Consider the following 56,002-nt stretch of genomic DNA (forward strand, 5'->3'; position numbering starts at 1 on the left):
CGCCCACCTCGCGCGAGGTGGGCGGCCGCCGTCGTTACTGGCTTGGTACTAGTTAGCCGGGTAGTTGCGCTCCGGCTCCCCTGTGTAGAGCTGCCGCGGACGGCCGATCTTGGTCTGGGGATCGTTGATCATTTCGCGCCACTGGGCAATCCAGCCCGGGAGGCGGCCGATGGCGAACAGAACAGTGAACATCTTCTCCGGGAAACCCATGGCCTTGTAGATCAGGCCGGTGTAGAAGTCGACGTTCGGGTACAGCTTGCGCTGGATGAAGTAGTCATCCGCAAGGGCCTTCTCTTCAAGGCGCATGGCGATGTCCAGGAGTTCGTCGTTGCCGCCGAGCTTGCCAAGGACTTCGTGTGCCGTTGCCTTGATGATCTTGGCGCGGGGGTCGTAGTTCTTGTAGACACGGTGTCCGAAGCCCATGAGGCGGACGCCGTCTTCCTTGTTCTTGACCTTTTCCATGTAATCCTCGGGCTTGATGCCGTCGGCCTGGATCTGGCGGAGCATCTTCAGCACGGCCTCGTTGGCACCACCGTGGGCGGGACCGAAGAGGGCGTTGATGCCGGCGGACACCGAGGCGAAGAGGTTCGCGTTGGACGAACCCACCAGGCGCACGGTGGACGTGGAACAGTTCTGCTCGTGGTCGGCGTGCAGGATGAGCAGGAGGTCCAGGGCCTTGACGACCACCGGGTCCATTTCATACTGCTCGGCCGGAAGGCCGAAGCTCAGGCGCAGGAAGTTCTCCACCAGGTTCATGGAGTTGTCCGGGTACAGCATCGGCTGGCCGATGGACTTCTTGTGCGCGTAGGCAGCGATGACCGGGAGCTTGGCCATGAGCCGGATGGTGGAAACTTCCACGTGCTCCGCGTTGAAGGGATCCAGCGAGTCCTGGTAGAACGTGGACAGCGCGGAAACGGCCGAGGAAAGCACCGGCATGGGGTGGGCGTCGCGCGGGAACCCGCCGAAGAAACCCTTGAGTTCTTCGTGCAGGAGCGTGTGGCGGCGGATCTTCTGGTCGAACTCTTCCAGCTCCGTGGGGGTGGGAAGGTTGCCGTAGATCAGCAGGTAGGAAACTTCGAGGAAGCTCGAGTGCTGCGCGAGCTGCTCGATGGGGTAACCGCGGTAGCGCAGGATGCCTGCGTCGCCGTCGATGTACGTGATGGCCGAGGTGGTGGCCGCTGTGTTCATGAAGCCGGGGTCATAGGCAACGGCGCCCGTCTGCTTCAGCAGCTTGGAAACGTCGTAGCCTTCGTTTCCTTCTACAACCTTGATACGCGGCAGTTCGAGTTCGCCGCCGGCATGGCGCAGTGTCGCGCTGGTGGTCTCAGTCATGGAGTCCCCTTCATGAGGCCTTTGGGCCTCTATCGAACGCTTGTCCAACCAACTTCTGGTGCCGCCGCCTTCGGCCCTACTGTTGCAGGGCTCCAACGGCCGAAGTGCTTTCTTAGTGAAGGCCACCATTGATAGTCAGTTAAAAAGCTACCGCCAGTAACCCCACGGAACTAATCCGTGCCTTCCGGTTACTGGCGGAATAGCGCCATAAGTGGCGCAAGTCACAGCTTTGTTATGAGCCTGTACCCAAGCGCTCGACGGCGGCATCAATACGTTCGTCGCTGCCCGTGAGCGCTACACGGATAAAGCCATTTCCAGCGTCTCCGTAGAAAACACCCGGCCCCACCACGATGCCCAGCTCCGCGAACCGCGCCACGGTGTCCCACGTTGGTTCTCCAGCAGTGGACCACAGGTACAGTCCGGCCTTGGATTCCTGGATCTGCAAACCGAACTTCTCCAGCGCCGGGACCAGCCTTTCGCGGCGGCCACGGTACAGATCTTTTTGGGCCAGGACATGGCCGGCATCCCCCAGTGCCACCCGCATGGCTTCCTGGACAGGATAGGGAACGATCATGCCGGCGTGCTTCCGGCTGTTCACCAGATTGGCCATGATGGCGGAGTCGCCGGCGACAAAGGCCGCACGGTACCCGGCAAGGTTCGACTGCTTGCTCAAGGAGTAGACACACAGCAAACCGTCCGTGGAACCGCCGGTAACACGGGGATCCAGGATGCTCGGTACAGCCTCTCCCCCGCGCTGGGCGTCCCATTCGCCCCAGCCGAGTTCGGCATAGCACTCATCGGACGCCACCACGGCACCAATCTCGCGGGCCTGTGCCACGAGCCGGCGCAGCGACTCAACGTCGCGGACGCTTCCGGTGGGGTTGCCGGGCGAATTGATCCAGATCAGCCGTACCTTCGCACGGGTGGCGGGGTCCAGTGCATCGAGGTCATCCGCGGCAACCGCCGTGGCGCCGGCCAGCGAGGCTCCAATGTCATAGGTCGGGTAAGCAACCGTAGGGCGCATAACGACATCCCCGGTGCCCAAACCGAGGAGGAACGGCAGCCAGGCCACCAACTCCTTCGAGCCCACCGTCGGCATGACATCCTTCGGATCCAGCCCCGGTACGCCGCGCCTGGCCGCGAACCAGTCCACTACAGCTTGGCGAAGTGCCTCAGTGCCGTGGACTGTCGGATAGCCATGCGCGTCCGATGCGTTGGCAAGGGCCTCACGAATCAAGCCAGGAGTGGGATCCACCGGCGTGCCGATGGAGAGATTCACCACGCCACCAGGGTGCTTGGAGGCGGTGGCAACGTAGGGCGCCATGGCCTCCCACGGGTAGTCAGGCAGGTTCAGGCCGAAAGCCGGCGCCGCGGAAATCAACGAAACTACCGCCCTTAGTGGTCTTGGTTCTGCGGGGGCAGTGCGGCAATGAAGGGGTGGTCCTTGCCCGTGTTGCCCACCTTGGCGGCGCCACCCGGCGAACCGAGGTCGTCGAAGAACTCAACATTTGCCTTGTAGTAGTCGGCCCACTCTTCGGGGGTGTCATCCTCGTAGTAGATGGCCTCAACAGGGCATACAGGTTCACAGGCACCACAGTCGACGCATTCATCGGGGTGGATATAGAGGGAACGCTCACCTTCGTAAATGCAGTCGACAGGGCATTCTTCAATACATGCCTTGTCCTTGACATCCACACACGGCTGCGCGATTACGTACGTCACGTCCCAGACCTCTCCACAGTTTGTCCCGGTGATGACCGGGGTAATACGGCCGGCATCATGCCGGGCACTCAACTTCCGAGCCTATTATCCAACAGTGCGCCGACGCCAACCTAGCCCGCGTCTTAGTATGAATCCGTGACTTCGCCGCATTTGCCACCCGGACAGTTCCTTCGCAGCGCAGAGCCGGGAATCCGGGTCGTGGTGCGCTACAGGATCGAAGACGGCTTAACGGACGCGCTGGGCTACGTATTGAGAAGCAGCGACAGCAGCTGCACCGTGCGGACCCGGACGTCCGACGTCGAGATTCCCCTGGCGATGGTCATCGCCGCGAAAGAGGTTCCGCCGCCACCGCCGCGGCGGGCTTCCCGAATCGCAGGCGACTGACAACCACCAGCATGATCATTGTCACTGCGCCGATGCCGAAGACCCACACGTTTCCGACGGCGTCGCCCAGGACCAGTTGCTTGGCCGCGCCCGCCGACGACAGGACGCCGACGGCGGCATAGCTCACCACACCGGCTACCGCCGTCGGGGCTATCGAGCGTGTCCAGGCGGCCAGCCACAGCTGCACGGACGCCAGAAGCACCAAGGCCGCGGCGACTCCCCACGGGACTTCGACGCCGGACCAGAGCGCGCTTTGACGGTGCAGGGCGGTTCCTGCCGCGGCAACGAAAAGAGCCGCCGGGACGGCCGTGGCAATGCCACGGGCCGCACCGGCGACTCCTCTCTTCATTCAGCTGTTCCTGGCTGGTTCAGGCCAGTACAGGCTAGGACTTGGCGCGGGCGCGGTTGGCCTTCGCGCGCTCGTTGGAGTCCAGGATGACCTTACGGATACGGATGGCATCCGGGGTGACCTCGACGCACTCGTCTTCACGGGCGAATTCGAGGGACTCTTCGAGGGTGAGGTCGCGCGGCGGCGTCAGGTTCTCGAAGGTGTCGGAGGAAGCCGCACGCATGTTGGTGAGCTTCTTTTCCTTGGTGATGTTGACGTCCATGTCATCTGCGCGGGAGTTCTCGCCGACGATCATGCCTTCGTAAACCTCGGAGGTGGGCTTCACGAAGAAGGAACCGCGCTCCTGCAGGTTGATCATGGCGAACGGGGTAACAACACCGGCGCGGTCGGCGATCATGGAACCGTTGGTGCGGTACTCGATCGGGCCGGCCCACGGCTCGTAGCCCTCGGAGATGGACGCGGCGATACCGGCACCACGGGTGTCCGTGAGGAACTTGGTGCGGAAGCCAATGAGGCCACGTGCAGGCACGATGAACTCCATGCGGCACCAGCCCGTACCGTGGTTGGCCATGTTGGTCATGCGGCCCTTACGGGCTGCCATGAGCTGCGTAACAGCGCCAAGGTACTCTTCGGGCACGTCGATGGTCATGTGTTCCATCGGCTCGTGGACCTTGCCGTCGATGGTCTTGGTGACTACCTGCGGCTTGCCAACGGTGAGCTCGAAGCCTTCACGACGCATCTGCTCGACGAGGATGGCCAGTGCCAGCTCGCCACGGCCCTGGACTTCCCAGGCGTCGGGACGCTCGGTGGGGAGGACCTTGATGGAGACGTTACCGATCAGTTCCTTGTCCAGGCGATCCTTCACCTGGCGGGCCGTGACCTTGGCGCCCTTGACCTTGCCGGCCAGCGGCGAGGTGTTGATACCGATGGTCATGGAGATCGCGGGATCGTCCACGGTGATCAGCGGCAGCGGCTGCGGGTTCTCGGCATCCGTGAGGGTTTCACCGATGGTGATCTCCTCGATACCGGCCACAGCGACGATCTCGCCCGGACCAGCCGACTCGGCGGGGACGCGGGTGAGCGCCTGGGTTGCCAGGAGCTCGGTGATCTTCACGTTCTTGAGCTCGCCGTTGGCACGTGCCCAGGCAACGGTCTGGCCCTTGCGGAGCGTGCCGTTGTAGATGCGGAGCAGGGCGAGGCGGCCAAGGAACGGCGAGGCGTCCAGGTTGGTCACGTGGGCCTGCAGCACGCCGTCCGGGTTGTACGTCGGAGCCGGGATGTGCTCGATGATGGTCTTGAAGAGGGGCTCGAGGTCCTCGTTCTCCGGTGCCGAGCCGTTGGCGGGCTGGTCCAGGGATGCGCGGCCAACCTTGGCGGCAGCGTAAACAACGGGAACTTCGAGGACCTTGTCCAGGTCCAGGTCCGGAACTTCGTCCGCGAGGTCCGAAGCCAGGCCCAGGAGGAGGTCCATGGACTCATGGACAACCTCGTCGATGCGGGCGTCGGGACGGTCGGTCTTGTTGACCAGCAGGATGACGGGCAGGTGCGCTGCAAGGGCCTTGCGGAGCACGAAGCGGGTCTGGGGCAGCGGGCCCTCGGAGGAGTCGACCAGCAGGACGACGCCGTCAACCATGGACAGACCGCGCTCAACCTCGCCACCGAAGTCGGCGTGGCCGGGGGTGTCAATGACGTTGATGGTGATGGTCTCGCCATTGGACGACGGGCCGTTGTAGGCAACCGTGGTGTTCTTCGCGAGGATGGTGATGCCCTTTTCGCGCTCCAGGTCACCGGAGTCCATGACACGGTCCTCAACCTCACCATGGGAAGCGAAGGAGTTGGTCTGCTTGAGCATGGCGTCGACCAGGGTGGTCTTACCGTGGTCAACGTGTGCGACGATCGCGACGTTGCGCAGATCGCTCCGCGACGCAGTGTTGGTGATGGTTTCAGACATGCGTTAATGACTCGATTCAGTGGTGAAGTCAGCTGTTTGTATCCGCGCGCATACCTGATCGACTTGATCGGAACACACAGCGAAAAGACCCCGGGACACAGGGCACCTAAAGCAAGTCTAAACGCAGAAGCATTTATGCGCCTAAAAAGCAAGCCATCAGCGGCTGGGATGTGGCCTTGCTCACAGCACATCACTGTTCAGTAACCACACGTCCACTTGCTGGATTTTCCGGCGTTCGTGCCCCATGATTGCAGCAGAACCAGTGCCACACGGAGACCTACGATGCGCAAAGCCCCGGCAACGTTCCGCATGCTCGCACCATTGATCGCCGTCGGCGTTCTTTTGGTGGGCTGCGGACCGAACCAAACACCACCCGAAACCGTCTCAACGCGATCAGCCGCGCCCGGGCCGGCACAAACGTCCGCCGCGGAAAAACCCCTGCGGTCCGCGCCCTCCCCGACCGCACTGAACCTGCCTGTCGGTTCCCTGTACAAGAACCCCACGAACAACCGCAACGAACTGGTGCTGGCCGACGTACGCCACACGGCCGTACTGATCGGAGACTCGCAGGCCATGCCCAAGGACTCCTGGCCGCAGCAGGGCATTGCTGCCCTGGGATACAAGCTGCATGTCGTGGGCATGGGCGGCACGGGCTATGTTGCTTCGAACGGCAAGACGGGAAACTACATTGACGCACTCCAGCGTGGCGACTGGGTACTCCCCTATGGCGAGCCTCCCCTGATCGTCATCGAGGGCGGCGGCAACGACGCCACCCAGCGGGCAACGGACGCCCAGATCACCAGCAATGCTGAACGTCTGCTGGCGGCGCTGACCAAGCGCTACCCAGGCTCCAAACTCGCCATGATCGGTACTCTCGCCCGCGGTGCCAGTAACGGCGGCGCCCGACGCACCGAAGTGGACGCACTCGTAGGCAGGATCGCAGCAAAACACGGCATACCGTTCGTCAGCGCCGGCGACTGGCTCACCCGGTACAACGCCGTTGGAGATCTCCAGGACGGCGTCCATCTGAAACCCGCAGGACACGCCAAGCTGGGGGCCGTCCTGGCCCGTGAGCTCACCGCACTGGGCCTGACTGCGCGTCCTGACAGTGAAACCGGGACGCCGGCACAGTAGCGGCCTGCAGGCAGTTTAAACGGCAGGAGCCGGTGGTTTCCTTTGGGGAAACCACCGGCTCCTGCTATTTGCGGCTTTGTTGGAGTTCGACGCCGGGTCAGGCCACCTCGGGCGGCAGAAGCAGCGAACCACCGGGGATGGCATCCAGCAGGGCCTGGGTGTACGCCTCACGGGGGTTGTCGAAGACGTCGTCCGTGCTGCCCGTTTCCACCAGCTTGCCCTTCTGCATCACGCAGACGTGGTCCGCGATCTGCCGCACAACGGCGAGGTCGTGGGTGATGAACAGGTAGGTCAGGCCCAGGTTGTCCTGGAGCTCTGCCAACAGGTTCAGGACCTGGGCCTGCACCAGCACGTCCAAAGCGGAGACGGCCTCATCGCAGATGATCACTTCGGGGTCCAAGGCCAGTGCTCGCGCAATCGCAATGCGCTGGCGCTGACCGCCGGAGAGCTCATTCGGGTAGCGACGCATGGTCGACTGCGGCAAGGCCACCTGGTCCAGAAGCTCACGGACCTTCTTCTCCCGGCTGGCCTTGGTGCCGATCTTGTGAGTGCGCAACGGCTCTTCGATGGTCCGGAAGATGTTGTACATCGGATCGAGTGAGCCGTACGGGTCCTGGAAGATGGGCTGCACCCGGCGGCGGAACTTGAACAAGTCCCGGCTGTTCAGCGTGGAGGTGTCGACGCCGTCGAAAATGATCTTTCCGGACGTCGGTTCCAGCAGGTTCAGCACCATCTGGGCAACAGTGGACTTGCCCGAGCCGGACTCCCCCACAATCGCCGTGGTGGTACCGCGGCGAACGGAGAACGAGACTGAGTCAACAGCCGTGAAGTCAGTGGTCTTGCCAATACCTCCACGGAGCTTGAAGACCTTGGTCAGGTCCTCAACCTTCAGCACCTCCTCGGGAAGTGCCGACTCGACCACCACGGGTTCCGTGGGAGCCAGCAGCTCGTCGGACTCGACACCCTGTTCCTTGGCGACCTGGATACGGCGGGACGCCAGGGAGGGCGCTGAGGATACCAGTCGCTTGGTGTAAGGGTGCCGCGGGTTGCGGAGCAGCTCGAGGGACGGACCGGATTCCACAACCTGGCCCTTGTACATGACCACTACTTTGTCCGCCCGCTCGGCCGCCAGGCCGAGGTCGTGGGTGATGAGCAGAACGGCCGTACCCAGCTCGGACGTCATCTTGTCCAAGTGGTCCAGGATCTGGCGCTGGACCGTCACGTCAAGGGCCGACGTCGGCTCATCCGCGATCAGCAGGCGCGGCTGGCAGGAAAGGCCGATGGCGATCAGCGCGCGCTGGCGCATGCCGCCCGAGAACTCGTGCGGGTACTGCTTGGCGCGGCGGGCTGCGTCAGGCAGGCCGGCCTCGGACAATACCTTGGCAACGTCCTCGGGGCCGGACGGAAGACCGTTGGCTTTCAGGGTCTCCTTGACCTGGAAACCGATCTTCCACACCGGGTTGAGGTTGGACATCGGGTCCTGCGGCACCATCCCAATGGAATTGCCGCGGAGTTCGATCATCCGCTTCTCGCTCGCGTGGGCAATGTCTTCCCCGTCGAAGAGAATCTCGCCGGCAGCTACCCGGCCGTTCCCCGGCAGCAAGCCGATGGCGGCGAGGGCCGACGTCGACTTCCCCGAACCTGATTCGCCCACGATGGCCACAGTTTCACCGGGCATCACCGTGAGGTGGGCATTCCTGACGGCGTTGACCTCACCATTGCTGGTGGCGAAGTTGATCGCGAGGTTTTTGATCTCCAGCAGGGGACGCTCGGAGCCGGCGACTTCTTCCTTGATGTGAACTGAAGAGTTCATGGCTTCGCCTTTCATCGCTTACGCGCTTTGGGGTCGAGGGCATCACGCAGGGCATCGCCGAGCATGATGAAGCTCAAGACTGTAATCGACAGGGCAATAGCCGGGTAGAGCAAAGGCATCGGGTTTGATCGCAACGAAGCCTGCGCTGCCTGGATGTCGTTACCCCACGACATGACGCTCGGTGGGAGCCCGATACCAAGGAAGGACAACGTGGATTCGGCCACGATGAACGTGCCCAGCGAGATGGTTGCCACCACGATGATGGGAGCCAAGGAGTTGGGGAGCACGTGGCGCAACAACGAACGGAACTTGGAAACACCCAGCGAGCGGGCAGCGACCACAAAGTCGGCATTCCTGACTTCAATCACTGCGCCACGGGTGATGCGGGCAATCTGCGGCCAGCCGAAGACGATCAAAATCAGTACCAACGTCCACACCGTGCGGTTCGCACGGAAAACGGGCAGCTGCATCATGACAATGGCGCCGAGGATAAGCGGCAAGGCAAAGAAGATGTCCGTCAGGCGCGCCAGCAGGGCGTCAGCCCAGCCACCGTAATAACCGGCCAGCGCACCAATGATGCCGCCAAAAAGAACGACGCCGATGGTGGTGAACAGGCCAACAGTCACCGAGGAACGGGTGCCGAAGATGACGCGGGCATAAACGTCACAGCCCTGCTGGGTAAACCCGAGCGGGTGCCCGGAAGCGGGCCCGCCATCGGAGTTGGACAGCTGGCAGGCCTCGGACGTGGGATCGATCTGCGAGAACAGGCCCGGGAAGAGCGATACAACCACGACAGCCAGGATCATGATCGCCGAGATGATGAACAGCGGCTGCTTGCGCAGGTTCTTCCACGCTTCGCCCCAGAGGCTCGAAGGCGCGGAGTCTTCCTTGACCTTGTCGGTCGCCTGGAGGGGCGTTTCTTCAAGATCGGCAACGAAGTGCTCGATGTGGCGCGGGGCGGTGTCCTGCCCAGTGAGGTTATTTTCAGGAGTCATAACGGATCCTCGGATCAAGCCAGGCATACAGAAGGTCAACGAGCAGGTTGGAGAGACAGTAGATCAACACCAGCACTGTGACGATGCTGACCACGGTTGGGCCTTCACCGGACAGGACGGCACGATACAAACGGTTACCCACACCGGGGACGTTGAAGATGCCTTCCGTGACGATTGCTCCACCCATCAGTGTGCCGAGGTCGGCTCCCAGGAAGGTCACCACCGGGATGAGCGAGTTGCGGAGAATATGCACATTGATGACCCGGAAGCGGGACAGGCCCTTGGCCGTCGCGGTCCGGACGTAGTCGGCATTCATGTTCTCGATGACGCTGGTGCGGGTAAGCCGCAGAACGTAAGCGAATGACGCCAGGCCAAGAACGATGGCCGGCAGGATCAGGTCTTGAACCGTAGCCGCCGCACTGACCGTGGGTTTGGCCCACCCCAGTTGCACGCCAATGAAGAACTGCAGGATGAAGCCGAGCACGAAGATCGGGATACCAATGACGATCAGGGATGCGATCAACACGGTGCCGTCGAAAAGCTTGCCCTTGCGAAGACCTGCGACCAAGCCGAAGGCGATGCCGAAGACGGCTTCAAAAATCAGGGCCATGACGGCGAGGCGTGCTGTCACGGGGAAGACCTCGCCAAGTACGGCTGCGATCGGCCGGCCGGAGAAGTCCTGGCCGAGGTCGAACGTGAAGATGCTCTTGAGGTAGAGCAGGTATTGAACAATGAAGGGCTGGTCCAGGTTGTACTGGGCACGCAGCTTGGCCGCGACCGCTTCGTTGACGGGTTTGTCACCGAAGAGAGCAGCAATGGGGTCGCCAGGCAGGCTGAAGACCAGGAAATAAACCAGCAGTGTCGCTCCCAGGAATACGGGAATCAGCTGGAGGAATCGTTTAAGGATATAGGTGGCCATCAGCTCACCACACCCCGATCAGCAGGCACCCGGGGCTGGGGTGCAGCGGAGTTGTTCATCAAAGAACCTTTTCGTCTGATGTGCAAACGTTCCATGCCAAGGCAGTGTAGGCCTGCACAAGGACGCCCAACCAGAGTTGGGCGTCATTGATTTGCAACGAGATAAGGCGGCGGAGGTGCTCAACTGAGCACTTCCGCCGCCGAATCGCGCTTACTTGCCGGTGATGTTGTAGTAGAGCGGGACGCCGTCCCAGCCGTAGTCAACATTCGAGACGCCGGTGCTCCAGCCACCCTGTGCTACTTGGTACCACAGCGGGATGGCAGGCAGGTCCTTGAGAAGGATTTCCTGCGCCTTGTTCATTGCCTTATTGCCGTCGGAAACGCTCGGGGCGGACAGGCCATCGGAGATAGCCTTGTCGAACTCGGGGTTCGCGTAGCGGGCATCGTTGGAGCCTGCACCGGTCTTGTAGATCGGTCCGAGGAAGTTGTACAGCGACGGGTAGTCTGCCTGCCAGCCGGCACGGATCGAACCGGTCAGCTTCGCCGAGGTCGCGAGATCGCGGGCTTCCTTGAAGGTGGCGAACGGAAGGCCTTCGGCCTTGATGCCGAGGTTGTTCTTGAGCTGGTTGGTCATAGCCTCAACCCAAGCCTTGTGGCCACCCTTGTCAGCGTTGTATGCAACGGTGAAGACGGTGTTCGGATCCCACTTCTGGATGGCGTCTGCCTTGGCCCAGAGGTCCTTGGCCTTGGTGGCGTCGAACTTCAAGTTGTCAGAACCGGGGATGCTGTCGCTGTAACCGTCCAGGACGGGAGCGGTGAAGTCCTTGGCCGGCTGGCGACCGCCGCTGAAGATGACCTTGGTGATCTCATCGCGGTTGATGGCCATGGAGATGGCCTGGCGGCGCAGCTTGCCGGCTTCGCCACTCCACTCCGGAAGGTATTCCGGGATGGCAATGGTCTGGTTGCCCGCGTACGGCTTCTCGATGAAGCGATCGCCGAGGTCGGTCTTGAAGTTCTTCAGTGCGCTGGTGGGGATGGTCTGCAGGATGTCCAGGTTGTTGGACAGCAGGTCCTGGTATGCAGCGTCGTCGTTCTGGAAGATCTTGAACGTCACGCCGCCGTTCTTGGCCTTGCGCGGACCGTTGTAGTCGGCGTTCGGGACCAGCTGGATCTGCACGTTGTGCTGCCAGCCGTTCTCTGCCATCTTGTACGGGCCGTTGCCTACAGGCTTTTCGCCGTAGGTCTTGGGATCAGCAAGAGCTGCTGCCGGAACGGGCATGAAGGCCGTGTAACCGAGGCGCAGCGGCCAGTCAGACTCGGGCTGCTTGAGCTCAACGGTGAAGGTGGTGTCGTCAACGACCTTGAGGCCGGACATGGTCGCCACCGTGGAACCTTCGGCGCTGGTCTCGTCGTAACCCTTGATGCTTTCGAAGAACGTGGCGCTGAGCTGCGCGTTCTTTGCTGCTGCACCGAAGTTCCACGAGTCAACGAACGTCTTGGCCGTGATGGCTTCGCCGTTGGTGAACTTCTGGTCCTTCTTCAGCTTGATGGTGAAGTTCTTGGCGTCAGGCGCCTCGATGGACTCCGCCAGCTCGTTGACGGGCTTACCGGACGGGTCGTAGCTGACAAGGCCCGAGAAGATCAGCGTGGCAATCTTTCCACCGCCGACCTCGTTGATGTCTGCCGGCATGAGCGGGCGCTGCGGCTCAGAGCCGTCAGCAATGATGACCTTGTTGGGGTCGCCTGCGGATGAACCGGAGTTGTTGCTACCGCCGCCACCGCAACCGGTGGCTGCGAGGGCGATGATCGCCGCTACGCCTAGAGCTTTGGAAGTGCGCGAGAAACGCATTCCGCCTCCTATGAGTCGTGGAGTTGAGGAGGGGAAATTCGTGATTCCCCCCAGGCACAGGCACAGTTTCCTACTGTGACGTTGCCTACATGTGAGTGTAAGCCTACCCACATTGCGTCCGGATGTTGGGACTTGATGGCCAAACTGTAACCGTTCCGCAACCTCTACATGCCTAAACTGCCGGGAATTTCAAGTCAAACGCTACTCGGTGGTAGCATTCGCTGTCTGACAGCAGGACAGGAATGATCTTCGCCGGTGCCGGACTGGCGACCGACCGCCGTCGGGCGTGTAGTTAGGCTAAGGGAATGGCGACAGTTATCCTCGTGCGGCACGGACGCACCACAGCCAATGCCTCCGGACTCCTGGCCGGGCGGGCTCCCGGAGTCAGCCTCGACGCGATCGGGCGCGACCAGGCAGCCGTCACCGGAGACCGGCTTGCGTCGGTGCCATTGGTCGGGGTGGTGTCGAGCCCCCTTGAACGTTGCCGGCAGACTGCCGAACTCATCATTGACCGCCAGGCCATCAAGCCGTACTCCCCGATCGAACCTGCGCTCACCGAGTGTGATTACGGCCAGTGGCAGGGACGCAGGCTCAGTGAACTCGCAACCGAGGACCTGTGGCAGGTCGTACAATCCCAACCATCCGCAGCCGTCTTTCCCGGCGGCGAGTCGATGGCCGCCATGCAGGCCCGCTCAGTAGCAGCCATCAGGCGCCACGATGCAGCCTTCGAAGCCGAACACGGCCCGGAGTCCGTATGGGTAGCGGTCAGCCATGGCGACGTCATCAAGTCCATACTCGCCGATGCGCTGGGAATGCACCTTGACCTCTTCCAGCGCCTCAGCGTTGACCCCGCCTCGGTATCGATCGTCCGCTACGGCTCCCCTCGGCCTGCCGTCGTTGCGACCAACACGGTGGCCGGCGATCTTTCCTGGCTGTCCCGGAGCGCGCCCTCGGGGGATGCCCCCGTGGGCGGCGGCGCCGGGCATACGGCGCCCTGAGCGTCCTCTGCCTAGAATATTGACATGCCTACACGTGTTCACGAGTTTGCTTGGCCCGATCGGGTAGTGATCGGTACGATCGGCCTTCCGGGCGCGCGCACGTTCTACCTGCAGGTGCGCGCAGGGAAACAGATCGTAAGTATCGCCATGGAGAAGCAGCAGTCGGCTCTCCTGGCCGAGAAAATCGACGAGATTCTCGACCAGCTCATCACGGTGGGAGGCAATCCCTTCAGTGTTCCCACGGGCACTCCCATAGAGCTGGTGGACAATGATCCGTTGGAACCCGTCCAGGAGCAGTTCCGTACCGGAGCCATCAGCCTGGGCTGGGACCCCACCACAGCCCAGGTGGTGATCGAGGCCTACCCCATCTCCGAGCTCGATGACGAAGACGATGATGCGCTGGACCTGGATGATGCTATCGACCGCGAAATGCTGCTGGTACGGATGCCGGTAGGAACAGCCCGTGCGTTCGCCAAGCGCACCCGGGAGATCGTGGACGCCGGCCGTCCTCTGTGCCCGCTGTGTGGCAACCCGATGGATGCCGAAGGTCACGTCTGCCCCTCCCCCGGGCTCTGATGCCGACGCCGGACCTGCTGACCGCGGAGCTCACCCTCACCGGACGCATCACGACGGCATCCAACGCCACATTCCTTGGCAGCATCGGCGAGGTTGCGGTCGTCTACAAGCCGATAGCAGGCGAAAGTCCGCTCTGGGATTTTCCCAGCGGGACTTTGGCGCGTCGTGAGGTGGCCGCCTATCTGGTCTCCGAGTCCTTTGGGTGGGGCGTCGTTCCCCGGACGTGGCTGCGCGATGGCCCACTAGGCGAAGGAATGGTGCAGCTGTGGCAGGACCAGGACCCGGCCCAAAACGCCGTGGATCTGGTGGCTGCGGATTCAGTGCCGGAGACGGGCTGGAAACGTGTTCTCGAAGGCCAGGACGAGAACGGGCGGACCGTTGCGCTGGTCCACGAAGATACGCCGGCACTCAGGCGCACAGCGGTGTTCGACGTCGTGGTGAACAACGCCGACCGCAAAGGTGACCACATTCTTGCCATGGCTGACGGACACCGGCACGGCGTTGACCATGGACTGACCTTTCACCAGGACCACAAGCTGCGCACCGTGCTGTGGGGGTGGATTGGGGACGCGCTGAACGCAGATGAACTCGCCGGACTGGATCGTGTCCGCGACGGGCTCCGGGGCGAGCTGGGTCAACAACTCGCGGGGCTGCTCAGTGCCGAAGAAGTCGAAGCATTGGCGTTGCGCTCCGACCGCTTGCGCTCTGTTGGGCAGTTCCCAGCGCCCAGCGGACAAGCGCCCGCAGTGCCCTGGCCGTTGTTTTAGGGGCGAGCTCCAGCCTCTGTGGAACGTCTGGATGTTGATGAACGAAGATGTTCCAATTGGTCACAAGCTTGGCTTCTGAAGATCCCTTTCTCAGTTGTGGTATCTGATGAATGACACCCAGAGAGCCGCGGCAGTAACCCCTGCAGCGTGACAAGGGGTGGAGACCTGGGCGCTGTAGCCCATTGCCTTCAACGCCCACAGCTTCTTGTCGACAGCGGATTGACAATTGGCCTGGGTCGATCCGGCGACATATGTGTATTGGTCCGCCGCGGCCTGTGCAGCAGGTGCCGCGACAGCACCCACTCCAGCCAGCACTCCGACCGAGAGAACTACGAATGCGAACATCGTCGGCTTCTTCTTCGTGATGACTCCACTTCTTCGGGATCCTACCCCAGAGGCATTTCGAGCTCAGGCGAGAATTCGAGGCCTTGACCATCACATAGTCGCCAGAGCCTATTCTGATGACAAAATCGTCAGAGACCAGCACCCATCCGGGGCCTCGGCGCCGTAGGGCACCCGAACGCATGCTCTGCTGCCAGTTTCTAAGCGCCCGTGGCAACCCAGGCTGAGCAACCATAAATGCCGGTGCCGGCGCTTCGGTTGTTGAGGCACGCCCGGACATACACGGCCGCTGCCCTGGGTTTGACCAACAGATCCATACCCAGCGCTATTGGTCAGGGTCGCAATGTAAGTAGTTCCATTCGACACATACCTCAGTTGAGCCACAGATGAGACGCCGTCCGACTTTGTGTCCTGGCTTGTCAGGACTTTGCTGGACGAGCTGTAGTAGGCGTAGGAGCCGGTCACTGACGCCCCCGCACTGGCAGAAGCCATCGGCGCGGTAGCCAGCATTGCGATTGCCATGGCGCCAGCTGCTGCAGCACAGGAAAGAGCCAATAGTGATTTACGCATGTCGTAATTCCTTCCCCAAAAGTTAGTGAATTAGTGGCACCACATCCGCCTGGAAACGTGCTGGCGATCACCCCGCGAAGCCGCTCTGGTACCTTCACCGGTCGGTGAAGACGGGGAAATTCGCAGTCAATCAAGCGTCACGTTCACGTTATGCGCCTCACACATCAAGTAGCAGCTATTTCTGAATTCGCTGCAGTCGCTTGGGGTCATTCGGACACCGAGCCTTACGGCGCGAAAGGTCAATTGATGAAGAAGTTCAGGCTGTTTTCCAGCCACTCAGAAGATTCCACCGTTCCCGGCAGCAAATCAGCGATTGCTGAAGCGCAAAATGACAAGGCACGAAGAAGGCGTTTCAGGGCACTCACTGCTGTCTCCATCGTCGGTGCCACCCTGTCCGTGACGATGATGGCAGCCCCTGCCAATGCCGCCGGCACGAAGCTGTCCAGCAACATCCAATACTGTCGACAGTTTCCTCACAATGGATGGGGCGGCCAGCTCTACTACAGCGACGGCGGCTCGAAATGCGCGCAGGTCTACACGAACAACAACCTCAACATCAGACGAGGACCCGGCACCGGCTATGCCCTCACTGGTTCCATGCTGAGCAGCGGCCGGGTCTATGAGTTCGACTGCTGGACAACGGGCACCTGGGTTGACGGGGACAACATCTGGCTAAAGCTATACCCCGGCGCCGGGGGCGCACAGTACGTCTCGGACCGCTACGTCTACACCGGCCCTAACATCACGAGCTTCCTGCCGCACTGCTGACCCGCTTTGAAAGTATAAGGGTCTGGCGCCGAAGCGCCAGACCCTTATAAATCAGGAACAGACTCAGCCTTCGCACTCCACGCAGTACGCGTGACCGTCCTTCTCACGGGCAATCTGGGAGCGGTGCCGGACCAGGAAACACGAGAAGCACGTGAACTCGTCATCGGACTGCGGTACCACCTGGACCACCAGTTCTTCGGCGATGAACCGCCACCGGGACCCTCGTGGTCCAGCCCGTCAGCCTGGTCGAGTTCCAGCACAACACTGCGTGCGTCAGGAGCATTGGCGGACTTCAGCGCGTCCAGAGAGCTTTCCTGGGATTCCTTGACGTCAATACCGCATTGCCGAGCTGAGTTCGACCCCGGCAGGAAACCCGCCACGGCTGGCAGTGGTGGGATGGTTAGCTTTTGAACCTGCATCAGCTGCAGGTGTCTTTGACGACACCAATGCCAGGACAGGTGGGTCGTTCCTGAGGAAAGACATCAACGCTCTCGCGGCCGTTCAGGACAGCCTTGGAAACGTTGCCAGAAATAACATCTCTGGCTTGTCCTATGGCACGTTGACGGCCCAGGCTGCAGCTGTGGAGGGCGTACCTGTCGACAGCGTCAATCTCAACGCTGATATTGGCGTTCTGCAGGGAGTGTCAGGCGTAAAGGACTTTCACCTCAACCCCGGGGCAGATGTCTACCAGACCAAGTTCACCGTCGACAATGTCTCCGTAATTGGAAACGTAGGCAGAGAACGTATTCAAGGCTTCCACACGCAGACGTTCCAGGCTCCTCAGGGTGGCCCGTCGTTCACAGTGCCCATACCCGGTTATGGTGCAACGCAGCTCGGAGCCGATGGCACCGGGACTGCCGAAAACGAAGTGTCAGCATTAACAACCGAGAACCACGGCTGGCTCCAGGCAGAAGGCAAACTTGGATACGCTTCCGTAGGTACCGAGTCCAGCATCAACCAAGCCAACGCCTCACTCGGCCTGACAGATAGGCTGACGAACTCAGGAAAACCCGTGGTGCATAACAAATGAAGGAACCAGAATTGCTGAACAGACGAAGAATGACGGCAACCGTTTTCACGGCCTGCTCGGTCCTTCTGCTCACGTCCGGATGCTTCTCCACAACACCGGGCAATGATGGAACGGCAACTCCCTCATCTTCGCAATCGAATTCAACAAGCGATCTTCCCAGCAGCGGAGAAGGAACGACAATGACGCCAGAAGCAGCCAGCACGGAGTTCTTCGGACTACTCGATGAGATCCAAGCGATGGCGCCGGGTGATTGGACCAATAAGGATGTTCCGGCAGGTGGCTACTGCAACTTCCAGGGAACCGGAAGCGGCAAAGAATTCGGCGGATCCAGGACCAGAGGGCCCCTTGGCGACACCGAGCGCGAGATGCTAAGGCAAAAGGTCGAGGCGTTCTATAAGTCCCGCGGGTACGACGTGAAGGTCTTTGATCAGTCGACGGCCACGAACAAGCTCATCATAACCAACGGCTTCGGACCGGATGGATTGGTTCTTCAGGTGTATACCGGCGATCTCGGCACAACTGTCGCTGGCAATAGCCGTTGCGTTGCTGATCCGGACGGTAGTAAATAGCCTGCCCGTCCGCGGGGTCATGATTACGACGGCGAATGAGGAAATCGCCATTGTTGAATCGGCAACAGATGCTATCCATGCCGTACCGCAGATTGTTCGTCCAGGGAGCTGAAGCTGGCCCTAGCGCTCGGCACCTCAACCGACTGCGCAGCGAATCCGGCTTCAGCTCAGGATTCTTTGCATAAAGCCTCGCCAAGTAAGCGTCCTTCCTCTGCTCGGTCTGGGCAGTAACATCCGATAGAGCCTTCTGCTGTCTACCGACCTCGGCAGTGTCGGCAGCCGTGTTCGGCTCGTAGAAGCCGTCGGCAAGTTCGCTCTGCAGGCGCGCCCTGCGGCTGACTCTCGTATCCTCACGGATCCGCTCGGTCTCGACTTCACCCCAGAGCTTCCACTGCGATTCGTTCGCCGGCTGACCAAGCTCAACTCGCTTTTCGCGAATCTCGTGGATCTGGGTATATAGGATTCGTATCTGGTCTTTCTTGAGCTCACGCGCCTGAAGCTGCGCACGTACCTCGGGGTGCAGTCCAGGTCCCTGGCTCTCCAGGAACTTCGGACCGATGCCGTGGGGAATCGTCGACTCATCCAGACGCTCACCACGCTCGAGCGCTGCAACAGCCTCCGGCTCCCAGACAGCGACGGCGTCGACAATCTTCTGGGACCGCTCGGACTTCATCCGGGTGTTCGCCAAGGCTGACACATAAGGCTGCTCCGACGGCGATTGCTCCCGAGCCGAAGCGGTAACGGTGGTTTCCTTGACCACGACCGTGTCAACCTGTTCCTGTTCCGCGGCCATAGCGGATGCTGAGGACCTCTCCACCTCGACAGTGGGTTTGAGAGCTTCATGTTCGAGCGCTTCAGCGCGTTGCCTGCTCCGCTCCTTCATGACCTCCAGATAGACCGAGAACCAGCCTGCTTGTCGGCCTCGGCACTGACACCTTTGAGTCTCTCCATCAGCGCGTCACGGGTGCTGAGCGGCTGCTCCACGACCGGCTCCTCGACGCTGGTCGGGATTCGGAGTAATCTCGGCGGGCTCAACCGCGGACTCAAGATTCAGCTGCTTGACGAGCTGTACCCTGGCCTGCGCCGTCAGATGCGTCGAAGCATTCAGCACGCGGACCGCGAGGACGCCACGGTCCTCGTCTGGAACCTTCTCGACGTCCCGCAGTTCGACCGTATCGACCCCGCCCGTGGTCAGAAGTCCAGACAGCTGCTCGTCAACCCCGTGAGCCTGCACGTAAGCCCAGACGTTGGCGTCCGTCGGAGCCAGGAGGCCCGCATCCACGATCAAAGGCCAGGTCAGCTGCGGGACAGCCTCGATCTTTTGGATCGTGGCGAGAGCGGAGCTCTGCTCAATCACTTCGCGCAGCTGGTCCTCGGTCCATGACTCGTGCTGCTCGTTGATGACATCGACCAGCACGGACTCCGTGAGCACGATCGGCCCGATGGCATCCATTGAAGCGATGTAGTCCCCGATGCGCTTATTGCAGAACTCCCACACGCTTTGCTTTTGGCGCACCTCGTCGAGCGTCGGGTCTACGTCGATCCCGAGTGCCATCTGCAGGTTTGGTGAGCTGAGCTTGTACCTGTGCGCTGCCACGATACGGTCCCCGAGCGGCGTGCTCAGGCCGCTAAGGTCCGTGACCACCAGCTCCACCGCCTCGAGGATTTCGAAGACCCGCTCAGTCTGTGCTGCAGTCTGACTCTGACTGAGGGCGGTGAGACGCTGATAGGAAGACTCGAGCAGCGCCCTCGAGGAATTACCGATCTCATAGACGTCGATACTCAGCGCGTTCAGGAGCGCCGTGTCGAACAGCTTCAGCCGCGTCTCTTCGTCCGGGATGCAAGGGTGCTTCGCGACGTACTCGAAGACATCGGGCCACGGGTGCTCTGTCAGTTGTTGGATGAGGAGCTCGCGAGGGGCGTCAGGTGTGTTGAGGAAGGCATCCATGAATGCATGGACGTCCTTGCCGTCATGCGTGACGACGTACGCGACAAGTTTCTTCGCGTCTTCTGGTTTTTCATTGAGCAAGTAGGACGCGACTTGGAGGTTCAGAGCACTGACGGTGCTCATGAAGTCCGCCGGCACCTGCTCAAGCAGGTTGCTCATGGCCTTTTCCGACGTGAACTCGTAGTCGAGGTACATCTCGTCCGGCTGGACACTGTGGTTGTAGAAGAACGCCACGTCGACGCCGACGAACTTGCCGTAGAAGATCGCGGAGTACTCAGCGTAGTTGCGCGTGATGAAACCCCGCCGCACGAGATCGCGCGCCAGCTCTGACTCAAGTACCTCGGTGATGCGCTGATCGAACCTGATTCGCCCCTTCGGTACGCCTTCGTAGCTGGCCAGTCCGGCGGAGTCCGCACCTCGCAACCCCGCGATGTCCTGGTCGTATTGACGAAGCAGGCGGGCCGATTCGGCGGGATCGGGATCCAACCATTGCGCGGAACTCATGACCTCTGGAAAGACACGGCCGATCTGTCCTGCAGAGGGCGTCACCGTAGCCCCGCGGTTCTGCACGAGAGAGAAGGACTTCGACTTGGCCACGCGCTCCCAGAATTCCATTGTGTCGACGGCATTAGACCCGTAGCCCTGGTCATCGACCATGACGGACGAGTATGAATAGCCGTTCGGGGAAGGGAACATGTCCTTGAGATCGCGAAGACTGCCCCCCCAACTCCACTGCGGTGGCTTCTTTCCGATCGCGCTGCTCCTCGGTCCTCATCCGCTTGCGCCGCTGCTCCTGCAGACCCTCGATAAGGGTCCTGACCTCGTCGCGATGGAGCTGTTCGAGCTTATCGAGGGTGCTGGTGCGCTGCGAGATTGCCTTGAAGTCAGCGAGGTGGAAGTTTTTGTGCGCGACAAGTGCGAAGAGATGGTCCGCCGTCATGCCCGGCGCACGGCTCTTCTTCTTCCACAGCAGATGCTCAGCGAACACCACGAACTCGTTGCAGATGTTCTTCATCAGACGCATGTGGTGGTGTGCCGTGCGATCAAGTCCAGGAGAGGACGTGACACGACGTTCTCGGCAAGACCGAGTTTTACCAGCTCCTCGGCGAGGAGGTCACGGGCGTTGCGATGCGAAATGAACGGCACCATGGGAATGACGATTTCGAAGAACTTGGTCCGGTTCGCGCGCCGGACGGCCTCGGCAGCAATGTCGAGCCGGGGTTTCGCGTTAGAAGGGGGCTGCCCTGGCCGTCACTGGTTTCGGCCTCGCCGTCCTTGAGCTTCTCTTCTGCATCTTTTTCGTCTTTGGATTCCGGATCCGTTCCGAGCCGCTCGAACAGGCTGTCCTTGATCGCGTAGATGAACCGAAGAGGCTCGTTCCCCGCCTGCCGGTTCGCGGAAGCATTGACGAGGGTGTTCAGTTCCCGGAGCGAGTCGAAGATCTGCGGATCCTCGAAGCGGTCCAGATCTTCGAAGATCACGAACTTCGGCTAGACGGTGGACCGCCTCTTCAAGGTGCCGCACGTAGATCCCGTGCTGGCCGCTCTGAATTCAGGGGCGAGGCTGCGCAGCTTGATCGGCTGCTTCGGTGCCTCTGGCTGCTGCGGACGTTCCTCGGCCACGGTTCCTCTCGCCCCAAAAAACGTTAGACGTCAGCGTCCAGCTTCAGAGGCACGGTCGGGCGTGCTTCTGAAGCTGGACGCCAGGTGATTCTATGAACTACTTCTTGCCTTGATTCGCTAGACGTTAAAGCGGAACTCCACCACGTCGCCGTCGGCCATCACGTATTCTTTGCCTTCGATGCGGACCTTGCCGCGGGACTTTGCCTCAGCCATGGAGCCGGAGTCGATGAGGTCGTCGAAGGAGACAACCTCGGCCTTGATGAAGCCACGCTGGAAGTCGGAGTGGATGACGCCGGCTGCCTGGGGTGCGGTGTCACCCTGGCGGATCGTCCACGCACGGGTTTCCTTCGGACCAGCCGTGAGGTAGGTCTGCAGGCCGAGCGTGTGGAAACCAACACGGGCCAACTGGTCCAGGCCGGACTCGCTTTGGCCATTCATTTCCAGCATTTCGCGGGCTTCTTCCTCGTCCAGTTCCACGAGGTCGGATTCCAGCTTGGCGTCGAGGAAGACCGCGTCGGCCGGAGCCACCAAGGCCCGAAGTTCTTCCTGCTTGGCCGGGTCGCCGAGGATGCCTTCGTCCGCGTTGAAGACGTAGATGAAAGGCTTGGCCGTGAGGAGGCCGAGTTCCTTGAGGTGCCCCATTTCGAGCTTGTCGCTCTTGATGGAGGAGAAGATCGTGTCGCCGCGCTCCAGCACAGCCTGGGCAGCCTTGATGGCGGCCAGTTCGGCAGCTTCGCGCTTCTTGATCTTGACTTCTTTTTCGATGCGCGGGATCGCGTTCTCGATAGTCTGGAGGTCAGCCAGGATCAGTTCAGTGTTGATTGTCTCCATATCGGAGCGCGGATCAACCTTGCCGTCGACGTGGATGACATCCGGGTCATCAAACACACGGACTACCTGCGCAATGGCTTCCGCCTCGCGGATGTTGGCAAGGAACTTGTTGCCCAGGCCTTCGCCCTCGGAGGCGCCCTTCACAATGCCCGCGATGTCCACGAAGGATACCGGGGCAGGCAGCAGCTTCTGGGAGCCGAAGATCTCGGCCAGCTTCGCGAGGCGCGGATCCGGCAGGTTGACTACACCCACGTTCGGCTCGATCGTCGCGAACGGATAGTTCGCGGCGAGCACCTGGTTACGGGTCAGTGCGTTGAAAAGGGTTGATTTGCCGACGTTGGGCAGTCCGACGATGCCAATAGTAAGAGCCACGAGCATTGATTCTACCCGTTGATACCTTGTCCATGCTTGTTCGGCCCGACGCTGTGGCGACCCCCACGGCCGCAACCTCACTAAAACTGTCGTACCCCTGTGTCAGGGTTGCCACATGGATGGATTTGGATTCGTTTTGGCACTGCTCATGCTGCTGATCGGCGCGGCCGTGGGTCTGGCGGCCGGCTACGTCGTCTTCCGACGCCGGGGCGCCGGCCTGGAGGAGGACTTCGACGCCGTATCGACGCGCCTTTCGGAGGTGACGGCTCAGCTCGCAGCGGCCGACGCCGAGCGGCGGCTTTTGTTCACACAGAACCGGGAACTCAGCGCAGCAAGGAACTCGGATGGAAGTGTCCTGCGCGCCCTGGCGCCCGTCGCGGAAAAGTTGACGGCGGTGCAGCAGCAGGTTTCGCTACTCGAACGTGACCGGGTTGAGCAGTACGGACAGCTCGCCCAGCAACTGCAGGACGCCCGTTTATCCGACGAACAACTGCTCCGGTCAACCCACGCCCTGGCCTCCGCCCTTCGTTCCAACAGCGCACGTGGCCAGTGGGGCGAAGTCCAGCTTCGCCGTGTGGTTGAGGCATCCGGAATGCTCAGGCACGTGGACTTCCATGAGCAGGTCCACTCTGGCCGCACCGAGAACACCCTGCGACCCGACCTTGTGGTCCAGTTGCCCGGAGATAAGCAATTGGTGGTTGACGCCAAAGTCCCGCTGGCCTCCTACCTCGCGGCACAGGAACAGCTCCACGGGGATGGTGCATTCGGTGAATCGGTAACGCAGGCTTCCGTCCATGACTCCAAGACTCTTTTGGCCCAGCACGCCAAGGCCCTGAAGGCCCACGTCGACGCCTTGGCCGGAAAGAAGTACTGGGACATCCCGGGGAACTCGCCGGAACTGGTGATCTGCTTCCTCCCGGCTGAGTCAATCCTTGCCTCTGCCCTTGAGGCCGACCCCGGCCTGCTTGAACACGCCCTGTCCCGGAACGTCGTCCTGGCATCACCGGGGACGTTGTTGGCAGTCCTCAAGTCAGTGGCCTTCACCTGGCGGCAGGACGTCCTCACGGACAGCGCGCACGAACTGTTCGAGCTCGCCAAGCAGCTTTACGAGCGCATGGGCACACTGGGTGAGAACGTCAGCAAGCTCGGAAGCTCCCTCAAGACATCAGTGGACCGGTACAACGCCATGGTGGGCACCCTCGAAGCCCGTGTGCTCCCGACCGCCCGGAAGCTGAACACCATGGACGATGCTGGCCTCACGGCCCCCATGTCTGTGGAAGCTGTCCCGCGGGCTTTGGCCGCTCCGGAACTTCTTAGCGAAGAGCCCCAGGAGTCTGCGGCTTAACGAACTGGCCCGCAGCGGCGACCACTTCCGTCAGGAAGGGCGCCCGCTGCGGGCCAGTTCAGTAAGAAGCTTATTGCTAGGACGTAGCCCGGTTCCCGCGGCCACCGAGGGCCCGGGAGACATCCCCGGCCTTTTTCAAAGTAGCCCGCAGCTCCTTGGGGAGCGAGAAGAGGAGATCTTCCTCCGCTGTTACGACTTCCTGGACCTCGCCATAGCCGTAGTCGGCCAGCAGGCGCAGGACATCCTGGACGAGGACTTCAGGAACGGACGCACCGGAGGTGACGCCAACGGTAGCGACGCCTTCGAACCAGGCTTCATCCACCTCGTTGGCGAAGTCCACGCGGTAGGAGCTCTTGGCCCCGTACTCGAGGGCAACCTCAACCAGGCGCACCGAGTTCGACGAGTTGGCCGAGCCGACCACAATGACCAGGTCAGCCTGCGGTGCGATCTTCTTGATGGCCACCTGGCGGTTGGTGGTGGCATAGCAAATGTCGTCGCTGGGAGGATCCTGCAGAGTCGGGAAGCGGTCCTTCAGGAGGCGCACGGTCTCCATGGTTTCGTCCACGCTCAGCGTGGTCTGCGAAAGCCAGATGGTCTTCTCGGGATCGCGCACTGTGACCTTGTCCACCTCGTGCGGACCGTTGATGATCTGGATGTGCTCGGGGGCCTCGCCGGCGGTGCCCTCGACTTCCTCGTGGCCTTCGTGGCCAATGAGAAGGATGTCGTAGTCGTCCTTGGCAAAGCGCACGGCTTCGCGGTGGACCTTGGTGACCAGCGGGCACGTCGCGTCGATGGTGCGCAAGCCGCGGTCCTCTGCCGACTGCACCACTGCCGGTGAAACTCCGTGCGCGGAGAAGATCACCAGGGCGCCTTCGGGAACCCCGTCCGTTTCCTCGACGAAGATGGCCCCTTGTTCTTCCAAGGAGCTGACCACGTGTACGTTGTGGACGATCTGCTTGCGGACGTAGACGGGCGGGCCGTAGTGCTCCAAGGCCTTTTCGACCGCAATGACAGCCCGGTCCACGCCGGCGCAATAACCGCGGGGTGCCGCCAACAGCACCTTCTTGGGACCCGTGACGGGTGCCGCTGCCAGTACCTCTTCCGGCGATCGCCGTCTCCGGGGCACGCTGGGCATCGGGATGGAAATTGCTGTGGAGGTCATCCCACAATGTTACCGGTCAGGTCATTATCCCCGGGCATAAGGTGATGGTCGTCTCGCGGAAATAATCCAGGCGACCAAGCCGATGACCAACAAGGCGGCCGAGATCAGGGCAGCCACCGTTGTCCAGGGACCAAAACCGGACTGGACGGCGGTGAAGAACTTCCCCATGAACAGCCCTGCCAGTTCGTTGCCGTTGGAGAGGTTGCCAACAACTCCTTCAGACACATTCAATCCAACCGACCAGAGCCCCGCCACGGCCAGGCCGCCCAGCCCCAGGAATGCCAGGACCGCAGGCCTCCTGCGTGCCACAAGCAAAGCCAGCAACGCCGAAACGAGAGCTCCCAGGGCGGCAACCCACCATAACGGAGCAAAGGCTGCCACCCTTTCCACCAGTTGGCGGTGGGACGGTTCGCCCAGCGAAATAAGCCGTTCAGAGGGGACGTCGAGCCGGACGCGCGTAGCGTCGGCGAAATGGTCGCGGATCAGCCTGACCAGGGGCCCAATGTCCAAGACCAGGGCCGTGGAAGCACCTGATTCTTCCGGCTGCCCAGCCGCACCGAAGTTCAGCTTGTGGCTGTTCCTCACTGTCTCTTCCCAAGCCTGCGGATAGTCGCTCCAGGACTGCATCCCGGACGCCGCCTGTTCAAGAACCCCGGCGGCCAGGGATTTGATGGGCCCTGGGAGGTTGACTGAGGATTCGAAAGAGCCGACGGCGGCGTCCGCCAGACGCGCCTGGAAATCGGGATCACTGCCCAATCCACCGGCGATGCGGGTAAAGCCATCTTCCTGAACAATGTTTTGGTCCACCCACGCGGCTGGAACGGCGACGGCAGTGAGCACCAGTGCGAGGATCACTCCCAATGCTGAAACGAAGGTACGCAAAGTCATCCTCGGGGTCGGGGTCCAGTGCCACCATCCTAGGTCTGTCCACATGATCCGAAAAATGTCGGAGCCACCAGGTAAAGCTATGGATAGAGTTGGAACGCGGCGCTGCGCCACACCCGAGCAGGTTGCCGCACCTGAGCGAGTTGCCGCACCCCGAGCGAGGATAGTGATCATGCTGGTACACCCACGGCTTCCGGGCCAATCACGGACCTGCCATGTCCGCTGAAGCGACTCCGGAGTCCACCCTCCCCGGGACTGCTGCCGAGACCAGTCCGGATAATCCCTGGCCCTTGCAGCTTCTTTCCCGCAAGCTCAAAGCCCACATCGAGAGAGCTCCCGCAGCCTGGATCGAGGGCCAGGTCATCGAGCTGAACCGCCGGGGTGGCAATGCCTTCCTGACACTGCGTGATGTCGACGCCGAGATTTCGCTGCCGGCTTCGGTGTGGTCCACGGTCCTGGACCGGCAGAAAGTACCGCTGGAGCGCGGGTCGCGGGTAGTTGCCTTAGTCAAGGCGGATTTCTGGGTCAAGACCGGACGCCTGAACATGTCGGTCAAGGACATCCGACCCGTTGGCCTCGGCGACCTGCTGGCTCGGATTGAGCGCCTCCGCCAGGCTTTGGCCGCGGAAGGATTGTTTGCTGATTCGCGCAAACGGAAACTGCCCTTGCTCCCCCACCGCATAGGTCTGATCACGGGCCGTGACTCGGACGCCAAGAAGGACGTGTTGCGTAACGCGGCCCTGCGCTGGCCAGCTGTGGAATTCGATGTTCGAGAGGTAGCCGTGCAAGGCAACACGGCGGTGTCACAGATCATCGCTGCACTGAAGAAGCTGGACGCCGACCCGCACGTGGACGTCATTGTCCTGGCCCGAGGCGGCGGCGCGCTGGAGGACCTGCTTCCTTTCAGCAACGAAGACCTGATTCGGGCCGTGTCCGCGGCTACCACCCCTGTTGTCAGTGCCATTGGGCACGAGGCAGACCGCCCCATCCTGGACGACGTCGCCGACCTCCGCGCTTCCACCCCCACCGATGCTGCAAAGCGGATCGTTCCGGATGTCACGGAGGAACTGGCCATGGTGCGCCAGGCCCGGGACCACCTCCGCCGCAGCATTGGCCGGATGGTGGATCGGGAAACTGACCGGCTCCACTCCTTGAGGTCCCGTCCGGTCCTCGCCTCCCCCGCGTCCATGGTCGATGCCCGGGCCGAGGATATCCACCGCCTGCAACGGCGCTCACATGCGGCGGTCAACACAGCCGTTGTGCGCGCCTTGGACCAAGTGCACCACCTGAGGGCACAGGTCAGGGCCTTGTCGCCGCAGAAGACCCTGGACCGCGGTTATGCGGTCGTCCAACTCGTCGGCGACGACCAAGCCGGGCATCAGGTGGTCAGCAGCCCCGAGGAGGCCCCCAAGGGCGCGGAATTGGCGATACGTGTAGCGGAGGGTCGGTTCCGGGCTGTCTCCGACGGCCAAGGGCAGATCCTGGAACATTGATTCCAGCCAACATTGTCAGCATCACAATCAAAGGACATCATGACCGAGAACAACTCAGCGGCTTCGGCACCTGATTCCCTGGACGCCTTGAGCTACGAGGAAGCCCGGGAACAGCTCGTGGCCGTTGTTGGCCGCCTCGAAGCCGGCGGGGCCAGCCTCGAGGAATCACTGGCGCTCTGGGAGCGTGGCGAAGCGCTGGCCAGGCGCTGCGAGGATTGGCTTGAGGGCGCCCGCAAGCGCCTGGCCTCGGCACGCGATGCAAGCAACGACGCCGGGGCTTCCTCTACCAACGACTAGCGGCCCGGCAGGGGCTCAGGATTCCTCGACGAGCTTCCGTTCAGCGGCGACGTCGAAGTCGGCTTTGGGCCAGTCCAACTGCATCCCTTCGAGCGCATCCAACAGCAACTGCTGAACCGCGATACGGGCATACCACTTCTTGTTGGCTGGTACGACGTGCCACGGGGCAATGCCGGTCGAGGTCTTCTGGAACGCCACGCTGTACGCGTCCATGTAGTCGTCCCAGTAGGCGCGCTCCGTAAGGTCCCCGTGGCTGTATTTCCAATGCTTGCTGGGATCGTCCAGCCGGGCAATGAGACGCTTCTTCTGCTCCTGCTTGCTGATGTTGAGCATGACCTTGACGATCGTAGTGCCCTGCTCCGCCAGGTCTGCCTCAAAGGCGTTGATGGCCGCGTACCTGCGCTCCAGTTCAGCAGCGTCTGCCCACGCGTGGACGCGGTGGATCAGGACGTCCTCGTAGTGTGAACGGTCAAAAACTCCCACCATGCCGGCATCGGGCACCCGCTTCGCGATCCGCCAGAGGAAATCGTGGGCCTTCTCTTCGTCAGTGGGTGCCTTGAAAGCTGCCAGTTGCACACCCTGCGGATCCATGGCACCCACGACGTGGCTGACAATTCCGCCTTTGCCTGCAGTGTCCATGGCCTGCAGAATCAGCAGAAGCCGCTTGGTATTGCCGAACTTGCCCTCGGCGAACAGTCGTTCCTGTAAGTCCGCCAACCGTGAATCCTGGGCAGAGAGCAGCGACTTTCCGTCGGATTTCGCACCGTCGTAGCCCGGGGTGGATTCCGGATCCACCTCCGCCAGCGAAAACCCTGACCCGACCCTTAATACGCTGGCCGGACTCTTGGCGAACTCAACTTCAGCCATCAGGCGTGCCTTTCTGCCGGGCCGCGCCCCCGTGGCGCGGCCATGGACCTCAGGCTAGTTGCCCGGGTACCTCGACAGGAAGTCCGCCATGCGGCCAATCGCTTCTTCGATGTCTTTGACGTTGGGCAGCGTGACCATCCGGAAGTGGTCCGGGCGTACCCAGTTGAAGGCTCGCCCGTGGGAGACCAGGATTTTCTGTTCCTTCAGGAGGTCCAGGACAAATTTCTCGTCGTCCCTGATGTGGTAGACCTCCGGGTCCAGTTTGGGGAAGAGGTAGAGCGCTCCCCTGGCCTGCTGCGTGCTGACTCCGGGAATGGCATTGAGGAGATCGTAGGCCTTGTTGCGTTGTTCCAGCAGGCGGCCTCCGGGCAGGATGAGGTCGTTGATGCTCTGGTAGCCGCCAAGAGCCGTTTGGATGGCGTGCTGTGCCGGAACGTTGGCACACAGGCGCATATTGGCCAACAGATTGATGCCTTCAAGGTAGTCGGCGGCGTCCTTCTTGGGCCCCGAAATAGCCATCCAGCCTGCACGGTACCCACAGACCCGGTAAGCCTTGGACAGCCCGCTGAACGTCAGGCAAAGGACGTCGTCTCCGGTTAGTCCGGCGAGATTGACGTGGACTGCATCCTCATAAAGGATCTTTTCGTAGATCTCATCCGAGAAAAGAACCAGCCCGTGTTTCTCGGCCAAGGCAACAATTTTCTTGAGGGTTTCCTCGGGGTAGACGGCGCCGGTGGGGTTGTTGGGGTTGATGACCACGATGCCCTTGGTCCGGGGCGTGATCTTGGCTTCGAGGTCCTCGAGGTCGGGCTGCCAACCGGAGTCTTCGTCGCAGAGGTAGTGAACGGGGCGGCCGCCGGCCAAAGCAACCGATGCCGTCCACAGCGGGTAGTCCGGGGTGGGAATCAGAACCTCGTCGCCGTCTTCGAGGAGGGCCATGAGGGACATGGTGATCAGTTCGCTGACCCCGTTGCCCAGGTAGATATCGTCGACGTGGATGTTCTGGATTCCGCGGGTCTGGTAGTACTGCGAGACTGCGGTCCGGGCCGAGAAAATGCCCCGTGAATCGCTGTAGCCCTGGGCGTTTGGCAAGTGGCGGATCATGTCCACCAAAATGGCGTCAGGCGCTTCAAAGCCGAAAGGAGCCGGGTTTCCGATGTTCAGTTTGAGGATCCGGTGACCCTCCGCCTCCATCTGCTGGGCGGCCTGAAGAATCGGTCCACGGATGTCGTAGAGGACATTATGAAGCTTGGTGGACTGCTTGAAATTCGCCATTCCTCAAATATGCCACACGGGTGATGGACTTCCGCTGAGACTTGACTCACACAAACGACGACGGCGGTGACGGGCCAGCGCGGGTCCGTCACCGCCGTCGTACGCGGTTTTCGTCAGGTGTTACTTTACGATGCCCTTGTCCTTCAGCCAAGCGGCTGCGGCATCCTTGGGGCTCTGCTTCTGGTCGCCACTGACTGCACGGTTGAGGTTGATCAGGTCGTCCGTGGTCAGGGTCTTGGAAACGTTGTTGAGCGCTTCCTTGGCCTTGTCCGTCATCTTCGCCTTGTTGTACAGCGGCAGGACCTGCTGGGCCTTGAAGTTGTTCTTGGGATCCTCAAGGACCACGAGGTCGTTGTCGACGATGGACGGGGTGGTGGTGTAGATGTCAGCCACCTGGACCTTGTCCTCCAACAATGCCTGCAGCGTCAGGTTGCCACCCCCGTCGTTGAACGGCTGCAGCCCCTTGAGCTCGCAGTTGTAGTTCTTCTTCAGCCCCGGGAAGCCGTAGGAACGGGTCTCGAACGTGGCCGGAGCAGCCATGGTGAAGTCCTTGCAGACCTTCGCCAGGTCCTCGATGGACTTCAACTTGTACTTCTCAGCCGTGGCCTTGGTAACCACCATGGCGTCCTTGTCCTCGGCCTTGGAGGCTTCCGCGACGGCCAGGCCGTCAGGGAGCTTGCCCGAAAGTGCCTTGTAGACGTCCTCAGCTGAGACTTCGGAGGCCTCGGTATCAACGTAGGACAGCAGATTGCCCGAGTAGTCCGGGACCAGGTCTACGGAGCCATCCTGGACGGCCTTGAAGTAGATCTCGCGCGATCCAATGTTCGGCTTGGACGTTGCCGTCAGGCCGGCGGCGTTCAGGGCACCCACATAGATCTCGGCGATGACCTGGCTTTCCGGGAAGTCGGCGGAGCCGACCACCAGCGAGCCGCCGGCGGCCGAGCCACTGGGGGCCGAGGTGGATGGAGAGGCCAGCGGACTGCCGCCACAGGCGCTCAACGCGAGGGCTACACCCAGGCCGGCTGCGAGGCCGCCGAGACCACGGCGCGTAAGGGTCATGGGGACGGGGTTTTTCATGGTGTACCTCCTTGAACGGCAGCCTCGGCGGGAGCTGTGGCTGTGAGATCGTCGGCAGCCTTCTGGCGGCCGCTTGAATCGAGGGTCAGGCCGGGCGAGAGGACAAGCCTCTGTACGCCGGCAAGAATCAAATCCACGGCGATGGCGAGCCCGGCGATGAGCAGGGAACCGCCAAGCATGCGCGGGAAATCCTGGAGGACGAGCCCGTCGAACAGGTAGCGTCCCAGTCCACCCAAGGGCAGGTAGGCCACCACCGAGACTGTGGCAATAACCTGCAGGACCGCGGTACGGATGCCACCGAACATGACTTGCAAGCCGTTGGGAAGTTCCACCCGGAAGAGGATCTGGAGTTCCGTCATTCCCATGGCCCGGGCGGCGTCCACCACCACGGCGTCGACACTGGAGATCCCGGCATAGGTCCCTGCGAGAAGCGGGGGAACCGTCAGGATCACCAGGGCCCAGACCGGCGGCATCAAACCACTTCCGGCGAGCAGGGCGAACAGGACCAGCAAACCGAGCGTCGGCAGGGCACGCAGCGCACCGGCCACCGCTACGGCAACTACCCGCCCACGGCCGGTGTGGCCGATGTACAGCCCGATGGGCACGGCGATGACTGCGGCGATGAGGAGCACCAAAGCACTGTATTGGAGGTGTTCGAAGGTTCGTGTTGGGATCCCGCCGCTTCCCCTCCAGTGGATGGGATCGATCAACCACGCGATGGTCTCCGCGAAGATGTTCACGAGGACACCTCCGGGTCCGCGCGCACGCCCGGGTGCAGAACAGCGGGTCCGGACTTGGGCTCTGTCAGCAGCGCGTTGGCGTCCTGGCGTTGGGACTTCCCGCCAACTGCCCGGGTCCACGGGGTCAGCAACCGCTCGAGGATAACCAGGATGGCATCCATGATCAGCGCAAGCACCAGGATGGCGATAATACCCACCACCACTTCGGTGACGAAGGTGCGCTGGAGCCCGTCTGTAAACAGGACTCCAAGATTCCCCACACCAAGGAGCGCTGCGACGCTGACCAACGAAATATTGCTGACCGAAACCACGCGAAGGCCTGCGAACATCACGGGCAGGGATAGCGGAAGGTCCACCTGGAAGAACCTGGGCAGTGGTTTGAAGCCCATGGCCACGGCTGCGTTGCGGAGGTCATCGTCAACGGAGTCGAAGGCATCCATGGCGGCTCGCACCAGAAGTGCAACTGCATAGATGGTCAGGGCAACCACCACGTTGATGGGGTCCAGGATCCGTGTGCCAAGGACGGTGGGAAGAATGATGAAGAGGGCCAAGGACGGAATCGTGTAGAGCAGCGACGTCGCCGTGGCTACCACCGACCGTAGTGCAGAATTGCGCCGGGCCAGCTGGGCCAAGGGAATCGAAATCAGCAGGCCAAGGATCATCGGAACAATGGCGAGCACCAGATGCTGCCCGGCCAGTCCCAGGACCATGCCGCTGTTGGCGAGGAACCACTCCATCAGGTGGCGTCCTCCCTGTGATGCCGGACTTCCTCGATCAGGGCAAGGACTTCCGGCCCCTTCAGGACTCCGGCCACCCGGCCGTCGTCGTCCACCGCGACGCCCAGGCCCGACGGCGACGACAACGCAGCATCGAGCGCGCGGCGCAGGGTATCGCCCTTGCGGAACAGCGAACCGCCCGGAATCAGGCCTGCCCCGTCGCGCGGAGAGGACCAGCCAAGCGGCCGCGATTCTGCGTCCACCACCAAAGCCCATTCCCCCGATTGCCGGCCCGCATCGGGGCCATCGGAGGGACTGACCATGGTCACGGGGTGCAACGTCACGGCATCGGCGGCGTTGAAGGCAAGGTGGCGGAAACCGCGGTCGCGGCCAACGAAGGAGGCAACGAAGTCGTTGGCCGGCGCCCGGAGGATTTCCTCGGGAGCTGCGTACTGGGCGAGCTTGCCGCCGACAGCGAACACAGCGACCTTATCGCCGAGCACGGTGGCTTCATCGATGTCGTGGGTAACGAAGACGATGGTTTTGGCCAGTTCCCGCTGGAGCCGCAGCAGTTCCTGCTGCAGTTCGTCGCGGACCACGGGGTCCACCGCACTGAAGGGTTCGTCCATCAACAGGACGGGCGGGTCGGCAGCGAGCGCCCGGGCCACCCCAACGCGCTGCTGCTGACCCCCCGAGAGCTGGGACGGATACCGCTTGCCAAGCACCGAAGCCAGCCCGACGACGTCGAGCAGTTCCGCTGCGCGTTTCCGCGCCGCCGCCTTGGGAACTCCGTTGAGCCGCGGAACGGTGGCGATGTTATCCAGTACTGAGCGGTGCGGCAGCAATCCGGAGGACTGCATGACGTACCCCATGGAGCGGCGGAGCTGTGCTGCGGGAACCCGGGAGACGTCGTCGCCGCCCACCGTGATGGTGCCGCTGGTGGGTTCCACCATCCGGTTGATCATGCGCAGCGAGGTGGTTTTACCGCAGCCCGAAGGCCCGACGAAGACGGTAATCGAACCTTCGTCGATCGACATACTCAGAGCGTCCACCGCAGGCTGCCCGCCTTGGTATTGCTTGGTGACGCTCTTAAACTCAATCATGGCTTCAGCCATACCCGGGCTTACCTATCTTTGGCGGACATTATCGGTAGAGCCAAACGATCATATGCAGGCTTATTACTCGGCTGCAAAGCAATCTTCACCCAGCGTAGCCAGCGGCACGGACGATGTCAGCGCCGCCACGGATTCCGTAATGAATCGGCAATGTTCACCGTTTGCGCCGTTTGCCTCCCTTCGCTGCGCGTTCTTCAGCTTGGTCGTGCCTGTGGCGCTCAGCGGCACGCTGACCCCTGTCCGCAGTCATGACCTTTTGATGCCATTCCCGCTGGTAGGCACGGCGTGCTGCTGCGTCGTGTTTCCTGGTGAGGGCGGCCAGTTCGCGCTGAAGTTTCAGGTAGCTGGCCCAACGCCTGGGGTCTAGGGACTCGTCTGCGAGCGCCTCCTGGACGGCGCACCCGGGCTCTGCCTGGTGGGCGCAGTCGGCGAAACGGCACTGTGCGAAGAGCTCGTCAAGGTCCCCGAACATCTCGTCCATGCCGTCATCAGCGTCGAACAGCCCGAAACCGCGCACGCCCGGGGTGTCCATCAGCACGGCGCCACCGGCCAATGGCACCAACTCCCGGGACGTTGTGGTGTGTTTTCCTTTGCCGTCTCCTGCCCGGACGGCTCCGGTTTGCTGGATCTCCCGTCCGGCGAGTGCATTGATGAGGGTTGATTTACCGGCGCCGGAGGGGCCGAGGAGGACCAGCGTTGCGCCCCCCGGGATGTGCCGCCTCAGTTCGTCCAGACCGTCGCCCTGCTCGGCGGAGGTGGTGACCACCTCCACACCGGCGGCCTGGAAGATCACCTCCCCCACTACGTCATCTGCCAGGTAGGCAAGGTCCGCTTTGGTGATGACCACCAGCGGCGTGGCGCCGGAGTCCCAGGCGGCAACAAGGGTCCGTTCCAGGCGGTTGTGAGTAAGTGGACGGTCCACGGGAACCACCACTGCCACAATGTCGATGTTGGAGCCCAGGATCTGCTCCTCGGAGGAGGCCTCGAAGGCGCGCTTGCGGCTCAGTGCCGATTGCCGGGGCAGGACCTCGACGACGGCTGGCTCGCCTGCGTTGTTGTGGCCAAGCCACACCCAGTCCCCCGTGGCTGGAACCACGCCGTGCGCCGGGTAGGGCAGGTGGAGGAGACCGTCATGTGATGCCACGAGGACGCGGTTCCGGTCGAGACGAACTACGCGTCCGGGCGTGGCCCGCGCATCAGGAGCCGTGTTTGCGCGAAAGAGTTCCGCAGTCCTGGTGGTATAGCCATAGTCGATCGGCCCGCGGAGCTGCTGGGTAGAGCTGTTTGAAGGGTTGCTTGAAGAAGCGAAAGTGTTCAATGGAAACCTCTGCTGAGGCCCGGCTGCCCTAGTTTTGGCAGGCTGATGCCGGGACAGGAATGGTGGGGTGATGACGGTTCGCCGCAACTGTGTGCGGGGCGCGCAAGATTATGGCAATCATCAAAATCCACCTCCTCGGCATCTGGGACCGGCTACTGAAAACCGGCAACGATGTTCAGCGTAGCCAACAGCCTCCGCTTTTGGCTAGGCCTCCTTGCTAGCTGAGCTTCCCGTTCTCAGGTCGCTCACGGTGCAGGCGCAGGGCTGTGTCCACCAGCGAGACCCTGTTCAGCTTCCCGACGTCTTCCAAGGGGATCCAGGCCGCATGTGTGGTGCTTCCGTCCACCTCGTGGGTGAGCTCGCCGCCCACGACGGTGGCTTCGTAGACCAGGCGCAGGGCTTCAAAGTCCGTCACGGTCCCATCAGGCCGGACGTCATCTTGCCAGTGACCCACGTCGATGCCCAGCATCCGTTCGATCTTCGCCTCATAACCGGTCTCTTCGAAGACTTCCCGCCGGCATCCATCCACCGGATGTTCCGCAAAGTCCAGTCCCCCGCCGGGAAGTGTCCAGCCTTCCTTGTCGTCCTGTTTCCAGTAGGCAAGCAGGATTCGTCCATCCCTGACGATCACGGCGTAGGCGGCTGGACGGGTATCGAACTGCAGACTCATGTTGCCAGCATATGTGCCGCTCCGGAGTCTTCCTGCTAGGAAAGCTCCGCAGCAGAAATAGGCCCGGCTTCTTCAGGCCCGAGGTCAGGCTTTTCGCGAAGTTCGACGACGGTCCCCGCCGTGCCCAGTTCAAGGACCTTGATCGTGTTGCGGCCGGCTTTGATCAAAGGGGCCGGGGCGTAAAGGGTTCGTTGAGGGCCTTTCTCCCAATACCGTCCGACCAGGAAGCCATTGAGCCAGACGAAGCCTTTGCCGGAATCGGGCAGCGCAATATAGGTATCGGCGGGCTCCGCGACGTCGAAGTCGGCCCCGGCCAGGCCCTCCAGGTCTTCTTCCTTCCACTCCGCCAGCGCAATGGGCGTCTGCGTCCAGTGGAAGGTGTAGCGCTGGTTGATCAGCACACCACCCAGGATGCCTTTCCCGTGTCCGGTCAGGGGGCCATAGTTGATGCGGCCAAGGTTCTCAACGAGGATCTCGAGCTTGGCTGGGACACCGCGCCCCGTGACAACCAACCCTTCAGCACCAGTGACATCATCGAGGATCCCGGCGAAGTCGCCATCGACCCACACATACGCGCGATCGTTCAGGCCCGAAATCTTCAGGCGGCTCTCTGCGGGGGCATCTGCACGTCCGGGAAGGATGGCTTCGGAAGCGTAGAGGACCATTCCGGCGTCGAGCTCCAATTGCTCGAAGCTGAGGGGCTTGACGCTGCTGGTGGGCTTACCGGCATTCCGGAGCAACTCCAACAGGTCCGGAGCGTCCGGCAAAACCAGCGACCGGGCAGGGATCACCGGAGTTTCGGCGAGCAGTTCTGCGGGGATCTCCGGCAGGTCCTCAATGCCTTGGGCGCGGTAGAACTCACCCCGGAAAGCGTGGAACTTGGCGGTCAAGGCACCGTTTTCGGCGATGGGTGCATCTGAGTCGTAGCTGGTGACTGTCGGCTGCAGCATGGTGCCGTCGTGGTTGCTGCCGGACCACAGGCCGAAGTTGGTCCCACCATGGGCCATGTAGACGCAGAGCGAGCCGCCAAGGTCGAGCATCTTCCGGGCTTCCAACGCTGCATCCCGGGCATCCCTGCGGTGGTGGTGTTCACCCCAGTGATCGAACCAGCCGCCCCAGAATTCGACGTTGAAGAACGGCTCATCGGGCCTGCGGCGCTGCCAGGTTGCCACCGCTTCGTCACCCCGGCTCCCCAGCGTCGCCGTCGCCCAGGTTCCCTCCACTGAGCCGCCGTCGAGGAAGTAGTCGGTGCCGCCGTCGGCGGTGAAAAGCAGCTCCGTGATTCCGCGCTCCTCGAGGACGCGCCGGTTCCAGCGGATGTACTCGTGGTCGTCGCCGTAGCTGCCGTACTCGTTCTCGATCTGCACGGCCACCACCGGACCTCCCGCGGATGCCTGGCGCGGAGTGATGATGGGGAGGAGGTGGTCGAACCATTCCCCGATTGCTGCGGTGAAGACCGGATCCATGCACCGGAGGCCGATGCCGGGCGTGCCGGTCAACCAGGCAGGAAAGCCGCCGTTGTCCCATTCCGCGCAAATATAGGGGCCCGGGCGGACAATCACGTCCAGGCCCTCCTCGGCAGCGAGGTCGATGAACCGCCCCAGGTCACGCCAGCCGGTGAAGTCCGGGGCCTGATCCTGCCGGGGCTGGTGGAAGTTCCACGCGACATAGGTGTCCACCGTGTTGGCGCCCATGGCCTTAAGCCGACGCAGCCGGTCCTGCCACAGCTCAGGGTGGACCCGGAAGTAGTGGATGGCTCCGGCGAGGATGCGGTACGGTTCACCCGAACGGTAAAGGACAGCGTCGTGGTAGCTAAAGAGGGCGTTGTTCACGTGGAACAGATTAGCTCAATTTCCAACATTTATGCACAGGTGATGAACACATGACCAATCTTGATACTTCCCCGGCACAGGAAGTTTGCCCCGCTGCACCAAAGGGGCAAGGTCCATGCGTTCAGCTGTGGCCCGAGCGGGAAGTTCCCCTGGGTGGCGTCCGCGCCATGAAGGTCATGCGCACCCTGCCCCAGCGCGGGCTGCCAACTGTCGGAGCCTGGTGCTTCCTGGACAGCTTCGGGCCCGACCGGGTGGCCATGAGCGTGCTTCCCCACCCGCACTGCGGACTCCAAACCGTCACCTGGCCACTGGAAGGTGCCGTCCGGCACCGCGACAGTGTCGGCAGCGACGTGGTGGTGCGTCCGGGCGAGCTGAACATCATGACAGCGGGCCACGGTATTTCGCACTCGGAATTCTCCGTCCTCCCCGCAAACACGGATTCAGGTCCAAGCTCCCTGGTGGCCGAGATCCCCATGTCCCGGGGGCTGCAACTCTGGGTTGCCCTTCCTGACGAGCACCGCCACCGGGCACCGTCCTTCGAGCAGGTCCGTGATCTTCCGGTAGCTTCCGGACCTGGCTACACCGCGACCGTCATGGTGGGAGAGTTCGCCGGACAGCGTTCCCCCGCTACCATGTTCAGCCCTATCGTCGGTGCCGACATCGTTGGCACAGGACGTCTTGAGCTGCCACTCCGCCCCGACTTTGAACACGCAGTGCTCGTGTTGGATGGCGGCGTGGTGATCGACGGACAAGACATCGGAGCAGGCCCCCTGGCCTACCTCGGCGCTGGGCGGACCACCCTGTCCGTGGATGCCCAGCCCGACACCCGCTTCATGCTCCTTGGCGGCGAACCGTTCGGCGAAGACCTGCTGATGTGGTGGAACTTCGTGGGGCGGACTCATGAGGAAGTGGAAAAGGCCCGCGAGGAATGGGAAGCCGAAGGTCTGCTCGACGACGACGCTGCCGCCAGCTCGCGCTTCGGCTTCGTCCACGGCCACGGGCCAGACGCCGGCCCGGAAGCCGGACGGATCCCGGCTCCCCCGCTTCCCGGAGTCAAACTCCGGCCACGCACCCGCGGCTGAGTTTAGCCGCGCTGCTCGGCCACAAGCCGGGGAACCCCAAACACCGGATCCTGCTGCAGGATCCGGACGTCCACAATTCCCGCTTCGGCCAACCTGGCTTTGAAGGCATCCTGGAGCTTAGGAACGTTCATGCCCAGTCCGCTGCCCAGGATCACAGGCCCGTCCAGGCCGAGTTGGCGAATGGCTTGTTCGGCGAGGTCGGCGAGGTCGGCACCTGCCTGCTGCACCAGTGCCAGGCTGACGCCGTCACCGGCGTCGGCTGCTTCCACCACCAAGCGGGCCTGCTGCGCCCAAAAACGGCGTCCCGTGTCCGGCGAATGGAAGAGGGCGATCAACTTACCGGGTTCCTCCACTCCGCAGGACTCCAACAGGGCACGGCTGAGCCTATCCGGCTCCAGGCCCTGGTTCATCCGGCGGAGGCTGTGGCGGACGGCTTCGCGGCCCAGCCAGTACCCGCTGCCTTCGTCGCCCAGGAGGTAGCCCCAGCCACCCGCCCGGGCCTCTTCGCCGGCGTCGTTCCTCCCCCATGCCGCAGAGCCGGTGCCGGCGATGACGGCCACGCCAGTGCTCGCACCACCGGCTGCCAACAGCAGCCGCGAATCGTGGACCACCGTGATCCGGGCCCCGGGTGCGTGCGGAGCAATCAGGTCTGCGAGCGCCTGGGCGTCCTCGTCCGTGTCTATGCCACCCGCTCCTGCGTAGACCTCCTCGACAACCCCTCCGCCGATGCTGCCAAAGAGTTCGGCGAGGTTGGCTGCCGCCTGCTCGCGGGTGACGTTCTGGACATTCGAGCTGCCCGCACTCGCATCCCGTACAGGCATGCCGTTCTCGAACCGCACGCCGCGGGTTTTCGTCCCACCGATATCGAGCCCAATGACTGTGCCACTCAGGACTTCCTCATGGGCAGGGGAATGTTGGGAAGAGTCAAGATTGTTCACCGTGAAAGACTAGCTTGGAGCGTCCTGAGGAGGAACCGCACATGCCTGGATCCATGTTTGGCACCCCGTTCATCGCAGCCCCCATGGCTGGCGGAACATCAACCCCGGCCCTGCTGCGGGCTGTCCACGACGGCGGGGGCATCGGTTTCCTTGCCGCCGGCTACAAGAGCCCGGAGTCCATGGTCGGGGAGATCGCGGCGGCACGGAACCTCAACATCCGGTTCGGCATGAACGTTTTTGTACCCAACCCGGACCAGCTCCCACCCAATGCCGAAGCGGTGGCACGCCTCGAGGAATACCGGCGCGAACTGGAGCCCGAAGCCGCCCGCTATGGTGTGGCCCTGCCGGAGCTGCGCCTCGATGACGACGACGCGTGGCAGGACAAGATCGACGCCCTGCTTGCCGATCCGGTGGATCTGGTGAGCTTTGCTTTTGGCCTGCCCGGAAAAGCGGTTGTCCGTGCGCTGCAAAAGGCGGGCACCACGGTCATTTCCAGCGTGACCAACGTCCGGGAGGCCCTCGCCGCCGCGGAGGAAGGTCCGGACGCCATCGTGGTGCAGCACGGGTCCGCTGGCGGCCACAGCGCAGCTTTCCTCCCGCACGCCAGCGAACCAGCCGATGCACCGGAAGCCCGGACGACGGCGGAACTGATCGCCCAGGTGCGCGCCGCCGTCGGACTTCCGCTGATAGCGGCAGGTGCGGTCATGGACACCGCGACGCTTCGCGAGGTGTTGGCGGCCGGGGCGGAAGCCGCGCAGATCGGCACGGCCCTGGTCCGGACAGACGAAAGTGGCGCCAGGCAGGTGCATAAAGATGCCTTGGGCGATCCGGCGTTCACGGCCACGGCTTTGACCCGGGCATTCACGGGACGCACGGCGCGTTCGCTGGTCAATGAGTTCGTTCGCGATCACGCTGACGCGCCGGAGGGCTACCCTGCCATTCACCACCTCACCTCACCCGTTCGGGCGGCTTCGTCGGCCGTCGGGGATCCGCACCGCCTGAACCTGTGGGCGGGTACCGGGTGGCGGCAGTCGCGCACAGGTTCGGCAACGGACGTGGTCAGGGAGTTCCTGAACGGGCTCTGACAAGTTCGGCCAGCAGGCCGCCGCCCTCGGTAACCACCATTTCGCGGAACAGCCGGACGGCGTCGGGTTCAAAGCTCCGTTCCCGCCATGCCAGGCCGATTTGCCTGAAAGCGAGTCCGGACTCGATGGCTACTTCAACGAGTCCAAGTTCAGCTTCCGGAAGGAACTGTCCGGTTCCTGAGCGGGGCCCTGCAGGCGGGAGGATGCCGAAGCCCAGGCCTGCGGAAATCAGTCCGCGTGCGGTAGTGGATTCCTGGACTTCGAAGGCGATCCGGGGGCGGAAGCCAGCCTCCCGGAACAGTTCCTCGCCCAGCGCCCTGAGCCCAACACCGGTGGGCAGGGTGACGTAAGGCTCGTGCCGGAGTTCGGAAAGGCGCACGCTGGGCCGCCCTGCCAGCGGGTGGCGGTAGTGCAGGACAGCCCGCAGCGGTTCACGGTAGAGCGGGAGGGACCGGATGCCCTTGCCATCGGGCGCAATAGGGGCGATCAACGCGAAGTCGGTTTCCCCCGCTGCGAGTTCCTGCAGGCAGTCGTCCCGTGGACCCTGCCTGAGTTCGAAGACGGCCTGGGGATGGCGCCCGCGGAAGGCACTGATGAGCAGTGGCAGGGTAGCTTCCCCGAACGTGTGTTGGAAGGAGACGCCAATGCGTCCCCGCACGACGTCGGACTCGTGCCTCACCCGGTCCAGTCCGGCCTGGAAGTCCTCCAGGGCATCTTCGATGTAGGGCAACAATGTCCTGGCTGCGGGAGTGAGGCGGATGCCCCTGCCGTCCCGGATCAGCAAATCCATGCCGACAATCGCGCTGGCCCTTGACACGGCCCGGCTAACCGTGGACTGCGGCACCCCAAGCAACTCGGCTGTCTCGGTCATGTGCTCGGTGCGGCCCAGCTGCGCGAGGACAGGCAGGAGCGGGAGAAGCTGGATGAGCTGATGGTGATCGGGTTCCATGACGGTCCTTGGGCTGGGCAAAAGCACTCATGCTGTGTTGCATGAATCTTAGCTAACCTATGCATTGGATCATGAAGATGCCTGAAGTCTACTGTTGCCCCGTGACTAAAACGACGGCCATGGAAAACACGCAATCGTGGGAGGGGCATGCCAAAGGGTCCTCCGGATACCGTCGCGTTTTGGCCGCCTTGGCCCTTGCCGGGGTGGCCACCTTCGCCCAGCTCTACTCCACGCAGGCCGTCCTTCCGCTCATGGCAAGCGACCTCCACATCACAGCGGCTGAGGCGGCGCTAAGCATCTCCCTGGCAACCGTAGGACTGGCCGCCACGGTTTTGCCGTGGTCGTTTGTGGCAGACCGGATCGGCCGGGTACGGGCCATGGCCATCGGCATCGCCGCAGCCACCCTGCTCGGGTTGATGGTTCCGCTTGCACCGACCCTCCCCCTGCTGTTGGGTCTCCGGACGCTGGAGGGCATGGCCTTGGGCGGCATTCCGGCCATCGCCATCGCCTACCTCAACGAGGAAGTCACCAAGATCCATACCGCCCTCGCAGCGGGCAGCTACGTCGCGGGAACCACCCTGGGTGGGCTCGCCGGCCGGCTGGTTGCTGGTCCTGTCGGCGAATTGTGGGGCTGGCGCGCCGCGGCCTTGGCCGTCTCCCTGCTCGCCACCGTCTCAGCCGTGCTTTTCCTGGTACTCGTCCCCAGGCAACGCCGGTTCAGCCCCTCTCCAGCCATGGGATTCCGGGGAGCGGTCAGGACCTTGGGCGGACATTCCCGCAATCCCAAACTCCTGGCGCTGTATTTGCAGGCCTTCTTGCTGATGGGCGGATTCGTGGCCGTCTACAACTACCTGGGATTCCGCCTCCACGCTGAACCATTTGGCCTCCCGACCACCGTGGTGAGCCTCATCTTCCTGGCTTACCTCGCAGGCACCGTCAGTTCACGATGGGCCGCGGGCCTGACCACCAGGTTCGGCAGGCGCAACGTCCTTCTGGCCGGGATCGCCGTGATGTCCGCAGGCCTGGCCCTGACCCTGGCAGAGAATGTCGCAGCCACGCTGGCCGGCCTGGTTGTCTTCACGGGAGGCTTCTTCGCCGCGCACAGTGTCGGCTCCGGATGGACCGGCGCCATCGCCACCACGGGCCGCGCCCAGGCCGCATCCCTGTACAACCTCTCCTACTACCTGGGCTCGAGCATCATCGGCTGGGCTGGCGGCCTGGCCTTTCAGGCTTACGGGTGGCCTGCGTTGGCATGGTCTGTCATGGCACTTTCATGCACGACGGCGGTTGTCACCTTGGCGGTACACCGCCAGCCCCGCCGCGTCAGTTGATCCCAGCCTGCCTGGACCTACAATCGGAGGCATGACACAGGTCACCAAATCCCGGGAGCTGTCGTCGCCGGAACGTTTGCAGGCATTTGCCGACGCCGTGGTGGCGATTGCCTTGACCTTGCTCATCCTCCCGCTGATGGAAAGCGTCGGGGAACTCGGTGACCATGACGGAACCACCGCTCAATGGTTGGCTGACGAACGCTTCGCGCTGCTCGGATTTGCCCTGAGCTTCATCCTGATCGCAGTCTTCTGGCGTCACCATCACAGGCTCTTCACCAACGTACGCAAAGTGGACAGTGGCCTGCTCTGGTTGACGGTGCTATGGATGTTCACCATTGTCTGGATGCCCGTCGCAACCGCGCTGTCCACGCAAATGCGGGCCGACTGGGCCCAGCCACTGATCTACATCGGAACCCTGTTCGCGACCAGCCTGATGCTGGTACTGGCCCGGGTGTATCTGCGCTCGCACCCGGACTTGCACACCATGGACGACAACGAGGCGCGGGATGGAATCCGGGCCGGAAGCATCGTGTCCGGCCTTTTCCTGGCTGCGTTGCTGCTTGCCTTGGCCATTCCCAGTGCCGGCAACCTGCCGTTGCTGCTCATGCTCCTCTCCGAACCCCTCCAGCGCTTGGCCCGGCGGCGCGACCGGCAGAGGTCCCGCCCGATAGTCAGCTGAAGATTTCACGGTCTAGGATGAATGAAAGGCAATTTCAGGAGGATCCGTGATCAACCCCACGAAGAATGTTCGGTCAACCACGGCCAGCACTGAGCCCTTGGACTCGATCGACGAACGGATCCTGGCGGCGTTGGTGGATGATGCGCGGATCTCCAACAAGCAATTGGCCGAGCTCGTCGGAATCGCCCCATCCACGGCTTTGATGCGGACGCGGGCATTGTCGGAGCGGGGCATCATCGAGGGCTTCGAGGCGGTCCTGAGCTTGCCGGCCATCGGCCGCTCGGTCCAGGCACTGATTGCTGTTCGGCTCCGCGCCCACGACCGCGATCAAATCGACCGTTTCACGGCACGCGTTCCCAAGCTTCCCGCGGTGATCTCCACGTTCCACACCACCGGCTCGGTGGACTACCTCCTGCATATCGCGGTGGCCAACACCGATGACCTGCGCAATTGGCTCCTGGATAATCTCGCCACCGACCCCGTGGTGGGACACACCGAGACCACCATGGTGTTCCAGCACATCCCCGGAAACCGCGGACCGCTCCCGGAATAGCTGCGATCTGTCAGGCCCGCAGGGCGCTCCGAAGAGACACCGCTGCCAAGGCCAATGCCGCCACTCCGCAGAGGACCGTGAAACCCACGACGGCGGCCTGCAGCCCCAGCGATGAGACGGCCAGTCCCAGCCCAATCACCGGAACCGCGCTGCCTAAGTACGTGATCACGTAGACCGTGCTGATGACCTGTGCATGACGTGCCGCTTCGACTTTTCCGGCAACCTCGTTGAAGACCTGGCGGAAAGCAATGCCTTGGCCCGCTCCTGCCGTAATGCTGGCGGCCACAAGGAGCCACGGACTCGACCACGCAGCCGCTGCTCCCACCAGGACCACAGAGACACCCAGGACGGCCAATGCAACGGGGACCACGAATCGTCCACGGCTCCCCAGGAGTTGGCTTAGGGCCGAAGCGCCCAGGGTGACACCCGCCAGGGCTCCTATCAACGGCCGCGAATCGGCGTGTACAACCGTGGCGAAATATCCCGGCGCCAGGGACAAGCAAAAGCCGAACACTGCAAAGCTCAGGAATCCGGTGGCCGCTGCCATCCAGAAGGCACCGCGCGCGTCCTTGGAAATGGACGGCTTCCTGGGGGCAAGGACCTTCAATGGGCTGGGGCCTTCTGCCGGCGCGATGGCTGGCCTGGCCTTAAGCAACCACAGCGGTATGAGGGCAGCCAGCAGCACTGCGGAGTGAACGTAGTAGGGCGTACTTGTGGGGTCCGGCAGGAGCGACAACAGGCCGCCGATTGCCGGGCCTGCCGCTACGCCACCGGCTGAGGAGAGCAGCGTGAAACGTGACGCCCAGTCCGGCCTTTGGGGCAGCAATTCCCGGAGGGCAGCGGAGCTGGCACCGGTGGCCAGACCCACGGCCACGCCCTGGAGTGCCCGGCCCAGGGACAACGTCACCAGGCTGTCTGCGTTGGCGAAGATCATGCCGCCCACCAAACCCACCAACACAGCCAGGACCAGCGCAGCACGCCGTCCGATGTGGTCCGACCAGTGACCGGCCACCATGAGGACCGCAACCAACGCCAGGACGTAGCTTGAGAAGGCTATGGTCACGTCCAGGGAGGACAGCCCGATCCTGGTTTGGAGCAACGGGTACAGGGGCGTGGCGAGATTGGCGCCAACCAGCAGCGTGAAGATCACAACCCCGGCAAGGACCAGCCGGGCGGTGGTGGAGGCATCCCATCCCCAGCGTGCAGCGGTGGCCGGACGCATGCGGAGTTCGCTCAAGACAGTCATTTCCATGCCTTCGGGCTCGGTGGCCGGGCTGGGGAGTCCTTGTGGGAGAACCAGCACGACTGAACAGTGATGGCAATAGAATGCAATAGAGCTGCGCTCAAAGAAGCAAACAAGTACAAGAATTGATCAAAAGGCTCAAAGTGTAGCCCTCAGAGTGAGCTGGAGTGACCATTTGAACAGTCTTGACCCCATGGACCTGAAAATCCTGCTGGAACTCATCCGGGACCCCCGCATCCAGGTCGCCGAACTGAGCGAATCACTGGGCATAGCCCGCAACACTGCCCAGAGCCGCATCAAACGCCTCCTGCGCTCCGGAGTCCTGCAGGCAGCAGGCCGTGAAGTTGACCTCGAAAAGGTGGGGTACGACGTCGTCGCTTTCGTCACGATCGAGGTCACCCACCGGGAACTGGACGGCGTCATCGGGGCGTTGCGCCTGATACCGCAGGTGCTCGAAGTCCACGAAATCTCCGGCCGCGGCGATCTGTGGTGCCGGGTCGTTGCGACGGACACCCACAACCTCCAATCCGCCCTGCGCGCCGTCCTGCGTACCAAAGGAGTGATCAGGACCGAAACGGTGCTGGCCCTGCACACCCATATTCCCTACCGGACCGAGCCACTGATCGGACGGATGGCTGCAGCTCCAACACGCGGCAAGCCCGAAGGGCAGAGCCCCGGAGCGGCGGCCCGGGCCGACTAGGATTTCTTGCATGGATTGGCTTTCACACATCTCCCAGATCAATTGGCTCGCCGTGCTTTTGGCATTCGTTTCAAGCATGGTGATCGGCTTTGTCTGGTACATGCCAGCCGTTCTTGGAGGGCGGTGGATGCAGGCAATCGGCAAGACCGAAGACGATCTCAAGAACATTGAGGGCGGCGCCGGCATCTGGGTCCCCATGATGGTCGCAGCAGCCGTCACCAGCATCCTGCTGGCCATACTCATCAGCGCGCTGGGACTCAACACTTTCCTTGCAGGCGGCTTCTTCGCCCTCGTCATTGCCTTGGTTTTCCGCTCTGGCGGTCACGTTATCCATAACGGATTCGCAGGACGCCCCACGGCAGTGACGTTGATCGATTCGGGCCACGATCTGGTGGCCATGACTGTCGCCGGGGCCATCATCGGGGCCATGCAGTAGCGTTCAACCAGTGACCATCATCGACAATGCCGTATATGTGGACGGCGTACGCACTGCCACCCCCAGCAGCCTTGAGCAGACTTTCGAAACCCTCTCCAAGCACGGGGGTATGGCCTGGATAGGGTTGTACCGGCCAACACAGGCTGAAATGGAAGCGGTTGCCGCTGAATTCGGCCTCCATGACCTGGCCGTTGAAGACGCTGTCTCGGCGCACCAGCGCCCCAAGCTGGAGCGATACGACCACAGCCTGTTCACGGTGCTCCGCCCGGCCCGCTACCTGGACGAGACCGAGACGGTGGAATTCGGCGAACTCCATGTATTCACCGGTCCCAACTTCGTCGTCACCATCCGGCATGCCGAGACCGGTGGGGTGGCCCGTGTCCGCAGGCGCCTGGAAGAACGCCCCGATCTCCTGCGGCACGGTCCGGAAGCCGTACTGTATGCGCTGGTGGACCAGGTGGTGGACGATTATGCGCCCGTGATCGCCGGGCTGGAAAACGACATCGACGAGATTGAAGACCAACTTTTCAGCGGCGACAGTTCGGTCTCGCGCAGGATCTACGAACTCGCACGGGAAGTCATCCAGTTCCAACGGGCCATCCATCCCCTCCCCGAAATGATGGACCTCCTGAAAAGGGGCTTCGAAAAATACGGTGTGGACATCGAGTTGCAGCGTTCCCTGCGGGATGTCGAGGACCATGCACAGCGGGTGATTTCCCGTGCGAATTCGTTCCGGGACATCCTCCAGAACGCACTCACCCTGGACGGGACGCTCACGGCGAACCGCCAGAACGAAGCCAGTGCCGCACAAAACGAGCAGGTCAAGAAGATCTCCTCCTGGGCGGCCATTCTCTTCGCCCCGTCCTTCGTGGCAGGCGTCTACGGGATGAACTTCGACAATATGCCTGAGCTGCACTGGGAGTACGGGTATCCGCTGGCAATTGGCCTGATGTTCGGCGCCGCCCTGCTTATGTACCTCATCTTCAAGCGCAAAGGATGGCTGTGACACCAACCCTGGGGATCGGCCCGGCGGGACGTTCCGCCCGCCTCGCCATGGTTGACGACATAGCGGACGACGCCGGCCGCTCCGGTTTCGAGCTCGAGTACAGCCAGCGCCAAGCAGCCGAGCGGTTGGCGGCCTTTGGCGCACAACTGACCGGCCGCCGTCGTGCGCTGTCCCGGAAGGTGCCACGAAGCCTCTACCTTCACGGTCCCGTGGGCCGCGGCAAGACCTGGCTGATGGACAGCTTCTACGCCAGGTTGCCCGTTCGGAAGCGGCGGGTGCATTTCCACGATTTCTTCCGCTCGCTCCATGCCGGCACGCATGGGCCTGCTACGGGTAACGGAACCATGATCCAGCAGTCCGTTGATGCGCTGCTGGCTGACATCGATGTGCTCTTTTTTGACGAGTTCCATGTCCATGATGTCGGAGACGGCATGTTCATCGCCCGCCTCCTGCGGGATGCGGCCAAACGACGCATTCCCTTGGTGGTGACCTCAAACTACGCTCCGGACAACCTCCTGCCCAACCCCTTATGGCACGAGCATTTCGTGCCCACCATCCAGGCCATCAAAGACATGATGGACATCGTGGAGATCTCCGGCGCGTTGGATTTCCGGCGTGTACCTGCAGGCGCCGACTCCCCCGAGAACCCCTCGGAAGGGTTCCGGTCCGGCCGCATCATTACGCCCGGGACGCCCGCGCAACTGGGTCGCCTTGGCCTCTTCACACCTGCCCCGATCCAGAGCCGCGTTTTGACCCCCACCACGCATCCGATCGTCGTCAGGAATTCCGATCCGGATCTGCTCTGGGTGGGCTTTGACGAGCTGTGCGGAGGGCTGACGTCGCCCGCGGACTACCTTGCCCTGGCTGACAGCTACGCCACGTGGGTGATCGACGATGTTCCCTCACCAGCAGGAAACCACCCTTCGCTGGCGCCCGCCTGGCAGCGGTTCAGCAACGTGGTGGACGTGCTCCACGATCAGGACATCACACTGTTCCTGGTAGGCAAGGGTCCCCTGGACTGGGACGGCGCCGGTTCCGGAAGCGTTATGCCGGTGGATCTGGCACGTATCGCGAGCCGCCTGTCCCTGCTGACCCGAGACGAATCAGCCATGCCACTCGAACGCGGGGAATCCGCCGGTAGCTGAGCTTCCGGCGCCCGTCCTTGTGTCTGGAGGGCTCCACAAGCGCGGTCAAAGAACGGCGATCCACACGCCGGTTGCAGCGGCCAGAACGCTGGCGGCCATTGTTCCCAGCCCGTTGACCAGCGCCAAACCCGTTCGGCCGCTTTGGACCAGGCGAATGGTCTCCAGGCTGGCCGTACTGAACGTAGTGTAGCCACCGAGGAAGCCTGTGCCGGCGATCAGCAGCAGCGACTCGGGTGCCTGCCCACGCATGACAAGTCCGGCGAGGAAGCCCAGCAACAACGAACCGGAAACGTTGATCACAATGGTGCCCCACGGCAACGCGGTCCGGAAGCGTGCACGGACGAGTCCATCCACGACGAATCGGGCCGCCGCGCCCAGTCCGCCGGCGAGCGCCAGGAGGATGACAGTCACGGCGTCCGGCCTTTGACGAGCCTGTGCTGCCACGAACCCAACCAGATACCTGCCGTGGTAGCGGCAGCACCGCCCACGAGGCTGGCGGCAAGGTAACTCAACGCTGCGGGCGTGGTTCCCGCTGCGAACAAATGCACAGCGTCCACTGCCAAGGTGCTGTACGTGGTGTAGGCGCCCAGGAACCCCGTGCCCAAGGCGAGCCTGAGTACGCGGCGGCTTCCGACGTCGGGCCCCCTGCGTGACAATCCTTCGAGCAGTGCACCGAGCGCCAAGGCGCCTGTCAGGTTGATCACCAGGGTGGCAAGAGGCCACCCCCCTGGCGCCGGAATGACCAGGCCAAGGCCGTAGCGCGCCAACGCCCCCAGGACGCCCCCGCCAGCCACCGTTCCTATGAACCCCCAATGAAGGTGGACCGGTCGCTTGGCCTCAGTTGTCGTCATCGTCGGCCGGAACCCTGGGATTTACGGGGACAACCAGCACCGGACGGTCCTGACGGTGGCTCAGATGGCGGGCCACGGATCCGGAGGTCATTTCCTTAAGTGCGGACGCCAGCGTATGGTCCCGGGTGCCCACCACGATCAGGGACGCGTCCAGTGCATGGGCTTCACGGGCCAGCGCATGTGCGGGCTCCCCAGCGAGTGGCACCAGAGACCATTCGATGTCCGCCCCAGCGAGTTGGGCGGTCAACGATGCCTTCAGCGAGCGCGGAATGGCCTCGGAATCCTCATCAACACCGTCAGGATCTATGGGCGCCCAGGGACCCCCGGCGGTGCCATCAACCGGATAGACCGTAGCGTCAGCGTATGCGCACACCAGAGGCCGTCCCAGGAGGGCCGCCATGCGGGCAGCATGTTCAACCACGACGGGGTTCTGACCGGGCATGACGCCAAGCAGGACTGGGCCGATCAGGCTTCCGGGCTGGGGCGGGAGGCGTTCGGGAATGTCAGTCACACGGCAAGTCTAAAACGCGCTTCCGGGCGCACCTGCAACGCCTTGCCCGTTCCGCGCCCATCATCGACGGCGACCAGCCCACCAGCCGGCAAGCAGCGGCAGCAGCGAGCCGATCATCAGTACGGTACCCAGGGCAGGGTCGGTTGGCCGAAGGACGGCTCCCGCGATCAGGACGGCACCAAAGACCACCGCGCCCACGGCCCTGTGTGCCAGACGTATGAGGCGTGCCACTTGCCGTTCCAGCCGCCGGCTGGAAATCTGCAGCGTGCCGTCCTCGAGCTGCGTGACCACGGCGTCCAGGCGTTTGGGCAGGCGCAGGGCCACCACCGCGGCGTCCATTGCCTGGGCCGCCACATCCTTGGCGAGCCCGCCGCGCTCATCGCGGATCAACTGTGCCGCGTAAGGCTCCACGGAATCCCAAAGATTGAACCGGCTGTCCAGCGAGCTGCAAACCCCCGAGGTGAGGGACATGGCCCGGATGATGAGCAGGAAGTTCTCCGGCAACTGAAAGGGCAACGACCGGACCACCGTGCCGAACTCGGCACCAAAGTCACGGAACTCACGCGGATCCACGTCCCGCAATTCTGCAAAGCCCATCCCGCCGAACCTGTCGAAGAGCTGCGACATGGCCCGTTCAAGCTCAGGTTTGTCAGCCGAAGGCATCAGCACTCCGACGTCGCCGATAGCGTTCACCAGCCCCTTGCCATCACGGGATGCGGCCGCAATCAGCAGCTTGCGCAGGCCACTTCGAGTCCCCGGGGCCACCTCGCCCATCATGCCGAAATCGATGAACGTCAGCCGCCACGGATGTTCAGCCTGGCCTTTCGTTGGAGTGACGAAAATATTGCCCGGATGAGGATCTGCGTGGAAGAAACCGTTGGTGAACAGCTGGTCAAACATGACGGAGGCGAAAACCGGCGCGACCTCGGCAGGGTCAATCCCGGATTCCCGCAACGCCTCGGCGTCGGTGATTTTGATGGCCGTGACATCTTCAAGGGTGAGTACGCGTCTGGTTGTCCGCTCCCAGACGACGGCGGGCACCGTCACCCGCGCATCGTCGGCGAAATCAGCAGCGAATCGTTCCGAGTTCGCCGCCTCGTTCAAATAGTCGATTTCCTCGAGGCTGGTCTTCTCGAACTCTTTGATCAGGGCCGCCACATCGGCCCGGTCAGACACGATGCGGATGCGGCTCAGCCAGCCGCCCACCCTGCGCAAGGCGGCCAGGTCGACGTCGACAATTGCCTGGATGCCCGGGCGCTGAACCTTGAACACCACGCTGCTAAGCCCGGTGTCAGCGGCATTAGAGGGCAGGAGTTGTGCCCGGTGCGCCTGGCCGAGGGAGGCTGCGGCGATGGGCACTTCCTCGATCGAAGCAAAAACTGCCCCCAAGGGCGCGCCCAATTCGGCCTCAGCAAGGGAACGGATCGCGGGGAAAGGCACCGCAGGCACCTCATCCTGCAGCCCTTCCAACTCGGCAGTGATCTCCGGCGGAAGGACATCAAGGCGCGAAGACATGAACTGTCCCACCTTGATCATCAGGCCCCCAAGCTCAACCGCCAGGTCATGGAACCGTCGGGCGAAGGAGCGCATCCTGCGGGCCCGGTTCCGGTCCCCCACCCAACGCAGCCCCACCCGCGGCAGCAAGAGCTCAAACCACCACGTGACGGAAAGGTGCCAAGCGGCGAAACGCAGGATTCGGCGATAGCGGGCACGGGTATTACCCGCGCCCGGTACTGGATCTGCCCGATCGCGCCGAACCGACGTCACCCCTGTCAATCCTGGGCGAGGATGGAGTAGAGCCGTCGCCGTGCCTCTTCGAGCACGGTAACAGCTTCCTGCACCTGCTTGGGCGTCCCGGTGCGGCCCACCTGAGCCGCCGCCTGCGCAAGTGCCATCCCGGCTTTGGGAAGAGCACCGAACCCTGGGCCAGCCCCAGTACCCGACGACTCCCACGGCGCAGACGTTTCAGACTCAGCCAGATACTCCCGTCCGGCCTCCGTCAAAGAATGGATCTTGCGGCCGTTGGACTCCTCCGAGCTAATGAATCCTTCGTCGGCCAGCAGTTGCAGGGTGGGATAGACCGACCCCGCGCTTGGCTTCCAGCTCCCCTTGCTGCGCTCATCGATTTCACGAATGATCTGGTAGCCGTGCATGGGACGCTCTGCCAGCAGCGCCAGGACAGCCGTGCGGAGTTCGCCCCGCCCTGCCCTGGTGCCGGACCGTTTCTCAAACCGGGAACGAAACTCGTCAACGGCCTGCCACATCCCATCAAAACTGTTGCCCATGAATCCGCCTGCGGGGAATGAATCCTGCATCTTGCCCACCTCAATACGTTGCGAACGATACTGAACGATAGTTAACGATATGCCGCAGGCCGGGCGCAGACAATGGGGTTTTCTGGTCGAATGCGGCCGGGTCGGTCAAAACGATTTGAGGCGGTTAGCCGGTGGCAGACTGTGATTGACGGCAAGTATGTGGAGTGCGTCCATGGCCTGTGTTCGGTCGGCTGGGTCCAGCAGCTGCCACGATCGGTGCCCCGGGTCGGCCAGTTCTTTGTGCAGGGAAAGAACCCGTGACCTATCGCTACCCTTCATTTGGGCCGAAGTGACCAGCGGCGTTCTGAGGGTCGCGCAGATGACGACTGCATCGTCGAGGTGCCGGTCCCTGTCGCGGGAGTCTTCGCGGTAGGCCGCGCCTTTCAAGACCAACGCCCCGAGGGCATTCGGGATGCTGATGAGGACAGGTGGGTCGTCGTCGACGGCCAAGCGGCAGTTCACGGTCCGCTGCAGCGCCTGCGTGCCTCCGGATACCTGGAACGGTTTGCGTCCGCCGAGGGCCGGAATCTTTACCGGGGCCAGATGGTCGGCCACCATCACGTCGATCTGCTGCTTGTGGCCATGGCGATAGCCAGCCTCCCTGGGGTAGGGGCACGTCCCAGGTCTCGCGGTCATGGGTTGCTTCGGCGACGGCGTCCGGTTCAGCTTCAGACATGGAGCAGTTCGTTGATGACTCGCTGTCCGGCACTGCGTTCGCGGGTTGCCAGTGAATCCATGAGGTCTACTGCAATGGCTGCCATGGGTGCCCGGCCATCGGCGAAGGGTTCATGCAACTCGACTTCACGAATGATGGCGTTGCCGTCAGGATCTTCAACCAAGCCGAATGCATCCGCGAGGGCGGCTACGTCGCCGATCATGACATAGCCTTCGGCAGTCCCGCTCCCGCCAGCCATCCCGAAAGTCTCTGCAATGGATTCTTCGCGCGTGGCCGAGGCACCACTCGGGATCAGATAGTCGTTAAGTGCGGCCAGCCCGTCGGGTGTAGCCCTGTAGCGGTGGGTCTTGTCCTTTTTTCGGGCAAGAACACGAACGGCGTCTGCGTCCAGCTCTCGTAGTCGGCTCTTCAACCGGGATTTCTCCGAAGCGCTGATCCACGTGGGGTTCTGACCAGAGAGCATCGCCAGTGCAGCCCATGCAGTCTTGGCCGCCCAGGCGCGGCCGCGCCGGGTGCCGGCATGGGTCAGACGCTCTACCGACGATCGATCGATGAGTAGCACGCGGCCAGCACGACCACTGGCCGTCAGCCGGCCAGAGTCGATCAGGTCATGAACTGAAGCGCGGGTGATGCCCAGCCTGTCCCCAACCTCCGCGACGGTTATTCCGTCCACCTTCTGCATACACTAAACCCTACGGGCGTAGGGCTTAGTGTCAATAGCTGGGCAGATTTTGGCGTTAGGAGAAGCGACAACAGTCCGGCCTACCGCAGCTCTCAGGCAGATCAAGTGTTGCGGTTCGCACTCAGGAAATCAGACCGCAAAGTGTGGAGCTAAGGAGATTCGAACTCCTGACCTCTTCGATGCGAACGAAGCGCTCTACCAACTGAGCTATAGCCCCCTGGGTCCGGCTTGATGCCGGACCAGTGTCCCTAGGCTATAAAGTTTCGCGGCGCTTTTCCAACCACGACACGAACGTCTCGGAACCAACCCTTTGTTCGGGGACCAGGTTATGGCCTGCACGCAGGTAAGCGCCCATCGGGCCCGGCAGCGGCAGCCCGATGATCTTTCCGCGGGCGCCCGTGACGCGTTTCCAATCCTCCGCCATCTGCCGCATGGTGAGCTCCTCCGGGCCACCTACAGTGCGGACACTGTGCGGTGGAGCCCCCGACTCAGACGTGGCTGCTTCGAGCAGGGAGGCCGCGGCATCCGCCGGCGAGATGGTCTGGAACCTGGCGCCGTTGAAAGTGGGGACGAGCCCTAGTCGCGCGCCTGCGGCGAAGACCATCGCGATGAGGCTGTGGAACTGTGGGGCCCGGACGACCACGGTTTGCAGCGGCGACTCGGCGTACGCGCGCTCCTTTTCGGCCTTGGAAACGTAATACGAATAGGTGCTCAGATCGCAGTTGATGATCGACAGCGCCACAATCCTGGCCACCCCGGCCAGGTGGGCAGCCGCGGCGAGGCGCGCGCCGCCGTCGGCGAATTGCTTTTTGGCTTTGCCGAACTGTCCCTCAAGGCAATCAATAACGACGTCGGTACCCGTCAGGGCGGCGGCCAGCCCGTCGCCCGTGGTGACGTCGGCAGCGAAGTAGGTTACGCCGTCGAGACGATCCGCCGAGGCCATGGCTGGCACGTGGCGGCTGAGAACGGAGACCGTGTGCCCAGCAGCCACGGCGAGGCGGACAACTTCCCGGCCAACCTGGCCGGTGCCCCCTGCAACGCAGATGCTGGTCATGGAGGGCTGTTAGGCGCGACGGCGCTGAAGGACGTCATCCAGGTTGCTGAGCGCGCTCTGGCTCTTGACGGAAACCGCAGCGGCCTCGGCCTGCTCGGCGTTCTGCTTCAGGATGGGCTTGCCCACGGGCTTGGGTGCTTCCGGGAGATCCAGCGGCTCAGGTGCCGGGCGGGCTGCTTTCGCGGCATCGACATATGTGGGCTTCGGGACCTCGACAGGCTTCCAGCTTGCGCCCTTGGATTCCTGGGCAGACTTGGCCGAGTGATCCCCGGCGGCAACGGCAACTGCCAGCGCGGCTTGACGCAGTTCATCAGCTGTAGGCCGGCTGGCTTCGCGGCTGGCGGCCTCGGCATCGAAGACGGTGGTCGCCTTGGGCTCGGCCGGCTCTTCCTTTGGCAGGTAACGGGCGGGAGTCGGGATCGGCGCTGCCTGCGCTGCACGCCGCGCGCGTCGTTCGCGCAGGTCCCGAAGGGCAAGCCTGCGCAACACGACGACGGCGACTACCGCACCGACCAGCGAGACGAGCGGCAACCACAGCGATCCCTTACCGAAGAGGCTAAGGATGCCTGAAACGATCGCCGTCAAGAGCAGGGCAAGGCCCGACAACGCCAACGTAAAGCGGGCGTACCGAATTGTGAAGGGTGTGGAGGACGAGTTCCGGGCATCAGTTTCGGCCGCTGAGGATCCCTGGGGCGACGCCGGTGCTGTCCTGTGCATGGTCTCCATCGGTTTCTCCTGCTGAGGTGCCAAAGTCAGTACCACCCCTGCCTGCGGTTCGTCTGGTTCGTCGTCGATTGCGTCTGCTGGAACAGCCACTGTTTGGACTTGCGAACGCCTGTTCCGTAAAACATAAGGCGCCACCCAGACCATCCACAGCGCGACAGCGACCACGAGTATCACTGAGCTGCTGAGAGGGAAGTCCACATTCAAAACCGTAGAAGCAAATGACCGGGGGCGGCGGCATTGAGGCCGGTGTGTCGTGGGCGAGTCCGCAAATGACTGGAGTTAGGGCCGAAAAGGCCTATGACCTGCCCGTTTGTCCGCTGAGCCACCTGCGCAGGAGTCCTTCGGGAACTTCATCGGAAGTAAGTGCAAAGGAACGGTGGTCGGCCCACTCGCCATTGATGTGCAAGT

Annotated in this window: 55 protein-coding genes, 1 tRNA gene and 2 pseudogenes (1 of these 58 cut by a window edge); 19 read left to right on the top strand and 39 right to left on the bottom strand. The window is 62.7% G+C overall.

Annotated elements, in window-relative coordinates; translation table 11 throughout:
• Window positions 1-48: 48 nt before the first annotated feature.
• From ABHM97_RS20150 to fdxA, 3 genes are all read right to left on the bottom strand, one after another.
• Window positions 49-1,332, bottom strand: a complete 1,284-nt coding sequence (locus tag ABHM97_RS20150; protein ID WP_024817462.1) for a citrate synthase — start codon at window positions 1,330-1,332, stop codon at window positions 49-51.
• A 232-nt stretch (window positions 1,333-1,564) separates the two neighbouring features.
• The gene (gene dapC / locus ABHM97_RS20155) at window positions 1,565-2,713 is read right to left on the bottom strand and encodes a succinyldiaminopimelate transaminase (protein WP_349472004.1); all 1,149 of its coding nucleotides are present in this window, start codon (window positions 2,711-2,713) and stop codon (window positions 1,565-1,567) included.
• 14 nt (window positions 2,714-2,727) lie between these two features.
• Complete coding sequence (fdxA, locus tag ABHM97_RS20160) at window positions 2,728-3,054, bottom strand: ferredoxin (RefSeq protein WP_211711286.1); 327 nt, start codon at window positions 3,052-3,054, stop codon at window positions 2,728-2,730.
• 201 nt (window positions 3,055-3,255) lie between these two features.
• Between fdxA and ABHM97_RS21550 the strand changes: the two genes are divergently transcribed.
• Window positions 3,256-3,438, top strand: a complete 183-nt coding sequence (locus ABHM97_RS21550; RefSeq protein ID WP_502921314.1) for a putative acetyltransferase — start codon at window positions 3,256-3,258, stop codon at window positions 3,436-3,438.
• Here ABHM97_RS21550 and ABHM97_RS20165 read toward each other — a convergent pair.
• Window positions 3,374-3,787, bottom strand: a complete 414-nt coding sequence (locus tag ABHM97_RS20165) for a hypothetical protein (RefSeq protein ID WP_235516901.1) — start codon at window positions 3,785-3,787, stop codon at window positions 3,374-3,376. The genes ABHM97_RS21550 and ABHM97_RS20165 overlap by 65 nt on opposite strands.
• Window positions 3,788-3,821: 34 nt before the next feature.
• A complete protein-coding gene (gene typA, locus ABHM97_RS20170) occupies window positions 3,822-5,738 on the bottom strand; it encodes a translational GTPase TypA (protein WP_257371175.1) in 1,917 nt (638 codons plus the stop codon).
• 282 nt (window positions 5,739-6,020) lie between these two features.
• Between typA and ABHM97_RS20175 the strand changes: the two genes are divergently transcribed.
• On the top strand, window positions 6,021-6,872 hold the full coding sequence (locus ABHM97_RS20175; protein ID WP_349472005.1) for an SGNH/GDSL hydrolase family protein: 852 nt from the start codon (window positions 6,021-6,023) through the stop codon (window positions 6,870-6,872).
• Window positions 6,873-6,969: 97 nt separating this feature from the next.
• Here ABHM97_RS20175 and ABHM97_RS20180 read toward each other — a convergent pair whose 3' ends face one another.
• From ABHM97_RS20180 to ABHM97_RS20195, 4 genes are all read right to left on the bottom strand, one after another.
• Window positions 6,970-8,685: an ABC transporter ATP-binding protein gene (locus ABHM97_RS20180; RefSeq protein ID WP_235516907.1), complete on the bottom strand. Its 1,716-nt coding sequence runs from the start codon at window positions 8,683-8,685 to the stop codon at window positions 6,970-6,972.
• Between the two features lie 11 nt (window positions 8,686-8,696).
• On the bottom strand, window positions 8,697-9,680 hold the full coding sequence (locus ABHM97_RS20185) for an ABC transporter permease (RefSeq protein WP_257371177.1): 984 nt from the start codon (window positions 9,678-9,680) through the stop codon (window positions 8,697-8,699).
• Window positions 9,670-10,599: an ABC transporter permease gene (locus ABHM97_RS20190; RefSeq protein WP_235516911.1), complete on the bottom strand. Its 930-nt coding sequence runs from the start codon at window positions 10,597-10,599 to the stop codon at window positions 9,670-9,672. The genes ABHM97_RS20185 and ABHM97_RS20190 overlap by 11 nt, the downstream gene beginning before the upstream one ends.
• A gap of 210 nt (window positions 10,600-10,809) precedes the next feature.
• Complete coding sequence (locus ABHM97_RS20195; RefSeq protein ID WP_349472006.1) at window positions 10,810-12,447, bottom strand: peptide ABC transporter substrate-binding protein; 1,638 nt, start codon at window positions 12,445-12,447, stop codon at window positions 10,810-10,812.
• A gap of 305 nt (window positions 12,448-12,752) precedes the next feature.
• Between ABHM97_RS20195 and ABHM97_RS20200 the strand changes: the two genes are divergently transcribed.
• From ABHM97_RS20200 to ABHM97_RS20210, 3 genes are read left to right on the top strand one after another with little or no spacing between them, the layout of a single operon-like run.
• Window positions 12,753-13,445: a histidine phosphatase family protein gene (locus tag ABHM97_RS20200; protein WP_235516914.1), complete on the top strand. Its 693-nt coding sequence runs from the start codon at window positions 12,753-12,755 to the stop codon at window positions 13,443-13,445.
• Between the two features lie 24 nt (window positions 13,446-13,469).
• Complete coding sequence (locus ABHM97_RS20205; protein WP_235516916.1) at window positions 13,470-14,021, top strand: DUF3090 domain-containing protein; 552 nt, start codon at window positions 13,470-13,472, stop codon at window positions 14,019-14,021.
• The gene (locus ABHM97_RS20210) at window positions 14,021-14,788 is read left to right on the top strand and encodes an SCO1664 family protein (RefSeq protein ID WP_349472007.1); all 768 of its coding nucleotides are present in this window, start codon (window positions 14,021-14,023) and stop codon (window positions 14,786-14,788) included. The genes ABHM97_RS20205 and ABHM97_RS20210 overlap by 1 nt, the downstream gene beginning before the upstream one ends.
• Window positions 14,789-14,878: 90 nt before the next feature.
• On the opposite strand, the gene ABHM97_RS20215 is transcribed toward ABHM97_RS20210, so the two are convergent.
• A complete protein-coding gene (locus ABHM97_RS20215; RefSeq protein WP_257371182.1) occupies window positions 14,879-15,133 on the bottom strand; it encodes a hypothetical protein in 255 nt (84 codons plus the stop codon).
• An 813-nt stretch (window positions 15,134-15,946) separates the two neighbouring features.
• On the opposite strand from ABHM97_RS20215, the gene ABHM97_RS20220 reads away from it, so the two are divergent.
• Window positions 15,947-16,468: an SH3 domain-containing protein gene (locus ABHM97_RS20220; protein ID WP_349472008.1), complete on the top strand. Its 522-nt coding sequence runs from the start codon at window positions 15,947-15,949 to the stop codon at window positions 16,466-16,468.
• A gap of 63 nt (window positions 16,469-16,531) precedes the next feature.
• On the opposite strand, the pseudogene ABHM97_RS20225 reads toward ABHM97_RS20220, so the two are convergent.
• Window positions 16,532-16,803: pseudogene (locus ABHM97_RS20225) on the bottom strand (DUF4193 family protein).
• Window positions 16,804-16,817: 14 nt separating this feature from the next.
• On the opposite strand from ABHM97_RS20225, the gene ABHM97_RS20230 reads away from it, so the two are divergent.
• A complete protein-coding gene (locus ABHM97_RS20230) occupies window positions 16,818-17,498 on the top strand; it encodes an alpha/beta hydrolase (protein ID WP_349472051.1) in 681 nt (226 codons plus the stop codon).
• 453 nt (window positions 17,499-17,951) lie between these two features.
• On the opposite strand, the gene ABHM97_RS20235 is transcribed toward ABHM97_RS20230, so the two are convergent.
• The 3 genes and pseudogenes from ABHM97_RS20235 to ychF form a co-directional block, all read right to left on the bottom strand.
• Window positions 17,952-18,860, bottom strand: a complete 909-nt coding sequence (locus ABHM97_RS20235) for a hypothetical protein (RefSeq protein WP_349472009.1) — start codon at window positions 18,858-18,860, stop codon at window positions 17,952-17,954.
• Between the two features lie 207 nt (window positions 18,861-19,067).
• Window positions 19,068-21,505, bottom strand: a pseudogene (locus ABHM97_RS20240) (YobI family P-loop NTPase); the annotation flags it as partial.
• 249 nt (window positions 21,506-21,754) lie between these two features.
• Window positions 21,755-22,840, bottom strand: a complete 1,086-nt coding sequence (ychF, locus tag ABHM97_RS20255; RefSeq protein ID WP_349472013.1) for a redox-regulated ATPase YchF — start codon at window positions 22,838-22,840, stop codon at window positions 21,755-21,757.
• 115 nt (window positions 22,841-22,955) lie between these two features.
• Here ychF and ABHM97_RS20260 point away from each other — a divergent pair, with 115 nt between their 5' ends.
• A complete protein-coding gene (locus tag ABHM97_RS20260) occupies window positions 22,956-24,185 on the top strand; it encodes a DNA recombination protein RmuC (RefSeq protein ID WP_349472014.1) in 1,230 nt (409 codons plus the stop codon).
• A gap of 76 nt (window positions 24,186-24,261) precedes the next feature.
• On the opposite strand, the gene ABHM97_RS20265 is transcribed toward ABHM97_RS20260, so the two are convergent.
• Window positions 24,262-25,347 carry a 4-hydroxy-3-methylbut-2-enyl diphosphate reductase gene (locus ABHM97_RS20265; protein ID WP_349472015.1) on the bottom strand — a complete coding sequence of 362 codons (1,086 nt, stop codon included), beginning with the start codon at window positions 25,345-25,347 and terminating at the stop codon, window positions 24,262-24,264.
• A gap of 24 nt (window positions 25,348-25,371) precedes the next feature.
• Window positions 25,372-26,235, bottom strand: a complete 864-nt coding sequence (locus tag ABHM97_RS20270) for a hypothetical protein (protein WP_235516966.1) — start codon at window positions 26,233-26,235, stop codon at window positions 25,372-25,374.
• 212 nt (window positions 26,236-26,447) lie between these two features.
• Here ABHM97_RS20270 and xseA point away from each other — a divergent pair, with 212 nt between their 5' ends.
• Window positions 26,448-27,725, top strand: coding sequence for an exodeoxyribonuclease VII large subunit (gene xseA, locus ABHM97_RS20275; protein ID WP_349472016.1), 1,278 nt, complete (start codon window positions 26,448-26,450; stop codon window positions 27,723-27,725).
• A gap of 39 nt (window positions 27,726-27,764) precedes the next feature.
• Window positions 27,765-28,022, top strand: coding sequence for an exodeoxyribonuclease VII small subunit (locus ABHM97_RS20280; protein ID WP_349472017.1), 258 nt, complete (start codon window positions 27,765-27,767; stop codon window positions 28,020-28,022).
• A 15-nt stretch (window positions 28,023-28,037) separates the two neighbouring features.
• Here the strand turns inward: ABHM97_RS20280 and ABHM97_RS20285 are convergent, their stop codons facing one another.
• From ABHM97_RS20285 to ABHM97_RS20325, 9 genes are all read right to left on the bottom strand, one after another.
• Entirely contained in the window at window positions 28,038-28,889 is an 852-nt protein-coding gene (locus ABHM97_RS20285) for a polyphosphate kinase 2 family protein (protein WP_349472018.1), read from the bottom strand.
• 54 nt (window positions 28,890-28,943) lie between these two features.
• Window positions 28,944-30,164 carry a pyridoxal phosphate-dependent aminotransferase gene (locus tag ABHM97_RS20290; protein ID WP_211711254.1) on the bottom strand — a complete coding sequence of 407 codons (1,221 nt, stop codon included), beginning with the start codon at window positions 30,162-30,164 and terminating at the stop codon, window positions 28,944-28,946.
• A 120-nt stretch (window positions 30,165-30,284) separates the two neighbouring features.
• Window positions 30,285-31,241 (bottom strand): ABC transporter substrate-binding protein, encoded by a 957-nt coding sequence (locus ABHM97_RS20295; RefSeq protein ID WP_235516976.1) that lies wholly within the window; start codon window positions 31,239-31,241, stop codon window positions 30,285-30,287.
• The gene (locus ABHM97_RS20300) at window positions 31,238-31,981 is read right to left on the bottom strand and encodes an ABC transporter permease (protein ID WP_349472019.1); all 744 of its coding nucleotides are present in this window, start codon (window positions 31,979-31,981) and stop codon (window positions 31,238-31,240) included. The genes ABHM97_RS20295 and ABHM97_RS20300 overlap by 4 nt, the downstream gene beginning before the upstream one ends.
• A complete protein-coding gene (locus ABHM97_RS20305; protein WP_349472020.1) occupies window positions 31,978-32,718 on the bottom strand; it encodes an ABC transporter permease in 741 nt (246 codons plus the stop codon). Before ABHM97_RS20305 ends, ABHM97_RS20300 begins: the two co-directional genes overlap by 4 nt.
• Window positions 32,718-33,812 (bottom strand): ABC transporter ATP-binding protein, encoded by a 1,095-nt coding sequence (locus tag ABHM97_RS20310; RefSeq protein WP_305082594.1) that lies wholly within the window; start codon window positions 33,810-33,812, stop codon window positions 32,718-32,720. Before ABHM97_RS20310 ends, ABHM97_RS20305 begins: the two co-directional genes overlap by 1 nt.
• Window positions 33,813-33,966: 154 nt before the next feature.
• Window positions 33,967-35,130 (bottom strand): ribosome small subunit-dependent GTPase A, encoded by a 1,164-nt coding sequence (rsgA, locus tag ABHM97_RS20315; RefSeq protein WP_349472021.1) that lies wholly within the window; start codon window positions 35,128-35,130, stop codon window positions 33,967-33,969.
• A 217-nt stretch (window positions 35,131-35,347) separates the two neighbouring features.
• On the bottom strand, window positions 35,348-35,800 hold the full coding sequence (locus tag ABHM97_RS20320) for an NUDIX hydrolase (RefSeq protein ID WP_349472022.1): 453 nt from the start codon (window positions 35,798-35,800) through the stop codon (window positions 35,348-35,350).
• Window positions 35,801-35,835: 35 nt separating this feature from the next.
• Window positions 35,836-37,632: a glycoside hydrolase family 35 protein gene (locus ABHM97_RS20325; RefSeq protein WP_349472023.1), complete on the bottom strand. Its 1,797-nt coding sequence runs from the start codon at window positions 37,630-37,632 to the stop codon at window positions 35,836-35,838.
• Window positions 37,633-37,682: 50 nt separating this feature from the next.
• Here ABHM97_RS20325 and ABHM97_RS20330 point away from each other — a divergent pair, with 50 nt between their 5' ends.
• Window positions 37,683-38,714 carry a pirin family protein gene (locus ABHM97_RS20330; protein ID WP_349472024.1) on the top strand — a complete coding sequence of 344 codons (1,032 nt, stop codon included), beginning with the start codon at window positions 37,683-37,685 and terminating at the stop codon, window positions 38,712-38,714.
• A gap of 2 nt (window positions 38,715-38,716) precedes the next feature.
• Here the strand turns inward: ABHM97_RS20330 and ABHM97_RS20335 are convergent, their stop codons facing one another.
• A complete protein-coding gene (locus tag ABHM97_RS20335; protein WP_349472025.1) occupies window positions 38,717-39,652 on the bottom strand; it encodes an N-acetylglucosamine kinase in 936 nt (311 codons plus the stop codon).
• A gap of 41 nt (window positions 39,653-39,693) precedes the next feature.
• On the opposite strand from ABHM97_RS20335, the gene ABHM97_RS20340 reads away from it, so the two are divergent.
• Window positions 39,694-40,737: an NAD(P)H-dependent flavin oxidoreductase gene (locus ABHM97_RS20340; RefSeq protein ID WP_349472026.1), complete on the top strand. Its 1,044-nt coding sequence runs from the start codon at window positions 39,694-39,696 to the stop codon at window positions 40,735-40,737.
• Here the strand turns inward: ABHM97_RS20340 and ABHM97_RS20345 are convergent.
• Window positions 40,712-41,686 carry a LysR family transcriptional regulator gene (locus ABHM97_RS20345; protein WP_349472027.1) on the bottom strand — a complete coding sequence of 325 codons (975 nt, stop codon included), beginning with the start codon at window positions 41,684-41,686 and terminating at the stop codon, window positions 40,712-40,714. The genes ABHM97_RS20340 and ABHM97_RS20345 overlap by 26 nt on opposite strands.
• Before the next feature lie 77 nt (window positions 41,687-41,763).
• On the opposite strand from ABHM97_RS20345, the gene ABHM97_RS20350 reads away from it, so the two are divergent.
• From ABHM97_RS20350 to ABHM97_RS20360, 3 genes are read left to right on the top strand one after another with little or no spacing between them, the layout of a single operon-like run.
• Window positions 41,764-43,017: an MFS transporter gene (locus ABHM97_RS20350; protein WP_502921315.1), complete on the top strand. Its 1,254-nt coding sequence runs from the start codon at window positions 41,764-41,766 to the stop codon at window positions 43,015-43,017.
• 31 nt (window positions 43,018-43,048) lie between these two features.
• Window positions 43,049-43,696 (top strand): TMEM175 family protein, encoded by a 648-nt coding sequence (locus tag ABHM97_RS20355; RefSeq protein WP_349472030.1) that lies wholly within the window; start codon window positions 43,049-43,051, stop codon window positions 43,694-43,696.
• Window positions 43,697-43,742: 46 nt separating this feature from the next.
• Entirely contained in the window at window positions 43,743-44,249 is a 507-nt protein-coding gene (locus ABHM97_RS20360) for an Lrp/AsnC family transcriptional regulator (protein WP_349472031.1), read from the top strand.
• A 10-nt stretch (window positions 44,250-44,259) separates the two neighbouring features.
• On the opposite strand, the gene ABHM97_RS20365 is transcribed toward ABHM97_RS20360, so the two are convergent.
• Window positions 44,260-45,495 carry an MFS transporter gene (locus ABHM97_RS20365; protein ID WP_349472032.1) on the bottom strand — a complete coding sequence of 412 codons (1,236 nt, stop codon included), beginning with the start codon at window positions 45,493-45,495 and terminating at the stop codon, window positions 44,260-44,262.
• 190 nt (window positions 45,496-45,685) lie between these two features.
• Between ABHM97_RS20365 and ABHM97_RS20370 the strand changes: the two genes are divergently transcribed.
• From ABHM97_RS20370 to zapE, 4 genes are read left to right on the top strand one after another with little or no spacing between them, the layout of a single operon-like run.
• Window positions 45,686-46,192, top strand: a complete 507-nt coding sequence (locus ABHM97_RS20370) for an Lrp/AsnC family transcriptional regulator (RefSeq protein WP_502921313.1) — start codon at window positions 45,686-45,688, stop codon at window positions 46,190-46,192.
• Between the two features lie 10 nt (window positions 46,193-46,202).
• Entirely contained in the window at window positions 46,203-46,628 is a 426-nt protein-coding gene (locus ABHM97_RS20375; protein ID WP_235517004.1) for a DUF1761 domain-containing protein, read from the top strand.
• A gap of 10 nt (window positions 46,629-46,638) precedes the next feature.
• Window positions 46,639-47,634, top strand: a complete 996-nt coding sequence (gene corA, locus ABHM97_RS20380; protein ID WP_349472034.1) for a magnesium/cobalt transporter CorA — start codon at window positions 46,639-46,641, stop codon at window positions 47,632-47,634.
• A complete protein-coding gene (gene zapE / locus ABHM97_RS20385; protein WP_349472035.1) occupies window positions 47,625-48,779 on the top strand; it encodes a cell division protein ZapE in 1,155 nt (384 codons plus the stop codon). Before corA ends, zapE begins: the two co-directional genes overlap by 10 nt.
• Window positions 48,780-48,824: 45 nt before the next feature.
• On the opposite strand, the gene crcB is transcribed toward zapE, so the two are convergent.
• The 11 genes from crcB to ABHM97_RS20440 all read right to left on the bottom strand — a co-directional run.
• Window positions 48,825-49,190 carry a fluoride efflux transporter CrcB gene (gene crcB, locus ABHM97_RS20390; RefSeq protein ID WP_349472036.1) on the bottom strand — a complete coding sequence of 122 codons (366 nt, stop codon included), beginning with the start codon at window positions 49,188-49,190 and terminating at the stop codon, window positions 48,825-48,827.
• Entirely contained in the window at window positions 49,187-49,630 is a 444-nt protein-coding gene (locus ABHM97_RS20395; protein ID WP_349472037.1) for a fluoride efflux transporter FluC, read from the bottom strand. Before ABHM97_RS20395 ends, crcB begins: the two co-directional genes overlap by 4 nt.
• Entirely contained in the window at window positions 49,617-50,141 is a 525-nt protein-coding gene (locus ABHM97_RS20400; protein WP_349472038.1) for a universal stress protein, read from the bottom strand. The genes ABHM97_RS20395 and ABHM97_RS20400 overlap by 14 nt, the downstream gene beginning before the upstream one ends.
• A 60-nt stretch (window positions 50,142-50,201) precedes the next feature.
• A complete protein-coding gene (locus ABHM97_RS20405; RefSeq protein WP_349472039.1) occupies window positions 50,202-51,908 on the bottom strand; it encodes an ABC1 kinase family protein in 1,707 nt (568 codons plus the stop codon).
• Between the two features lie 5 nt (window positions 51,909-51,913).
• Window positions 51,914-52,456: a PadR family transcriptional regulator gene (locus ABHM97_RS20410; protein WP_235517017.1), complete on the bottom strand. Its 543-nt coding sequence runs from the start codon at window positions 52,454-52,456 to the stop codon at window positions 51,914-51,916.
• A gap of 105 nt (window positions 52,457-52,561) precedes the next feature.
• Window positions 52,562-53,092, bottom strand: a complete 531-nt coding sequence (locus tag ABHM97_RS20415; RefSeq protein ID WP_349472040.1) for a hypothetical protein — start codon at window positions 53,090-53,092, stop codon at window positions 52,562-52,564.
• Between the two features lie 32 nt (window positions 53,093-53,124).
• Window positions 53,125-53,814: a helix-turn-helix domain-containing protein gene (locus ABHM97_RS20420; RefSeq protein ID WP_235517021.1), complete on the bottom strand. Its 690-nt coding sequence runs from the start codon at window positions 53,812-53,814 to the stop codon at window positions 53,125-53,127.
• A gap of 144 nt (window positions 53,815-53,958) precedes the next feature.
• A tRNA-Ala gene (locus ABHM97_RS20425) sits at window positions 53,959-54,031 on the bottom strand.
• Between the two features lie 36 nt (window positions 54,032-54,067).
• Window positions 54,068-54,868 carry an SDR family oxidoreductase gene (locus ABHM97_RS20430; RefSeq protein ID WP_349472041.1) on the bottom strand — a complete coding sequence of 267 codons (801 nt, stop codon included), beginning with the start codon at window positions 54,866-54,868 and terminating at the stop codon, window positions 54,068-54,070.
• A gap of 9 nt (window positions 54,869-54,877) precedes the next feature.
• The gene (locus ABHM97_RS20435; RefSeq protein WP_349472052.1) at window positions 54,878-55,738 is read right to left on the bottom strand and encodes a hypothetical protein; all 861 of its coding nucleotides are present in this window, start codon (window positions 55,736-55,738) and stop codon (window positions 54,878-54,880) included.
• Window positions 55,739-55,889: 151 nt separating this feature from the next.
• A protein-coding gene (locus tag ABHM97_RS20440) for a GNAT family N-acetyltransferase (protein ID WP_235517025.1) crosses the window boundary here: on the bottom strand, window positions 55,890-56,002 show its final stretch. The gene runs 514 nt beyond the window's last position; 113 of the gene's 627 nt are visible here — the last part of the coding sequence; its start codon lies off the right edge, out of view — the gene reads right to left on this strand; it ends in the stop codon at window positions 55,890-55,892.

It is taken from the genome of Paenarthrobacter sp. CAP02 (genome assembly GCF_040137855.1).
Taxonomy (GTDB): Bacteria; Actinomycetota; Actinomycetes; order Actinomycetales; family Micrococcaceae; genus Arthrobacter.

Bases quoted from the DNA above. Each gene is read 5' to 3' on its own strand.
- ABHM97_RS20150 (WP_024817462.1), bottom strand. From the start codon at position 1,332: ATGACTGAGACCACCAGCGCGACACTGCGCCATGCCGGCGGCGAACTC.
- ABHM97_RS20215 (WP_257371182.1), bottom strand. From the start codon at position 15,133: ATGTTCGCATTCGTAGTTCTCTCGGTCGGAGTGCTGGCTGGAGTGGGT.
- ABHM97_RS20435 (WP_349472052.1), bottom strand. From the start codon at position 55,738: ATGGTCTGGGTGGCGCCTTATGTTTTACGGAACAGGCGTTCGCAAGTC.
- ABHM97_RS20430 (WP_349472041.1), bottom strand. From the start codon at position 54,868: ATGACCAGCATCTGCGTTGCAGGGGGCACCGGCCAGGTTGGCCGGGAA.
- ABHM97_RS20290 (WP_211711254.1), bottom strand. From the start codon at position 30,164: ATGGCGAATTTCAAGCAGTCCACCAAGCTTCATAATGTCCTCTACGAC.
- ABHM97_RS20195 (WP_349472006.1), bottom strand. From the start codon at position 12,447: ATGCGTTTCTCGCGCACTTCCAAAGCTCTAGGCGTAGCGGCGATCATC.
- ABHM97_RS20295 (WP_235516976.1), bottom strand. From the start codon at position 31,241: ATGAAAAACCCCGTCCCCATGACCCTTACGCGCCGTGGTCTCGGCGGC.
- zapE (WP_349472035.1), top strand. From the start codon at position 47,625: ATGGCTGTGACACCAACCCTGGGGATCGGCCCGGCGGGACGTTCCGCC.
- ABHM97_RS20235 (WP_349472009.1), bottom strand. From the start codon at position 18,860: ATGGCCGCGGAACAGGAACAGGTTGACACGGTCGTGGTCAAGGAAACC.
- ABHM97_RS20330 (WP_349472024.1), top strand. From the start codon at position 37,683: ATGACCAATCTTGATACTTCCCCGGCACAGGAAGTTTGCCCCGCTGCA.
- ABHM97_RS20265 (WP_349472015.1), bottom strand. From the start codon at position 25,347: ATGACCTCCACAGCAATTTCCATCCCGATGCCCAGCGTGCCCCGGAGA.
- ABHM97_RS20365 (WP_349472032.1), bottom strand. From the start codon at position 45,495: ATGACTGTCTTGAGCGAACTCCGCATGCGTCCGGCCACCGCTGCACGC.
- ABHM97_RS20420 (WP_235517021.1), bottom strand. From the start codon at position 53,814: ATGCAGAAGGTGGACGGAATAACCGTCGCGGAGGTTGGGGACAGGCTG.
- ABHM97_RS20180 (WP_235516907.1), bottom strand. From the start codon at position 8,685: ATGAACTCTTCAGTTCACATCAAGGAAGAAGTCGCCGGCTCCGAGCGT.
- typA (WP_257371175.1), bottom strand. From the start codon at position 5,738: ATGTCTGAAACCATCACCAACACTGCGTCGCGGAGCGATCTGCGCAAC.
- ABHM97_RS20200 (WP_235516914.1), top strand. From the start codon at position 12,753: ATGGCGACAGTTATCCTCGTGCGGCACGGACGCACCACAGCCAATGCC.
- ABHM97_RS20345 (WP_349472027.1), bottom strand. From the start codon at position 41,686: ATGGAACCCGATCACCATCAGCTCATCCAGCTTCTCCCGCTCCTGCCT.
- ABHM97_RS20280 (WP_349472017.1), top strand. From the start codon at position 27,765: ATGACCGAGAACAACTCAGCGGCTTCGGCACCTGATTCCCTGGACGCC.
- ABHM97_RS20165 (WP_235516901.1), bottom strand. From the start codon at position 3,787: ATGAAGAGAGGAGTCGCCGGTGCGGCCCGTGGCATTGCCACGGCCGTC.
- ABHM97_RS20320 (WP_349472022.1), bottom strand. From the start codon at position 35,800: ATGAGTCTGCAGTTCGATACCCGTCCAGCCGCCTACGCCGTGATCGTC.
- ABHM97_RS20340 (WP_349472026.1), top strand. From the start codon at position 39,694: ATGCCTGGATCCATGTTTGGCACCCCGTTCATCGCAGCCCCCATGGCT.
- ABHM97_RS20205 (WP_235516916.1), top strand. From the start codon at position 13,470: ATGCCTACACGTGTTCACGAGTTTGCTTGGCCCGATCGGGTAGTGATC.
- ABHM97_RS20260 (WP_349472014.1), top strand. From the start codon at position 22,956: ATGGATGGATTTGGATTCGTTTTGGCACTGCTCATGCTGCTGATCGGC.
- ABHM97_RS20310 (WP_305082594.1), bottom strand. From the start codon at position 33,812: ATGGCTGAAGCCATGATTGAGTTTAAGAGCGTCACCAAGCAATACCAA.
- ABHM97_RS20210 (WP_349472007.1), top strand. From the start codon at position 14,021: ATGCCGACGCCGGACCTGCTGACCGCGGAGCTCACCCTCACCGGACGC.
- ABHM97_RS20305 (WP_349472020.1), bottom strand. From the start codon at position 32,718: ATGGAGTGGTTCCTCGCCAACAGCGGCATGGTCCTGGGACTGGCCGGG.
- ABHM97_RS20185 (WP_257371177.1), bottom strand. From the start codon at position 9,680: ATGACTCCTGAAAATAACCTCACTGGGCAGGACACCGCCCCGCGCCAC.
- ABHM97_RS20270 (WP_235516966.1), bottom strand. From the start codon at position 26,235: ATGACTTTGCGTACCTTCGTTTCAGCATTGGGAGTGATCCTCGCACTG.
- ABHM97_RS20370 (WP_502921313.1), top strand. From the start codon at position 45,686: ATGGACCTGAAAATCCTGCTGGAACTCATCCGGGACCCCCGCATCCAG.
- ABHM97_RS20415 (WP_349472040.1), bottom strand. From the start codon at position 53,092: ATGACCGCGAGACCTGGGACGTGCCCCTACCCCAGGGAGGCTGGCTAT.
- ABHM97_RS20355 (WP_349472030.1), top strand. From the start codon at position 43,049: ATGACACAGGTCACCAAATCCCGGGAGCTGTCGTCGCCGGAACGTTTG.
- ABHM97_RS20350 (WP_502921315.1), top strand. From the start codon at position 41,764: ATGCCTGAAGTCTACTGTTGCCCCGTGACTAAAACGACGGCCATGGAA.
- ABHM97_RS20410 (WP_235517017.1), bottom strand. From the start codon at position 52,456: ATGCAGGATTCATTCCCCGCAGGCGGATTCATGGGCAACAGTTTTGAT.
- ABHM97_RS20285 (WP_349472018.1), bottom strand. From the start codon at position 28,889: ATGGCTGAAGTTGAGTTCGCCAAGAGTCCGGCCAGCGTATTAAGGGTC.
- ABHM97_RS20175 (WP_349472005.1), top strand. From the start codon at position 6,021: ATGCGCAAAGCCCCGGCAACGTTCCGCATGCTCGCACCATTGATCGCC.
- ABHM97_RS20375 (WP_235517004.1), top strand. From the start codon at position 46,203: ATGGATTGGCTTTCACACATCTCCCAGATCAATTGGCTCGCCGTGCTT.
- xseA (WP_349472016.1), top strand. From the start codon at position 26,448: ATGTCCGCTGAAGCGACTCCGGAGTCCACCCTCCCCGGGACTGCTGCC.
- ABHM97_RS20190 (WP_235516911.1), bottom strand. From the start codon at position 10,599: ATGGCCACCTATATCCTTAAACGATTCCTCCAGCTGATTCCCGTATTC.
- ABHM97_RS20220 (WP_349472008.1), top strand. From the start codon at position 15,947: ATGAAGAAGTTCAGGCTGTTTTCCAGCCACTCAGAAGATTCCACCGTT.
- ABHM97_RS20395 (WP_349472037.1), bottom strand. From the start codon at position 49,630: ATGACGACAACTGAGGCCAAGCGACCGGTCCACCTTCATTGGGGGTTC.